The following is a 40,798-nucleotide window of genomic DNA, read 5'->3' on the forward strand; positions in this document are numbered from 1 at the left end:
TGGGGGATCTTGTTTTGTTTCAACTCTTGGGTGGCCTCCGCCCCCCGAGTGGCGGCCCCCCGCCGCGGCGGGGCGGCCGGCCCCGGGGGGGGGCGTGCCGGGCGGCGCTGCACCGCCTGCCGCGGGCAGGCGGTCCGTACGGCGGTGGCCCGTCCGCGAGGCGGCGGGCCGCCGCAGACCGCGAGGAGTGAGAGATGGGCGCTGGGACCCCCGGTTCGTCCCGACTGCTGCGCGCGGGCCTCGGCGCCGCCGCGGCCGGCCTGCTGGTCCTCTACAACTCGGTGGACGGCACGTCCTCCCCTGTCGACGGCCCGGCCGCGCCCCCGGCGGCCACCGCGTCCGCCGCCCCCGGCGGCACGCCGCAGGCCGCTCCCGGCGCGGCGGTCGGAAAGCCCGGAAAGGCGCCCGCCGCACCGGTGCTCAAGCGTTCGAAGCCGACCCGGCTGCGGATCCCGCAGATCGCCGTCGACGCGCCCTTCACCGAACTGACGCTGGACGCCGCCGGGGCGCTCCAGGCGCCGCCGCCGGACGACAAGAACCTGGTCGGCTGGTACCGCGACGGCGCCTCCCCCGGCGAGCGCGGCGCGGCCGTCCTGGCCGGGCACGTGGACACCCTGAAGGGCCCGGCGGTGTTCCTGCTGCTGAGCCTGCTGGTGCCGGGCAACAAGGTCGAGGTGGCCCGGGCGGACGGCACGGTCGCGGTGTTCTCGGTGGACTCCGTGCAGACCTTCCGCAAGGACGCCTTCCCGGACCAGCAGGTGTACGGGGCGACGCCGGACTCCCAGCTGCGGCTGATCACCTGCGGCGGGGCGTACGACAAGAAGAAGAAGGACTACCTGGACAACGTCGTGGTCTTCGCGCACCTGGAGTCCTCCCGCAAGGGCTGAGCGCCGGGCCCGCAGCGGCCGCCGCACGACGAAGGACCGCCGGCACCCCTCGGGGGCCGGCGGTCCTTCGTCGTCCTGGGCCGGGGTCAGCCGCGCACGGTGCTCTCGAAGGCGTGCAGGTACGGGTTGACCGGGCGCACCTCGGACACGTCGAGGCCGGCCGCGGTCATCAGCCGGACCATGCTCTCCGTGGAGTGCTTGGCGCCGCCGACGTTGAGCAGCAGCATCAGGTCCATCGCGGTGGTGAAGCGCATCGACGGGCTGTCGTCGACGAGGTTCTCCACGACCACGACGCGGGCACCGGGGCGGGCGACCCGGACCACGTTCGCCAGGGTGCGGCGGGTGGACTCGTCGTCCCACTCCAGGATGTTCTTGATGATGTAGAGGTCGGCCTGGACCGGGATGTCCACCCGGCAGTCACCCGGCACCAGGCGGGCGCGCGCGGCGAACGCACCGCCCTCGCGCAGCCGGGGGTCGGCGCCGGCGACGACCTTCGGCAGGTCGAGCAGGGTGCCGTGCAGGTTCGGGTGCTTCTCCAGCAGGCTGGCCAGGACGTGGCCCTGGCCGCCGCCGATGTCCACGACGCTCTGCACGCCGGCGAGGTCGAGGTAGCCGGCGAAGTCGGCGGCGGACTGGCGGCTGGAGGTGGTCATGGCCCGGTCGAAGACCTTCGCCGAGTCGCCGCCCTCGCTGTGCAGGTAGTCGAAGAACTCCTTGCCGAACAGCTCGGGGAAGACGTTGCGCCCGGAGCGGACCGCCTCGTCGAGCTTCGGCCACGCCTCCCACGTCCACGGCTCGGTGCACCAGAGGGAGATGTACCGCAGCGAGTTGGGGGCGTCCTCGCGCAGCAGGCGGGACATCTCGGTGTGCTCGAAGCGGTCGTCGCCGACCTCGTTGAAGATGCCGTAGCAGGTCAGCGCGCGCAGCAGGCGGCGCAGCGGCTTGGGCTCGGTGCCGAGGGCGGCGGCGAGGTCGGTGACGCTCGTGGGGGTCTCGTCGAGCGCGTCGGCGACGCCGAGCCGGGCGGCGGCGCGCACGGCGGCGGCGCAGGCGGCGCCGAAGACGAGTTCCCGCAGGCGCATGGCGGCCTGCGGGGTGGTGGCGGGTGCTGTGGTCATGGGCCGTCCTTCTGGGGAGTGTGGATCCGGGCGGGGGCGCGGAGCCGGGGGTCGGGCGGGGCAGGGGGGCGGAATGACGGGTGCGGGCGGCGGGTGCGGCGCGGGGGCGCGGTGGTCAGCAGCGGCCGGCCGGCTCGGAGACCGCGCAGTGGTTGCGGCTGAAGGCGTTGTCGGTGCCGGTGTCGCGGTCGGCGAGGTCGGCCGGGCCGTTGCCGAGCACGAGGTTGCCGGTGACGGTGTTTCCGGCGTTGGGGACGCCGACGACGCTGCGGAAGAGCACGATGCCGCCGGACATCGGTGAGGTGCCGACGTTGTCGCGGACCTCGTTGCCGGTCACCGTGGTGGCCTCGGCGCCGGTGAGGAGGATGCCGGTGCCCTGGATGAAGGCGAGCCGCGGGTTGGGCGGGCAGTACTTGTTGTTGGCGACGACGCGGTTGCGGCTGACGGTGAGCGCGCCGGCCCGGGGGACGCCCTCGTCGCCGACGACGAAGACGCCGCCGCAGTTGCCGCTGATGGCGTTCCGCTCGACGGTGAGGGTCCGGGCGCGGCGGACGGTGACGCCGATCCGGTTGTCGGTCAGCCGGTTGTCGCGGACGACGGTGCCCTCGGTGTCGAGCGCGCCGCCCTCGCTGTCGACGCTGTTGGCGAGGAAGACGCCGGACTGGCCGTTGCGGGTGGCGACGTTGCCGCTGATCACCGCGCGGGTGGACCGCTCCTGGCTGATGCCCTGGTGGCCGTTGTCGCGGGCGTGGACGGCGCGGATCACCATGCCGGTGGTGCTGTTGGCGTTGAGGCCGTTCTTGGGGAACCCGGCGACGGTGAGCGCCTCGACCCGGACGCCGGCGAGGCGGTCGGCCTCGGTCCCGGCGACGCAGAGGCCGTGGCCGGCGGTGGCGCAGGCGCCGGTGTCGTCGGCCTGCGGGGCGATGACGCTGTCCGGGCCGGAGCCGCGGAGGGTGAGGCCGGGGGTGGTGATGCGGACGCTCCCGCGGTAGGTGCCGGGGAGCAGTTGGACGGTGTCGCCCGGCCGGGCCTGGTCCATCACCTGCTGGATCGATTCTCCGGGGAGGACGACGTGCACGGTGCCCGCGGCATGGGCCGCGGGGGTGGCACCGAGGGTGGCCAGGGCGGTGGTCGTGGCGGCGGCGGTGGCCGCGGCGAGGTGGTGGACCCGACGCGTGGGCATGTGTGGTGACCTGCTTTCTCGCCGCGCTCGCGGGGACGCCGGCGCGGTGACACGGAGTGCGCATGGGTGGACGGCCGGTGTGGGGCCGGCCGAATCGACGCTATGGGCGCCACCCGGGGCCCGCCACCAGGGCTGGGCTGCGGGGCTGACGGTGCGTCGGCCGGTGGAGGTACCCGGGCCGCCGATCGGGTTGCGGCCCGCCGACGGGGCGCGGCGGACGCCGTGGCATGCTCGGGGGCATGAACGCCCCGCCCTCCCCGTCCGCCGTCCGCAACCCGATCGGCGCCCATGTGCCGGTGGCCGCCCGGGGGCTGGCCGGGACGGGGCTGGCGTACGCGCGGCGGGTCGGTGCCGAGGCGGTGCAGGTGTTCGTGGCCAACCCGCGCGGCTGGGCCACTCCCCCGGGCAACCCGGTGCAGGACGAGCTGTTCCGCACCGCCTGCGCCGAGCAGGGGATCCCGGCGTACGTGCACGCGCCGTACCTGATCAACTTCGGTTCGGACAACGCGGCGACCCGGGAGCACTCGACGGCCTCGCTGCGGCACTCGCTGCTGCGCGGGCACGCGATCGGCGCGCTGGGCGTGGTACTGCACACCGGTTCGGCGGTGGGCGCGGCGGCGGACGGCGGTTCGCGGCGGGCCGAGGCGCTGGCGCAGGTGCGCGAGGACGTCCGTCCGCTGCTGGACGAGTTGGACGCGGCGGACGGGCGGGGCGGCCCGGTGCCCTGGCTGCTGCTGGAGCCGACGGCCGGGCAGGGCCGTTCGCTCTGCTCGCGGATGGAGGACCTCGCCGAGTACCTGGAGGCGCTGGGCGGCCACCCGCGGGTCGGGGTCTGCCTGGACACCTGCCACGCCTTCGCTGCCGGGCACGACCTGGCGGCGCCGGGCGGTGTGCGGGAGGCCCTGGACGCGCTGGTCGCGGCGGCCGGCCCGGACCGGCTGCGGCTGATCCACGCCAACGACTCCGAGGACGCGGTGGGCGCCCGCAAGGACCGGCACGCCAACATCGGTGCCGGCCGGATCGGCGCGGAGCCGTTCCGCGAGCTGTTCGAGCACCCGGCGACGGCCAGCGTGCCGTTGATCGTCGAGACGCCGGACCGCAAGCACGGCGGTGACGGCGCCGGCCACGCTATGGACATCGGCGTGCTGAAGGGGCTGCGCGAGCGGGCAACCGTTCCGGCCGTTCCGGCCGCGGCGACTGCGGCGACTGCGGCGACTGCGGCGACTGCGGCGACTGCGGCGACCGTACCGGTGTAGGAGCGGCTCGGGCTGCCGGGGTCGGGGGGTGGTGGGAGGCTGGGAGAGGATTGCCCAGACCCCCCGGGGGTGCGCGATGAGTCCGACCCGGAGGCTGGCCGCGCTGCCGTGCGGCCGGCGCAGCAAGTGGCTGGTGCTGGCCCTGTGGCTGGTGCTGCTGGTGGTGGCGGGGCCGCTGGCCGGCAAGCTCGCCGGCGCGGAGGACAACCAGGCGTCCAGCTGGCTGCCCGGCAGTGCCGAGTCCACGATCGTGCTGCAGGAGCAGCGGGCCTTCCAGCCGGTGGAGACGCTGCAGGCGGTCGTGGTGTACGAGCGGACGGGCGGCATCACGGCGGCCGACCGGGTGGAGGCGGCGCGCGACGCCGCCGCGTTCCTGAGTGCGCCGCATGTGGTGGGCCCGGTGAGCGGTCCGGTGGTGTCCACGGACGGCGAGGCGATGCAGACGGTGGTGCCGGTCGACATCGGCACCGGCGGCTGGGAGGACCTGCAGCCGGCGGTGGACAGCCTGCGGGCGACCGCCGCCGACCAGGACCTCGGGATGACCACGCACGTCACCGGCCCGGCCGGGGTCGGCGCCGACCAGGCGGAGGCGTTCGCCGGGATCGACGACACACTGCTCTTCGCGACCGTCGCCGTGGTGATCGTCCTGCTGCTGCTCACCTACCGCAGCCCGGTGCTGTGGCTGCTGCCGCTGCTGGCGGCGGGGGTGTCGCTGGTGGTCTCGCAGGCGGTGATCTACCTGCTGGCGGAGCATGCGGGGCTGACGGTGAACGCGCAGAGCGCGGGCATCCTGATCGTCCTCGTCCTGGGTGCGGGGACGGACTACGCGCTGCTGCTGACCGCCCGTTACCGGGAGGAGCTGCGCCGCCACCGGGACCGGCACGAGGCGATGGCGTTCGCGGTGCACCGGGCGGGCCCGGCGATCCTGGCGAGTTCGGCGACGGTGGTCGCCTCGATGCTGTGCCTGCTGGTCGCCGAGATGAACTCGACCCGGGGCCTGGGCCCGGTCTGCGCGATCGGGGTGCTGGTGGCGCTGGCCGCGATGCTGACCCTGTTGCCGGCGCTGCTGGTGATCGTCGGCCGGTGGGTGTTCTGGCCGGTGAAACCGGTGTACGGCTCGCCGGAGCCGACCACGAGCGGCCGGTGGGCGCACGTCGGGGCGTGGATCGGGCGCAAGCCGCGCAAGGTGTGGACGGGTACGGTGCTGGTGCTGGCGGTCTGCTGTCTTGGGCTGGTGTCGCTGAACGCGACGGGTCTGAGCACGGCCGGGTCGTTCACCGGCAAGCCGGACTCGGTGGCGGGCCAGCAGGTGCTGGCGGCGCACTTCCCGGCCGGTACGGGCGCACCGCTGACGGTGATCAGCAATGCGGGCGAGGCGGGTGAGGTCCGGGCGGTGACGGCGGCGACGGCGGGGGTGGCGGGGACCTCGGAGCCCGAGGTGCGCGAGGGCGAGGCACTGTTCCGGGCGACGCTGGCCGATCCGCCGGACAGCCGGGCGGCCGAGGACACGGTGGACCGGCTGCGGGAGGCCGTGCACGCGGTGCCGGGGGCGGACGCCAAGGTGGGCGGCAGTACGGCGGTGGCGCTGGACGCCGGGCGGGCGGCGACGGAGGACAACCGGACGATCATCCCGCTGGTGCTGGGGGTGGTGGTGCTGATCCTGGCGGCGCTGCTGCGGGCGGTGACGGCGCCGCTGGTGCTGATCGGCACGGTGGTGCTGTCGTACGCGGCGGCGCTGGGGATCAGTGTGTTCGTCTTCGAGCACTTCTTCCACTTCGAGGGCCAGGACCACGCGTTCCCGCTGTTCGTGTTCGTGTTCCTGGTGGCGCTCGGGATCGACTACAACATCTTCCTGATGACCCGGGTACGGGAGGAGTCGGCGCACCACGGCACCCGGCAGGGGGCGGTGGCGGGGCTGGCCGCGACCGGCGGGGTGATCACGTCGGCGGGGCTGATCCTGGCGAGCACCTTCGCGGTGCTGGCGACGCTGCCGGTGGTGTCGTTCACCGAGATCGGGTTCGCAGTGGCGCTGGGGGTGCTGCTGGATGCGCTGGTGGTGCGGTCGGTGCTGGTCACGGCGGTGACCATGGATCTGGGGCGGCGGATGTGGTGGCCGAGCGAGTTGTCCAGGCAAGTCGGTCCGGAGGACGAGGAGTTGGTCAGACAGCTTTAAGTTACCAATGAGTTCATATGGTTATCGTCTGACGTCTTGTCCGATGTGGCCGGGACCACGTTGACTGCGATCATGTCAATTTCCACCGTGTCCCGCAGCCGCCGCCTCGCCGCCGTCTGCACCGCCGCTGCCGCCCTGCTCGCCCCCCTCGCCGCCGCGCCGAGCGCCGTCGCCGCCGGCTCCGCGGCCGAGCAGGGCAGCGCCGCGGCCTCCGTGCCCGCCCTCAAGGTGCTGAGCTACAACGTCTTCCTGTTCAGCAAGACCCTGTACCCGAACTGGGGCCAGGACCACCGCGCCAAGGCCATCACCTCGGCCGACTTCTTCCACGGCCAGGACGTCGTCGTCCTCCAGGAGATGTTCGACAACGCCACCTCCGACGAGCTGCTCTCCCGGGCCTCCGCCGAATACCCCCACCGCACGCCCGTCGTCGGCCGCTCCACCAGCGGCTGGGACGCCACCTCCGGCAGCTACAGCTCCGTCACCCCCGAGGACGGCGGGGTGACCGTGCTCAGCAAGTGGCCCATCCTGCGCAAGGAGCAGTACGTCTTCAAGGACGCCTGCGGCGCCGACTGGTGGTCCAACAAGGGCTTCGCCTACGCCGTGCTCGACGTCAACGGCCTGCGCACCCACGTGGTCGGCACCCACCTGCAGTCCACCGACAGCGGCTGCTCCGCCGGCCAGCCCGCCCAGGTCCGCGCGGCGCAGCTGAAGGCGATGAAGTCCTTCCTCGACGGCAAGAACATCCCGGCCTCCGAGCCCGTCCTGATCGCCGGCGACTTCAACGTCGACTCGCACAGCCCCGAGTACGCCGCGATGCTCGGCAACGGCGCCCTCGCCCCGGCCGACAGCCGCACCGGCTGGCCGTACTCCTTCGACACCGCGGACAACTCCATCGCGAAGGACCGCTACCCGAACGACCCGCGCGAGGACCTCGACTACGTCCTCTACCGCGCCGACCACGTCCGGCCCGCGAGCTACACCAACAATGTGGTCCGCTTCCACAGCTCGCCCTGGACGGTCAGCAGCTGGGGCACCAGCTACACCTACAACGACCTCTCGGACCACTACCCGGTCACCGGCGGCTGAGCCCCGCACCGGGCCTCCGGCTCGCGGACGGGTGCCCCGGACGGCGGTGACTCGAACGCCCCGCCCGGCATGCGCGGGGCGCACCGCCGCCCTACGTTGCCGGGTGAGGGGGCGAACCCATCCGAGAGGTGAACACTCCATGGCAGGCAAGTTCGAGCTCTACACCGACGAGAGCGGCATGCACCGGTTCCGGCTCAAGGCGAGCAACGGCTCGGTCGTGGTGACCGGGGACCCGCACGAGAGCCGGGACGACTGCATCAAGAGCATCGAGTCGATCCGGAAGCTCGCGCCGTACGCGGAACTCAAGGAGGCGCCGAGCCGGGCGTGATCCCGCCGCTGCCGGAGGGCCGCGGGTCGGCGGTGCAAATCGCCGACCCGCGTTCTTTTGTTCGAAAGATCCCTTTGGCCCGCCGCACCCCGGGACCGGACAGAACGACGGCATGCGTGTCGTCATCGTCACCGAATCCTTCCCACCCGAGGTCAACGGCGTCGCCCACAGCGTGCTGCGGACGGCCGAGCACCTGGTCCGCCGGGGCCACCACCCCCTGATCGTCACCCCCGCCCCCGCACGCGGCGCGCACTGCCCGCCGCAGACCTTCGGCGACGGCCCCTGCGGGGCCGAACTGCCGGTGGTCCGGGTGCCGTCCGTACCGCTGCCCGGCTACCCGCAGGTCCGGATCGCCCTCCCCAGCCGCCGGCTCGCCGCCGCGGTCGCCGGCCACCGGCCCGACCTGGTGCACCTGGCCAGCCCGTTCGTACTCGGCGCGCGCGGCATGCAGACCGCCGCCCGGCTCGGGGTACCGGCCGTCGCCGTCTACCAGACCGACCTGGCCGGCTACGCGCACGCCTACCGGGCCGGCCGCGGACTCGGCGAGGCCGCCGCCTGGCACCGCATCCGCGGTATCCACCGGGCCGCCGCCCGGACGCTCGCCCCCTCCACCCCCGCGGCCCAGGACCTCACCGCGCACGGCGTCCCCCGGGTCCAGCTGTGGCCGCGCGGCGTCGACTCCGCCCGCTTCCACCCCCGGCACCGCGACGAGGCGCTGCACCGGGCGCTCGCCCCCGGCGGCGAGGTGCTGGTCGGGTACGTCGGCCGGCTCGCCCCCGAGAAGCGGGTCGACCTGCTCGCCGGGGTCGCCGCCCTGCCCGGGGTCCGGGTGGTCGTGGTCGGCGACGGCCCGTCCGCCCCCGGACTGAGGGCCGCCATGCCCGGCGCGGTCTTCCTCGGCCGCCGCACCGGCGAGGAACTCGCCCGCTGCTTCGCCAGCCTGGACGTCTTCGTGCACACCGGGCCGCTGGAGACCTTCTGCCAGACCATCCAGGAGGCCATGGCCAGCGGCGTCCCGGTGATCGGGCCGGCCGCCGGCGGGCCGCTCGACCTGGTCGCCCACCACCGCACCGGCCTGCTCGTCCCGCCCCGGGACGGCGCCGCGGTCACCCGGGCGGTCGCCGAACTCGCCGCGGACCCGGAACGGCGCGCCGCGTACGGCCGGGCGGGCCGGGCGGAGGTGACCGCGCGCACCTGGGAGGCGGTCGGGGACCTGCTGCTGCGGCACTACGCGGAGGTGCTGGCGGAGCACGGCGGAAGCCCGGTCGCGGCGGCGGCGGGGGTGCCGGTGGCGGGGGTGCCCGGGGTTCCGGCGCGTACGCCGTCGGGGCTGTCGGGACCGTCGGGGCCGTCGGGGCCGTCGGGAAGTGCGGTACCGGAGGGTACGACCGGGCTCGCCCCGGAACCGGAGGCCCCGGCGGCGGCCGTGGCCCCGGCGGCCGTGTCCGAGGAGCAGCCGGTATGACGGGGCGCGGGCTGACGATCGTCCGGGTGGCGAACTTCGTGACCCCGGTCTCGGGCGGCCTGCGCACCGCGCTGCGCCACCTCGGGGCCGGCTACCGGGCCTCCGGCCACCGTCCGGTCCTGGTCGTGCCCGGCCCCCGGCACGCGGAGGCCGAGGAGGAGCAGGGCCTGGTCGTCACCCTGCCCGGACGGGTCCTGCCGGGCAGCGGCGGCTACCGGCTGCTCACCGACCGCCGGGCGGTGGCCCGGGAACTCGCCCGGCTGGCGCCCGACCGGCTGGAGGTCTCCGACCGCACCACCCTGCGCTGGACCGGTGGTTGGGCGCGCGCCCACGGCGTGCGGGCGGTCATGGTGTCGCACGAGAGCACCACCGGGCTGCTCCGCCTGCGGGGCGTGCCGGACACCGCCGCGCGGGCCCTCGCCGACCGGCTCAACACCCGGACGGCCCGGGCGTACGACGCGGTGGTCTGCACGACCGACTGGGCCGCCGCCGAGTTCACCCGGCTGGGCGTGCGGAACGTGGTGCGCGCCCCGCTCGGGGTGGACCTCGACACCCTGCGACCGCCGACGGCGGTGGCGCGGGAGCAGGAGCGGGCCCGGTACGCGGGGCCGTCCGAGGTGCTGCTGGTGCTGTGCTCGCGGCTGTCGGCGGAGAAGCGTCCGGGGCGGGCCCTGGAGGCGCTGGCCGACCTGCGCAGCGGCGGGCTGCCCGCCGTCCTCGCGGTGGCCGGCACCGGGCCGCTGCGCGAGCGGCTCGCCGCCGAGGCCGCGCGGCGCCGGCTGCCGGTGCACTTCCTCGGCCACCTTCCCGGCCGCACGTCGGTGGCGGCCCTGCTCGGCTGCGCGGACGCCGTGCTCGCACCCGGGCCGGTCGAGACCTTTGGACTGGCCACCATGGAGGCGCTCGCCTGCGGGACCCCGGTGGTGGTGAGCCGCTCGTCGGCGCTGCCCGGGCTGGTCGGGGCGGCGGGCGTGGCCGCCGCCGACTCGGGGGCGGGGTTCGCCGACGGGGTGCGCGACCTGCTGGCGCGTCCGGAGGCCGGGCGCCGGGCCGCGGCCCGGGCGCGGGCTGCGGCGTACGGGTGGCCGGCCGCCGTGGCGGGCTTCCTCACCGCCCACGGGCTCGTACCGGCCGGGCCCGGGATGGCCGGGAAGAAGGGGACGGTCGGGAAGAAGGGGACGGCCGGGCAGCAGGCGGCGGGGACGAAGGGGACGGCGGAGCCATGAGGCCGACGGTCACTGCGGATCCCGCGGGAGCCGCCCGGACGGGCGGGGCCGCCGACGGTGCCGCGGCCGGGGTCGGACCGCTGCGGTTCGTGGCGCTCGGGGACTCGCTGACCGAGGGCGTCGGCGACCCGGTGCCCGGCGGCTGGCGGGGATGGGCCGCCGTCCTGGCGGGATCGCTGGCGCCGGACCCGGCCCGCGTCGCCTTCACCAATCTGGCCCGCAGCGGGGCGCTCAGCACCGATCTGGCGGCGCAGCAGCTGCCCGCGGCGCTGGCCCTGCGGCCCCGGCTCGCGGCGGTGGTGGTCGGCGGCAACGACACCCTGCGGGCCGGGTTCGACATCCGGCGGACCACCCGGGAGCTCGACACCGTCCTGACCGCGCTGGCCGGGCACGGCAGCCTGCTGCTGACGGCCTGCCTGCCCGACCCGGGCGCCCTGCTGCGGCTGCCGCTCCCGCTGGCCCGGCCACTCGCCCGGCGGATGGCGGCCGTGAACACCGTGGTGCACGCGCTGTCGGAGCGCCACCGGACCGTGCACCTGCACCTCGCCGACCTGCCGTGGACGGCCGAGCGGCGGCTGCTCAGCGCGGACCGGCTGCACCCCAGCGCCGACGGCCACCACCTCATCGCCCGCGGCTTCCACCGGCTGCTCGCCGACCGCCCGGCGCCCGGCACGGCCGCGGGCGATCCGTCGGGCGGTCCGCCCGGCGCCCCGGCGGGCCCGGCGCGCGGACTCCCGACGGGACCGGCGCCGGGCGTTCCGGCGGGCCCGCCGAGAGGTCTGGCGCTGGGCCCCGAGCCGCGGCCCTCGGCGGTGGAGGCCCCGCCCGGCCGGGCCGCCGACCTGTGGTGGATGGCCACCCGCGGCACCCGCTGGGTGGCCGAACGCAGCACCGATCTGCTGCCCGGACTGCTGGCGCTGGCCGCCCTCGAGGGGCTCGAACGGCTGCGGGGAGCGACCGGGCGGCTCGACGAGCAGATGGCCCGGGCGGCCGCCGCGGCCCTCGCCGGGCTCGGCCGACCGGATCCTCCCACCCCGCGTGGAACCGAACGGGTGTGACGCCGAGTCATCAGAGGCGGACGTGTGCAGCGAGGGGAGAGCGGTTCGTTGACGACGACACCGTCGGAGGGGGCGGGCCGCCGACTGCTGGCGGCCGCCGGGGTGCTGTTCCCCGACGAGCGGGGCCGGGTGCTGGTGGTCCGGCTGCCGTACGACCGCGAGCACCCGGTGGCCGTACCGGGCGGCGGCTGGGAGCCCGGGGACCGCTCGCCGCGCCGGACGGCCGAGCGCGAGATCGCCGAGGAGCTCGGCTTCACGCCCCGGCTGGGGCCGCTGGCCTGCATCGACTGGTCGCTGGACCACTTCCGGCCGCCGATCGCCGCGCACCTGTACTGGGCCGAGCCGCTCACCGCCGCGCAGCTCGCCGCGCTCGCCCCGGACCCCGCGGAGGTGGGCGGCTGGGCCTGGCTGGACCCCGACCGGGCCGTGCACGCGCTGCCGCCCAAGCTGTCCCGGCGGGCCGTCTCCTGCCTGCGGCTGCCCCGTTCGGCGGGCCCGCTGGAGCTGGAGGACAGCCTGCCGGTCGGGCACACCCGGGAGCTGCTGGAGCCGTGGCCGGTGCCCGCGTACACCCGGCTGGCCGGGGTCGAGCTGCACGGCGCCCCGACCGGCCCGCCGCAGCCGCGGTCGGCACGGCCCCCGCAGGACCGCGACGCCTACCTCGCCGGGCTCCCCCGGATCCGGGCCAAGGCGCGGGCGGTGTTCACCGATGCGTCCGGCCGGGTGTTGCTGGTGCGGCTGACCCCGCGGCCGGGCGATCCGGGCGGGGCGTACTGGACCCTGCCCGGCGGCAGCATCGAGGCGGACCGGGAGCTGCCGCGGGCGGCGATCCGGCGGGAGGTGCGCGAGGAGCTGGGCTGGGACCACCGGCCGGGCCGGCTGCTGGCACTGGACTGGCAGCCCGGGTCCGCGGCACTCGGCGACGCCGCCGGCACGGCGGACCCCACCCGGTTCGACCTGCCGCTGCTGCTGTACCTGTTCGACGGCGGGACGGTGGACGCGCAGCGGCTCGCCTCGATCCGGCTGGCCGAGGGCGAGCTGGTCGAGTGGCGGATGTGCGCGCCGGAGGAGGCCCGGGCCCTGCTGTCCGGCGCCGGCTGGGCGCGGACCGAGGCCGCGCTCGCCCACCGCGGCCGGGCGGGCGGACCGCTGGAGCTGGTGCTCGGGCGGCCGGCCGACCAGGAGGACTGACGGGCGGTCCGGCGGCGGATCCGGCGGGGCGGTGGGTCTCGCGGAGCGGTGGGTCCGGCCCGGTCCGAGGACGGACAGGCGGCGGGCCGGGTCGGGTCGGGTCGGACGGCGGATGGTCCCGCGGGCGGCGGGTCCTGGTCCACACTGGGCCCATGCAGCGCTCGATCACGGACGTGCTGGCCGGCCACCGAGTGGTGGCGGTCGGCGGCGGCGTCCATCTCGACATCACGCTCGCCACGCCCGGCGGGCCGGTCACCGTGCGGGTGGGGCACGAGTTCCGGTTCGCCGCGCCCTCGGAGGTGGAGCACTTCTACCCGGCCCTGTCCTTCGCCCCGACCGCCCCGCTGCTCGACCTGGTGGGCCGCACCGTCGAAACGGCCCGGGTGACCATGGCGGGCGGGCTGGAGCTGGCCTTCACCGGCGGCGGCCGGCTGTCCGTGCCCCCGCACGCGCAGCTCGGCCCGTGGAGCGTGCTCACCCCCCGGGGCACGCTCTGCACCGCGCTGCCCGGCGGCGACACCGCCTGGGAGGACGGCGGGCCCGGCTGACCGGACTCCGCCACGGGCCCGGCCCGGAGCGCCGGGCCCGCCCGGGGATCACTCCTCGGCGGCGGACGGGTCCATCCAGAAGACCTCCCACAGGTGGCCGTCCAGGTCCTCGAAGCCGCGGCCGTACATGAACCCCTCGTCCATCGGCTCCCTGCCCTTGGCACCGGCGGCGACCGCCTTGTCCACGAGCGCGTCGACCTCCTGCCGGCTCTCCGCGCTGAGGGCCAGGATCGCCTGGGCGGACGTCGAGGTGTCCGGGATCTCCTTCTTGGTGAAGGAGGTGAAGTACGGCTCCACCAGCAGCATCGCGTAGACGGTGTCGCTGATCACCAGACAGGTGGCGTTCTCGTCGGTGAACTTCGGGCTGAAGGAGTAGCCCAGCGCGGTGAAGAACTCGGTCGAACGGGCGAGGTCCTTGACGGGCAGGTTGACGAAGATCTTGGTGGACATGCGGAGCCTTCCGGGACGGCCGACCGGCCCGGGCCGGTGCGGTGTTCACTGGACGGCTGTCAGCCTGGCACGCGGCACCGACAAACCGGCCGGACCCCGCGCCGGGCGGCGCGGGGTCCGTACTCCGGACGGCGCAGGAGCGCGCCGTGCCCGGAGCAGCGGGGAGGCGGTCCGTCAGACCTCCAGCTCGGCCTCCACCTTGACCAGCTGGTGGCGGGCCATCGCCAGGTTGGCGCGGTTCTTGTCCAGCGCCAGGTAGATGAACAGGCCCTTGCCGCCGCGGCCGCTGAGCGGGCGGATCAGGTGGTACTGGCTGCTGAGGGTGATCAGGATGTCCTCGATGCCGTCCCCCAGGCCCAGCATGTCCATGGTGCGCATCTTGGCGCGTACCACGTCGGTGTTGCCGGCGGCGGCGACGTTGAGGTCGAGGCCGCCGGGGCCGTCCAGCGTGGCCAGGGCCATGCCGCTGTTGTAGTCGACGATCGCGGCACCGATGGCGCCCTCGATCGCGGTCATCGCCTGCTTGAGAGCGCCTGCTGCGTCGGTCATGTCGGTTACTCCGGTTCGTTCGATGGTGATTTCGGAAGCGGTCGGTCGTGGTGGTGCGGGTGATGGGGATGGAGTGGGTCGCGGGAGTCGGGGACGGTCGGTCGGAGGGATCGGTGGTCGGGGTGGTCGGGGTGGTCGGGGTGGTCGGGGTGGTCAGGGTGGTCGGGGTGGTCGGGAGGGCGGTCGGGTCGGCCCGGGGCCGTCAGCCGACCTCCACCGGCGCGGGGGCCTCGCCGAGCAGCGCCGCGATGCGCAGCGCCGAGCGGCGGGCCTCCAGGTGGAGGCGTCCGACGTTGGCGTCCGGGTGCGCCAGCAGGGTGAGCACGCAACTGCCGCCCGTCGCGTAGGTCGCGACGTAGCCGTGCTCGCCCCGGACCAGCGACTCCCGGAACTCGCCCTGGCCGGTGCTGTCGGCGAGCCGCTGGGCGAGGCTGAGCGAGGCGGCGGTCATCGCCGCCAGGCCGGACGGCTCCGCCCCGTGCGTGTCGTGCGCGACCAGCAGCCCGTCCACGCCGGCCACCAGGCCGCCCGCGAGGTGCGGCACCCGGTGCCGCAGGGCACGGAGCTCGGCCAGCAGCTCGGTCTCCAGCGCGATCAGCTGCCTCCTTCCGACACGCTGCTTGAGCGCCCGCCTCATGGGCAGCGGGACGGGGTCGCGGGCGGGGGGTTCACAGTCGGGCCTCCAGAAGGGTTCGGACCCTGGTCAGCAGGGCGATGTCCGGGTCGGTGACGGCCGGCGGACACACCGCGGCCGGGTCGGATGGGTGGTCGGCCGGGACCGGGCCCGCTCCGGGCGCGGGCCGCGCCGAGGGCAGGGGCCGGTCGGACAGGGGCAGCACGGCCGTGCGGGCAAGCGGCGTCCGGGCCACCGGGGCGCGCGGAGCGGGCACCCCGGGCACCCCGTACACCCGGGCCGCACCGGGCACCGCGGCCAGGGCCTCCCCGGGGACCCGCCGGTGGAGGCCGGCGGCCGTCCGGGGCACCTGCGCATACGGATCCTCCGGCTCGGGTCGGCCCTCCGGCTCGGGTCGGCCCTCCGGCGCCGAGCGGACGGGAGCGGGCCGGACGGCAGCGGGCGGAACGGCTACGGGCGGGGGCTGGGGCTGGACCGGCGGCGCGGGCTCGCGGGGCGGCGCGACCTCGGCGGACGGAAGGGCCGCCGCACCCGCGTGCCGGGGTGCGGAGAGCAGCCCGGCCGCGGCCAGCCGCCGCACCTCGACCGTCGTCGCGAACGCCGAACGGCCGAGCAGCCGGGCCAGCTCGGTCGGCGTTCTTCGCCCGTCGGCGTGGGCGAGCAGTTCCCGCTGGCGGCGGCTGGGGCGGTGCGGGCCCGGTCGGCGGGCGTCCGGCTGCCCGGCGCGGCCGGCGGCCGGCGGGCGCACCGGGGCGGTGTCCACGTGCGGCCAGGGCCAGATGCGTTCCAGCAGGTCGTGGCGGCGGACGGTCTCCTCGCGCAGCCTGCGGGCGCCGACCGCGGCGACCGGCCCCAGCCAGTGCCGGACGGCCGGCCGCCAGGTGCAGAGGGTGCCCGCCGGGTCGAGGGCGAAGTACGCCGCGTCGTAGAGCGCGCCGAGGTGGCAGAGCTCCAGCTCGCCGCGGGTGAGCCGCCCCAGTTCGACCAGCGCGCCGCCCACCCGGCAGTCGGGGCCGTACCGGCGGACGACCTCGTACCAGTCCTCGGGGGTGATCCGCCCGCAGGCCGTCAGCAGGGCGGCCAGGTCGGGCGCGTGGTCGGACTCCACGTGGGTGACCAGGCCGTCGATGAGGTAGACGGTGCCGGCGTCGCCGTGCAGGGCGCCGGTGGCCCCCTCCCCGGCCAGGTGCTCGACGGTCTCGGCGGGGGACTTCCAGTGGCGGACGGGGGCGGCGCTCATCCGGCGTTCCCGACGGCCGGCCGGGCCGCCGTGGACGCGGGCCGGCCGGCCGCACGGGCCGCCGGACGGGCTGCCGCAGGGGTGGGGCGGGCGGACAGGGGGGCGGGCGAAGGGGCCGGTGGCCGAAAGCGGTCGTCTGCAATGCGCCCTGACGGGGCGAGGGCGGCCGTCATCCCAGCACCAGTTCCTCGGCGAGGGCCTGCAGCCGGTAGCGGGCGGAGGCGAGGTTGCTCTCGACGCGGTCCAACCAGAGGTGCAGGACGAGGCGGCTGTCAAATGCGGTGTCGATGAAGCAGAGGAGGTGGTAGCTTCGGCCGGCCGTGACGATGATGTCCTGCACCGGCGAGCGGGGGTTCCCCTCCCCGGCGAAGGTCTCGCTGTCAACGGCCGCCCGTACCAGGTCGGTTGCCTCCGCCGCTGCCGTGTCGTGGTCCCCGGCCGGAGCTGCACCGGTGCTGCCGAGGGCGAGTCCGCTGCTCCAGTCGATCAGGCTCGCGGAGCGGGCTCCGGCTATCGCCATCGCCTCGGACAGGCATTCGTCGATACCCGGCACGCGGGCTCCTTCGGAGGGTTCTCGGGGGGCTGCTGGGGGTGTGCGGAGGCTCGGGGGGCGCCGGGCGTGTGGGGCCGGCGCCGACCGCCCGCCACGATCGGTGGCGGCTTCGCCACGGAAGGCTACTGCCGGATCTCGTATGACGAACATTCCAATGGCATATTCAGATCTTCAGGGCTAGTTTTCAGCCAGATATCTGATGCAGCCTCAGATGGCCGACCACGGCAAATCCGCAGACCGGACGGCCGATTCGGCGCCGGCCCGCCGGCCGACCAGGGAGGGGACCTTGACCGATACTTCGCCGCCCGTCGGCACGGCGGCCGGATTTCGGACAGACTCTGGCCCATTTGCCACCGCTCGACCTGCCTCACGGGGCGCCGCTCGGGGCCACCGGCGGGCGCCTGCGGGCGTCACCGGCGGGCATCGGCAGAACGTCGGCGGCGGGGCGCGGGCGGGGCGCGGGCACGAACAAGGGCGGCCGTCCTGCGCGAAGCAGAACGGCCGCCCTGTGATGGAGCGCCAGGCCCGGGTTGAACGGACTCTCCCTACTGAAAGTAGGACGTGCTCCGGTAGCACCACTGACGCCTGCTCGGTGGAGATGATCTCCGCCCGACAGGAAGAACACTACCAGCTCATCACGCCTGCTCAGAACGGCCGCCCGGGTCCGGCTGCACCCCTGCGGCGGCGGCGCGAGCACTCAGCCCGCGAACCCGGCCGCCGGCGAACCGCCCGACCGCCGAACCTCCCATCACTCGCTCACCTGTTCGATTCGGGCGTACGCTGGGTTCATGAGCACCGCGTTCCACCTGCAGCCCTCGCTGTTCGATTGCACCGACGCCCACGGCGCCGCACTGGGCGGCCTGGCCGGCCTGCGCCGGACGGTGCTGGGCGACGGCGCCTGGGTGGACGCGCTGCCCGGCTGGCTCACCGGGGCGGACGAGGTGTTCGAACGGCTGGCCGACGAGGTCCCGTGGCGGGCCGAGCGGCGCGAGATGTACGAGCGGACGGTCGAGGTGCCCCGGCTGCTGGCCCGGTACGGGGACGGCGAGCGGGCACCGCACCCGGTGCTGGAGGAGGCCCGGCGGGCCCTGAGCACGCACTACCTCGCCGAGCTCGGCGAGGAGTTCCGCACGCTGGGCCTCTGCTACTACCGGGACGGCCGGGACAGCGTCGCCTGGCACGGGGACCGGATCGGGCGCGGAGCCCGGGAGGACACCATGGTCGCGATCCTCTCGGTCGGCGAGCCCCGGGCGCTGCTGCTGCGCCCCCGCCACCGCGGCGGCCCGACCGTGCGGCGGACGCTCGGGCACGGCGACCTGCTGGTGATGGGCGGCTCCTGCCAGCGGACCTGGGAGCACGCCGTCCCGAAGACCGCCCGCCCGGTCGGCCCCCGGATCAGCATCCAGTACCGGCCCCTCGGGGTGAGCTGAGCCGCCGGGCGGCCGCGGCCGCCGGACCCGAACCGGTGGTCCCGACGGGCATCGGGATTCCCCGGCCGGACCGGGTGGAATGCGTGCCGCATGAACGCCATCGACCCCGGGCCGGCCGGCAGCAGCATCACGCTGACCGTCAACGGCAGTCCGCACTCCCTCACCGTGGACCACCGCAGCACCCTGCTGGACGTGCTGCGCGAGGACCTCGGCCTGACCGGCGCCAAGAAGGGCTGCGACCACGGCCAGTGCGGCGCCTGCACCGTCCTGGTGGACGGGCGCCGGATGGTCGGCTGCCTGCTGCTCGCCGTCGCCCAGGACGGTGCGGCCGTCACCACGGTCGAGGGCCTGGCCGGGCCGGACGGGCAGCCGCACCCGCTGCAGCGGGCCTTCGTCGAGGAGGACGCGTTCCAGTGCGGCTTCTGCACGCCGGGCCAGCTCTGCTCGGCGGCCGGGCTGCTGGCGGAGTCGCCGGACGGGCTCGACGAGGCGGCGGTGCGCGAGGGCATGAGCGGCAACCTGTGCCGGTGCGGCGCCTACCCCGGGATCGTCCGGGCGGTCCGCCGGGTGGGCGGGGGCGTCGGATGAGGCCGCTCGGCTACACCCGCCCGGCCGACGTGGCGACGGCCGTCGCCCTGCTGGCCGCCGACCCGCAGGCCCGGGCGCTGGCCGGCGGCACCAACCTGGTCGACCTGATGAAGCTCGACGTCGAACGCCCCGCCCGGCTGGTGGACATCGCCCGGCTGCCGCTGGACCGGATCGAGCCCACCCCGGACGGCGGACTGCGGATCGGTGCGACCGTGCGCAACAGCGACCTGGCCGCCGACCCCCGGGTGCGGCGGGACCACCCGGTGCTCGCCGCCGCGGTGCTCTCCGGCGCCTCCGGCCAGCTGCGCAACGCCGCCACCACCGGCGGCAACCTGCTGCAGCGAACCCGCTGCCTGTACTTCCAGGACGTGGCCAAGCCCTGCAACAAGCGCCGCCCCGGCTCCGGCTGCCCCGCGGTGGCCGGGGTGCACCGGGACCTCGGCGTGCTGGGCACCTCCGACCACTGCGTGGCGACCCACCCGTCCGACCTGGCCGTGGCGCTGGTCGCGCTGGACGCCGTGCTGCACCTGACCGGGCCGGACGGGACCCGCAGCCTGCCGCTGGAGTGGTTCCACCGGCTGCCCGGCGACACCCCCGAACGGGACACCGAGCTGGCGCCCGCCGAGCTGATCACCGCGGTCGAGCTCCCGCCGCCCCCGCCGGGGACCGCGGGCGTGTACCGGAAGGTCCGCGAACGGGCCTCCTTCGCCTTCGCCACCGCCTCGGTGGCCGCGCTGCTCAGCGTCCGGGACGGCCGGGTGGCGGGCGTCCGGCTGGCCTTCGGCGGGCTCGCCCCCAAGCCCTGGCGGGCCCGGACGGCGGAGGCGGCGCTGCTCGGCGGCCCGGCCGACCCCGAGGCGTACGGACGGGCGATGGACGCCGAACTGGCCGTCGCCCGGCCGCTGCGCGACAACGCCTTCAAGGTGCCGCTGGCCCGCCGGCTGGCCGTCCGGGTGCTCACCGACCTGGCCGGGGAGGCGCGGTGAACGCGGCACGGCCCGAGGAGCGGTCCGCCGGACCGGAGCGGCTGGAGGGCTGGGAGAAGGTCACCGGCCGCGCCCGGTACGCGGGCGACCTGCGCCCCGACGGGCTGGCCCACGCCTGGCCCGTCAGCGCCACCGTGGCGCGCGGCGACATCACCGCCGTCCGCACCGAGCGGGCCCTGGTCGACCCGGCGGTGCTGGCCGTGCTCACCCACCGCAACGCTCCCCCGCTCACCCTGCCGGAGGACGGCGACCCCGTCCTCGCCGTCCTGCAGTCGCCGCGGATCTCCTACCGGGGCCAGCTCGTGGCGCTGGTGGTCGCCGAGACCCTGGAGGACGCGCGGGCGGCGGCGGAGGCGGTCGAGGTGGTGTACGCACAGGAGCCGCACGACGTGGTGCTCACCGCCGACCACCCGGGGCTGTACACCCCGGAGACCGCCAACGGCGGCTACCCGGCGGTCCGCGAGCGGGGCCAGTTCGACACCGCGTTCCGGGCGGCCGAGGTCCGGCTCGACCAGGAGTACCGGGTCGGCCCGCTGCACAACCACCCGATGGAACCGCACACCGCGACCGCCTGGTGGACGGACTCCCGGCTGACGGTCCACGACTCCAGCCAGGGCACCAACACCGTGCAGGAGACCCTGGCGGCGCTGTTCGGCCTGCCCCCGGGGGACGTCCTGGTCGTCAGCGAGCACGTCGGCGGCGGCTTCGGCTGCAAGGGCAGCACCCGGCCGCACGCGGTGCTGGCCGCGATGGCCGCCCGGTCGGTCGGCCGCCCGGTGCGCCTGGCCCTCCCCCGCTCCCGGTTGAGCGCCGTGGTCGGGCACCGCGCACCGACCCTGCACCGGGTGCGGCTGGGCGCCTCGGCCGACGGCCGGCTCGCGGCACTGGCGCACGAGGTGACCACCCGCTCGTCCACGCTGGCCGAGTTCGTCGAGCAGGCCGCGGTGCCCGGCCGGGTGATGTACGCGGCGCCGCACAGCCGCACCACGCACCGGGTGGCCCGGCAGGACGTGCCGCCGCCGTCCTGGATGCGGGCCCCCGGCGAGACGCCCGGGATGTTCGCGCTGGAGTGCGCGATGGACGAACTGGCGCAGCTGTGCGGGCTGGACCCGGTGGAGCTGCGGGTGCGCAACGAACCGGACGTGGAACCGGACAGCGGGCGCCCGTTCAGCAGCCGGCACCTCGTGGAGTGCCTGCACGAGGGGGCCCGCCGGTTCGGCTGGGAGGCCGCCCGCACCCCGCGCCGGGACGGCCGGTGGCTGCTCGGTGCCGGCGTCGCGGCGTCCACCTACCCGGCCTGGGCCGGCCCGTCGACCGCCGAGGTGACGGCCTTCCCCGACGGCGGCTTCCTGGTGCGCACCAACGCCACCGACCTCGGCACCGGCGCCCGTACGGTGCTGGCCCAGGTGGCCGCCGAGGCGCTGGGCGTCGCGCTCGACCGGGTGCGGGTCGAGATCGGGCGCAGCGACCTGCCCCGGGCACCGCTGGCGGGCGGCTCGGCCGGTACCGCGTCCTGGGGCTGGGCGGTGCACCGGGCCTGCCAGGGGCTGCTGCGCGAACTCGACTCCTACGGCGCCGGGTTGCCGGTGGAGGGGGCCGCGTTCCGGGCGGACACCCTGGACGAGGTGCGGGCCGCCGGGCGGACGTACTCCCGGCACTCCTTCGGTGCGCAGTTCGCCGAGGTGGCGGTGGACGCGGACACCGGGGAGGTGCGGCTGCGGCGGCTGCTGGGGGTGTTCGCGGCGGGGCGGATCCTCAACGAACGCACCGCCCGCTCCCAGCTGACCGGCGGCATGGTCATGGGCGCCTCCATGGCGCTGCTCGAACACAGCACGATGGACCCGGAGTTCGGCGACCACGCGGAACGCGACCTGGCTTCGTACCACGTGGCGGCCAACGCCGATGTGCCGTCGGTGGAGGCGTACTGGCTGCCCGAGGAGGACCCGCACGTCAACCCGCTCGGGGTGAAGGGCATCGGCGAGCTGGGGACGGTCGGGACGGCCGCGGCGGTCGCCAACGCCGTGCACGGGGCGACCGGGGTGCGGGTGCGGGAGCTGCCGGTACGGCCGGAGGACCTGCTGCCGCAGCTGTGAGCGGAAGCGCGGGGGCGCGGGGCCGCGGGGCCGGGCTACGGGTCGGCACCGCAGCCCCGGACCACCCGGGCCGCCCGGACCGCCCGGACCCGCGGACGGCCGGGGCGTCAGCCGCCGTCCGGGCGGGTGGCCAGGAAGGCGGTGATCCGGGCGATGTCCTCGGCGTCCTTGGGCCGGCGGGGGCGGCGCGGGTCCCACACCGGCATCATCCGCTTGATCTCGATCTGGGCGGCGGCCGCCACGATCGGGCACTCCACGCCGCCGAGCCGACCGGTGGGGCCGTCGAGCATGCCGTCCGGCCAGGCGGACCCGGCGAAGGGGCCGCCGGCGACCAGGACCCGTCCGTCGGCCGTCCGCTCGACCAGGGCGAACCCGGACTCCAGACCGTCCTTGACGAAGTCGAGCTGCTGGTCGGGCGGCGGGCCGGGCAGCGGCCGGTGGCCCAGTTCCAGCAGGCCCCCGGTCAGGGCGGGGGCGTCGGCGGCGTCGACGAACCAGTCGACGTCCTCGTGGTCGCGGGTGACGGTGCCGAGCAGGAAGTCCATCGCCCAGCCCCCGCGCAGCCGGAGGTCGATGCCGAGACGGCGGGCGAGGCCCAGCGTCCCGGCGATCAGGTCGAGCTGGCGTGCGGCGCGTTCGGTGTCCATGATCGGCGACGCTAGCCGAGCGCCACCGGCCGCCGCGAACGGGTTTTGCCCTGGACCGCGCCCAGTTCTTGACGGTGCCTCAGTCATTGGCTGTACCTCAGTCCTTGACGGCGCCCGCGAGGCCGGAGACCAGCCGGCGCTGGACGGCGATGAAGAAGATCAGCACCGGCACCGTCATCAGGGTGGAGGCCGCCATGATGCCGCCCCAGTCGTTCTCGTCGGGCTTGAAGAAGACCAGCAGGGCCGAGGGCAGTGTCTGGTTGTCGGTGGCGCTGATGATGAAGGTCTTGGCGAAGACGAAGTCGTTCCACGCCGCGATGAAGGAGAACACACTGGTCGCGGCGAGACCCGGGGCGACCAGCGGGAAGAGGATCGTCCACAGGATCCGGGTGCGGCTCGCGCCGTCGATCTGCGCGGCCTCCTCGATGGACTCCGGGACGGCGGCGACGAAGCCGCGCATCATCCAGATCCCGAACGGCAGCGAGAACGCCAGCTGCACCAGGATCAGCGAGGCGAGCGTGTTGAGCCCGACCCCGGGGGCGACCCGGCCGACGTCGCGGAACATGAAGAACAGCGGGATCGTCAGCGCCTCGACCGGGATCATCTGGGCGATCAGGAACATCACCATGATCGTGGTGCGGAACCTGAAGCGGAACCTGGTCACCGCGACGGCCGCGAGGAAGACCACCACGGCCGACAGCGCCACCACCGCCAGGGCGATGACGAGGCTGTTCATGAAGTACCGGCCGAAGCCGTCGACGCCGAGCACCTGGCGGAAGCTGTCCAGGGTCGGGTGCGCGGTCCACGGCTTCGGGTCCAGCGACTGCACCTCGCCCTTGGGCTTGAAGGCGGAGAGCACCATCCAGAAGATCGGGAAGGCGGTGATCGCGCCCACGACCAGCGCGATGGTGTCGGCGGTGAACCGCCGGCGGCTGCGGGTGTTCACAGTTCGTTTCCCGTCCGTCGCAGGGAGCGGATGTAGAGGACCGTCGGGACGACCAGGATCAGCAGCATGATCACCCCGATGGCCGCGCCCAGCCCGTACTGGGAGGAGGCGAACGCCTTCTGGTAGGCGTAGACGTTGAGGACGAGGTTCTGCCCGGCGATGCCGCCGCCCTCGGTCATCACGTAGATCTGGGTGAAGACCTTGAAGTCCCAGATGACCGACTGGATCACCACGATGGTGAGGATCGGCCGCAGCATCGGGGCGGTGATCCGGCGGAAGGTCGTCCAGGTGCGGGCGCCGTCGAGCGCGGCGGCCTCCAGGATCTCGGTCGGGATGGCGTTGATCCCCGCGTAGAGGGTGACCATCACGAACGGGAAGGAGTGCCAGACCACCACCGCGCCGACGATCAGGAACGCCGTCCACTTGTCGTAGAACCAGTTGTACTCGTGGAAGCCCGAGAGACCGAGCCGGACCAGGGTGTCGTTGACCAGGCCCAGGTTGGTGTCGAAGAGGAAGCTCCACACCGTCGAACCGGTCATCGCCGGCGCCGCCCAGGCCGCCATCGCGGCGGTGGTCAGCCACAGCCGGGCAACCCGGCCGACCCGGGTCAGCAGCACCGCCAGCGCGGCACCCACCGCGAGGGTCGCCACCACACAGAAGGCGGCGAAGCCCACGGTCTGCGTCAGCACCGACCAGAACTGGCCGTCGCTCAGGATCCGGTCGTAGTTGCCGAAGCCCACGAAGCGGGTCGGCACGCCGCCGGACGCCTGGGCCTGCCCGAACTCCAGCACCGACAGCAGGCCGAGCTGGTAGATCGGGTAGGCCACCAGCGGGATCAGGATGACCGCCACCGGGAGCAGCAGCAGGAACGGAGGGCGACGCCGGCCGCGCGGGGGCGCGGCCGGCGCACGGCCCCGGCGCCGCCCGCTCGGGGAGGCCGGCGCCGCCGGGGCGGTCGTGGTGGGTGCGGACACGTGCGGGACCTGCTCTCTGGGGAGCCTGCGGAGGCGAGCCGGTGGAGGGGGCCTGCGAAGGGGAGCCGGTGGAGGGGCCGGCCTGTGGAGGGGGAGCCCGGGGGCCCGTTGGCGGACCGGCCCCCGGGCGGCGGCGGGGTGGGTCAGTTGCCCGCGAAGGCCGCGTCGATCTGCCCCGCGGCGTCGCCGGCGGCCTTCGCCACGTCGGCCTTGCCCGTGACGACCTGCTGCAGCAGGTTCGGGACCACGGACTGCGCGTCGATCTGCGCCCACGCCTGGTGCAGCGGAACGAACTTGGTGCCGGCCGCGATGGTGTCCGTGAACGGCTTGAGGAAGGCGTCCTTCGCCGCCACCCTGCCGTTGACCGACTTCAGCGTGGGCAGGTTGCCCATCGCGTCGTACATCTGCTCCTGGTAGGCCGGGCTCGCCAGCAACTGCGCGAACTCGACGGCCAGCGTGCGGTGCTTGGCGGCCTTCATGACACCCAGGTTGTTGCCGCCGCCGAACGCCGGGGCGACCGAGCCGGCCTTGGCCCCGGGCAGCGGCACGACCGCGTACTTGCCCTTGGCCGCCCCCGCGTCCACCTTGCTGCGGCTGGAGTTCGGCAGGATCGCCATCGCCGCCTTGCCGGCCGCGAAGAGGTCCACCGTCTTGCCGCCGGTGAGGTCCGCGCACTGCTGGGCGGGGCAGCCGTCCGCGCCGAACAGGTCGGTGTAGCGCTTCAGACCCGCCTGCGACTCGGGCGAGTTGATGGCGGCCCGGTACCCGGCGCCGCTCTTGGCGGCGATGTCGCCGCCGGCGTCCCAGACGAACGGCAGCGCGCCGAAGGTGTACTTGCCGCCGACCGCGATCCCGAAGGTGTCCGGGTGCGCGGCGTGGATCTTCCGCGTCGCGGCCACCAGTTCGTCGTACGAGGCCGGTGCGGACAGGCCCGCCTCGGTGAACAGGTCGGTGCGGTAGTACAGCGCCCGCACCCCGACCCACCACGGCAGCCCGTAGGTCTTGCCGTCCAGCACCGCCGTCGCCGCGATGGCCGGGTCGAGGTCGCCCTTGTCCTTCCACCGGTCGAGGTCGGCGCCGATGTCGGCGAGACCGCCCGCCGCGACGTACCCCGGCAGGTCGGTGTTGCCGAACTCCACCAGGTCGGGCGCGCTGTTGGGGTCGTTGAACGCCCCCTTCATCTTGGCCGCGCGGGCCGAGGCGTCGGTGTCGATGTAGCTGATCTTGACGGTGACGCCCTGGTGGGAGGCCTGGAACTCGGCGACGGCCTTGTTGACGACGGCTTCCTTCGGCGCGTTGCCGGCCTCGTTGTACAGCCAGACCTGCAGCGTGCCGGTCTTCTCGTCGCCGGCCTTGTCACCGGCCGGCAGCGCGGTGCCCGGTGAACAGGCCGCAGCCGCGAAGCAGGTCGCCGTCAGAGCGGCAGCCGCCGCGGCTCGTCCGATCAGTCGCATGGGTGGAGACCTCCCCTCCCGACAGATGCCGCCGCGACGTGCGGCCGCTGGGGACGGGCACGTCGGAGCAGGCCCTGACCGGGGCCGATGGTGGGTGCGCGAACGCGTGGATGTGGGGGTTCGGCGGCCCGTCGGCCCGGGTGGGGAGCCGGAGGGCCCGCTCGATGCCAGGGACGTTAGGCCGGGCCGCGCGGGGCCAACAAGAGGCCGTTCGGGAAGTTTTGCAGTGCACAATGCTGTGCCGAAGAATCGGCGAACACGCCCCCAACGGGTACGGTCGGTCCACCGCCGCGGGTCCGGGCCACGAAGGTCGCGGGGCGCGCAGGCGAACGCCGGCGGGCCGGGTGACGAAGGCCGGCGGGCCGGGTGACGAAGGCCGGCGGGCCGGGTGACGAAGGCCGGCGGACCCGGGCGACGAAGGCCGGCAGGCCCGGGCGACGAAGGCTGCGGCCCCGGCGGCGGACGGCAGCGAGCCGCGCGACGGGTCCCGCGGACCCGCCCCGCGGCGCAGGCAGTGGAACGAGAGGGGAACGGACCGATGACCGAGCCGGAGGACGCGGAGACCGCACGCGGCTCCGCCCGAACCGCGGCGAAGAAGACCGCACCGGGCGAGCGCAACCAGTCGTCCTCGCTGCGCCGCGCGCTCGCCGTACTCGGCTACGTGCGCGACCACGGCAACGGCGGCCGGGGCGTCCCGCTCGGCCAACTCGCCGAAGCCCTCGACCTCAACAAGAGCACCGTGCTACGCCTGGCCGGCCCGCTCCTCGACGAGCACCTGCTCGACCGCGACCGCGAGACCGGCTGGTTCCGGCTCGGCCACGGCTCGCTCCGGCTCGGCCAGGCCTACCTCTCCACCCTCGACCTGCGCAGCGTCGCCGCCGAACACCTGCGCCGCCTCCAGCGCGAAGCCGGCGAGACCGTCCATCTGACCGTCTGGCAGGGCAACGGCATCGTCTACCTCGACAAGGTCGAGGACGAGACCAACGTCCGGATGGCCTCCCGGGTCGGCAGCCGCGCCCCCGCCTACTGCACCGCCACCGGAAAGGCGATCCTCGCCTGGATGCCCGAGGAGACCGTCGCCGACGTGGTCGCCGCCGGCCTGCGCCCCGTCACCGCCTGGACCATCGCCGACGAACCGCACCTGCGCGCCGACCTCGCCCGGATCCGCGCCCGCGGGTACTCCATCGACGACCGCGAGAACGAACCCGAGGTCCGCTGCGTCGCCGCACCGATCTTCGACCACACCGGGGAGGTCACCGCGGCCCTCTCGGTCTCCGGCCTCACCTCCCGGATGACCGCCGCCAGGGTCCGCTCGCTCGGACCGGTCGTCGCCCAGGTCGGCCTGCGGATCTCCCGCGAACTCGGCTCCGACCGGCAGGCCGCCCAGCCGTGACAACGGCCGGGGCCCGGTGCAGAAGCTGCACCGGGCCCCGGATCGTGGAGCGCCAGGCCCGGGTCGAACGGACTCTCCCTACTGAAAGTAGGACGTGCTCCAGTAGCACCTCTGACGCCTGGCGGAGGAATCACTCCCTCCGACAGGAAGAACACTACCAGGCCTGAAACCCCGTTCGAACCCGCGGTGAAGGCCGGAGGTGTGCAGGGTTCGTGAGGCCCCCTCACCGGACCCGCCCGCGCCTGGCCCGGCGCACAGGGGGCGGCTGTCCCGCGGGCCTCACCGGACCGACAGCAGCTCGCGCAACTGCCGGCCCCGCCGCAGCGCCTCGAACTCCCGCTGCAGCGGCGGCCTCGGGACCGTCAGTACCGCACACTCCGCGCGCCGCAGCACGTACCCCGCCACCGACGGCCGCAGCACCCGGCGCACCAGGCCGCCGCCGGCCCCGAGCACCAGCAGGTCGTCCGGCCGGTCGGCGGCCCGGACCAGCGCCTCACCCGCGTCGCCCCGCACCGTCCGGGCGAACACCCGCACACCTACCGTGCCACCCCCGCCCGCCAGGCCGAAGGCCTCGTCCAGCGCCTCCGCGAGCCGGGCCTCCGCAGCCTCCCGGCACGCGTCGAGCAGCGGCGGGCACGGCGAGCGGCGGTAGGCGAACTCGCCGCCCGCCGGAACCCAGCCGTGCACGGCGAGGACCTGCCCTCCGGCGCGGCGGGCCTCGGCGACCGCCCGGTGCAGGGCCGCCAGACTGCCCAGTGAGCCACTGACGCCGACCACGACGCGGTGGGTGTTCATCCCTGCTGACCGTCCCTCTCGACTGGTACCCGGTGCTGCGGGTCCAGCCAAGCGCGGCGGCGGACGGCCGGGCCGTCCGTTGACGGACCCCTGACGCGGACGGGCCCGATCCCGACGCGGCCCTGACGCCCGCGGGCCCCCTACCGGGCCTCGGGGCCCGGTCCGGCCTCCCAGAGGTCCGCGAACATCCGGTCCAGGTGCTCCTCGCCGACCGGCGGCACCGGCAGCGGATGGGTCGCGCGGGCGCGGAAGCCGTCCAGCAGCAGGGCGAGGTGGCGGCGCCACAGGTCGGGCCGCAACTCGGTGGCGGCCGGCAGCGCCCGGCACAGCGGGCCGAGCAGGAACAGCAGGTCCATGGTCACGACATCGGTCCGCATCGAGCCCTGCTCCTGCGCCCGGGCGACCAGCGCACCGACGGTGACCGCATTGCGCCGGCTGATCTCCACCATCTCCGGGATCGCCGGGATCGCCCGGGTGACCAGGTCGTTGATCCCCCGGTCGGCGGCCACCAGCTCGAAGATCCGCTCGAAGTACCGTTCGATGGCTGCCCAGGCGTCCTCGGTCGCCAGCGCCTCCGCGGCCGCCTCCGCCAACAGCCCGGACGCCTCCGCGAACACCTCGCCGATCAACGCCTCCCGGGTCGGGAAGTGCCGGTACAGCGTCGCGTTCCCGACCCCCGCCTCCTTGGCGATCTGGTCGAGCGGAACGTCCAGCCCGTACCGGGAGAACATCTCGCGCGCCGCCGCGACCAGCAGATCACGGTTGCGCTGCGCATCCCGCCGCAGCCGTCCGGACGCGGGAAGGGGCCTGCCGGTTGCCATGCCCCGACCCTAGCAACCCCCGACCGTCCCCCGGCCCGGCCGGGCGCGGCGCCGGCCGGCTACACCGCCTCCCAGCGGAGCCTGAGCCGGAGGAGGTCGACCAGCTCCAGCTGCGCGGTCGCGTTCTGTCGCCGCAGAACGGCGGCGGCGCGCTCGATCAGCGGGGCGGCAGCCTGTCCGGCGCCCTCGTCGAGGTGGGTCTCGGCGAGGTCGGTGAGCACCCGGGCCGTGTTGTACGGCTCGCCGCTCGCCTCGAAGCGGCCGAGGGCCTCGGTCAGCAGTCGACGGGACTCCGCAAAGCGACCCAGGCCCCGCAGGGCCCGACCGCGGTGGCGTACCAGGAGCGCACGGGCGCGCGGGAGGTCGGCTGCCCCCTCGCCGTCGGGTTCGATCCCGTCGAGGATCCGCTCGGCGTGCTCGAAGCACTCCAGCGCCTCGGGGAACCGCCACTGCCGCAGGCGGAGCAGGCCGAGCGACTCCACGGCCGTGGCCCGGCCCCGCAGGTGGCCGGCCGCCTCCTCGGCGGCCGAGGCCGATCGGAGTTCGTGCTCCGCCTCCTCGTACGCGCCCAGCTCCAGGAGGCACCAGGCGAGTTGGGTGTGCATGCGACCGGCGGTCAGGGTGCCCGGGAAGCGGTCGGCGGCGGCGCGGGCACCGGCACGCAGCGCGGGGAGCAGCAGTTCGTGCGATCCGGACTTGAGTTGCAGCGCCCACAGGGCTTCGACCAGCGGACAGAGGAGATCCGGGCGGTCGAGTTGTTCGGCTGTGAGCGAGGCCTCCACCAGGTTGGCGGCCTCGGCCTGCAGTGCGGCCACCGCTGCCCCCTCGTCCGGGTACGGACCGGGGCCGATGCGGTCGAACAGCGGACTGACGTGCCAACGCTCCTTGAGCGCCGCGTAGTCGGCAGCGACGGCGAACGTGAGGTACCACTCGACGGTGCGGGTCAGTGCCGCGGCGCAGGCGGCCGGTCCGTCCGTCCGGGCGGCCTCCTCGACGGCGTGGCTGCGGACGGCCGGGCGGTGGCGGTACCGGCCGTCGGGTGCGCTTTCGAGGAGTTGCCGATCGGCGAGTTCGGCGAGCAGGAGTGCCGCATCGTCGACCGGTACGCCCGCTGCGGCAGCCGCCGGACCCGGTGTGAGGGCAGGCCAGGGGTGCAGGGCGTTCAGGCGGTGGAAGCGGGCGGCTGCGGGGCCGAGCCCGGCATACTGGCGGGCCACGGCCGCCCGGACCGGGTCGTCGTCCGCGCGGGCGACTCCGGTCCCGTCCGGTCGTCCGCCCGCTTCGACCTCGGCGGCCGCGAGGTCGAGTGCGGCGGCGCGCAGGGCGAACGGCGAACCGCCGCAGCGCCGCAGAATCTCTGGAAGGGCCGACCGGGCCGCGGCCATCACGTCCTTCCCGGCGAGGTCGGTGAGCAGTCGGCGGGCGTCCTTGTCCGCGAGGGGGCCGACGGCGACGGGAACGGCATCCAGACCGGCGACCGGCCGACTGGCCACGACCAGGGTGAACACCCCGGGCGCGGAGGTGATCAGCGGCCTGACCTGGACGGCCGATCCGACGTGGTCCAGCACCACGAGCAGCCGTCGATCGGCCAGCAGGGTACGGAGGAGGCCGACGCGGTCGTCGACGGCCGGCGGCACCCGGTCGGCGGGCACGTGCAGGCGGAGGAGGAAGCGGCGCAGCAGGGCGCCGGTGTCGGATCCGTTCCCCCGCAGGTCGGCATAGAGGGTGCCGTCCGGGAAGCGCTGCTGCTCGCGGCTGCCCCAGTAGTGCGCGAGGGAGCTCGTGCCGATGCCCTCGGGACCGTGCAGGACGGCCACTTTGGGGCGGCCGTCGGGCTTGCGCCCTGCTTCGCGGTCGAGTTCGGCGAGTGGGCCGCGGCGGTCGGTGAAGAAGCGGAACGGGGCGGGGAGCAGGTTCGGCGGCAGGCCGTCGGCGGGTGTGGCCCCGCCGGGCAGGCCGTTCACCCAGCGGGCCAGCGCTCCGGCCCGTGCGGGATCCTCGCCCGCCCGTTCCAGCAGTTCCCGGGCGAGCGCGGCCCGTTCGGCGGCCCCGGTCGGGGCGGGTGCCGACCGCCCGACGACCCGGGCGACCATGCCGCCGACCGACTCGGCGACCCGGCGGCCCACCTCGTTGGCCGAGCCCGCGGCGACCGCCCCCAGGAAGGCCGTCACCGCCGCCAGCGACAGCGGTTCCACCACGCCACACCCCCGTGTCTCCGCGGAGCCGGTCCGCCACCGCGCCGGCCCGTCGTCTCGGGAACTCACCGTAGCCTGCCGGGCTCCTTCGTGTGGGAGAGATCCCGGAGCGGACGGCACGCCGGCACCCGGCTCCCCGACCGGTCGGACCACGGGCGCCGAAGGTGTCGGACGGCTCACATCGGGTCGGTGCTCAGGGACGGCTCCAGGGGGGCTGCGTACGCTGGCGGGCGTGGATACCTGGGAGCTGGGTGCGGGTGGCGGCGGGGCGGTTCGGGTGGTGGGGCGGCGGTGAGCGGGGGCGGGGTCGCGCGCGGGGCCCGGCAGCTCATCGGGCTGCTGGTGGATCCCGGGACGTTCGTGGGTTGGGACGAGCCGCCCGCGCCCGGGGAGGTCGACGCCGGCTACCGGGCGTCGCTGGACCGGGCGCGGGAGCGGACCGGGCTGGACGAGGCGGTGACCACCGGGCGGGGCCTGCTCGGCGGGCGGCCGGTGGCTTTGGTGGCCTCGGAGTTCGGGTTCCTGGGCGGGTCGATCGGGGTGGCGACCGCCGAGCGGATCACCCGGGCCGTGGAGCGCGCCACCGCCGAACGGCTGCCGCTGGTGGCGCTGCCGGTGTCCGGGGGCACCCGGATGCAGGAGGGCTCGGCCGCGTTCCTGTGCATGCTGCGGATCACCGCCGCCGTCCAGGCGCACCGGGCGGCCGGTCTGCCGTACCTGACCTACCTGCGCAATCCGACCATGGGTGGGGTGTTCGCCTCGTGGGGCACCCTGGGGCAGCTGGTGTTCGCCGAACCGGGCGCCCGGCTGGGCTTCCTGGGGCCGCGGGTGTACGAGGAACTGCGCGGGGTGGAGCTGCCGGAGGACGTGCAGCGGGCCGAGACGCTGGCCCGGCGCGGGCTGGTGGACGCGGTGGTGGCGCCCGAGGACCTGCGGGAGGTGCTGCGGCGCTCGCTGGCCGTGCTCGCGCCGTGGCGGGAGCCTGGGTCGGGGCCGGCTGCGGGGCCGGCTGCGGGGCCGGGGTCGGTTGCGGGGTCGGGCGCCGAGGCCGGCGCGGGGTCGGTGGCCGTCGAGCATGCGGGGCGCGTGGCGGCAGAGCACGTGGCGGCGGAGCGGCCGGCGCCCGACGCGTGGGAGTCCGTGCTGAGCACCCGTCGTGCGGACCGGCCGGGGGCGCGCGAGCTGCTGCGCCGTACCGCCGAGGAGTCGGTGCTGCTGGACGCCCCGGACGGCCGCCGGGGTGCGCTGGTGAGGGCGCTCGCCGTCCTGCACGGGCAGCCCGTGGTCGTGGTCGGGCAGGAGCGCGGGACGGCGGAGCGGGACCGCCCGTTCACCGCCGCGGACCTGCGGGCGGTGCGCCGGACCGCGCAGCTCGCCGAGCAGCTGGGCCTGCCGTTGGTGACGGTGGTGGACACGGCGGGTGCCGAACTGTCCGCGCAGGCCGAACTCGACGGTGTCGCCGTGGAGATCGCGCACTGCCTGACCACCCTGCTGGCGCTGCGCACGCCGGTGCTGGCGGTGCTGCTCGGCCAGGGTTCGGGCGGCGGCGCGCTGGCCCTGCTGCCCGCCGACCGGGTGGTGGCCGCCGAACGCGCCTGGCTGGCGCCGTTGCCGCCCGAGGGCGCGTCCGCGATCGTGCACCGCGACGGGGAGCACGCAGCGGAGTTGGCGCGTTCGCAGGGGATCGGGGCGCGGGAGCTGGCGGCGGTCGGCCTGGTGGACACCGTGGTACCCGAACTGCCGGACGCCGCCGAGGAACCGGCCGCGTTCTGCGCCCGACTGGGCCGCGCCCTCGGAGCGGCACTCGGCGAACTCACGGCCCGGCCGGAGGCGCAGCGGCTCGCCGAGCGGGCCCGCCGGCACCGGCGGTTGGGGGACGCCGTGCAGGGCTGAGCGCCCGTGGCGGGGGGTGAGCAGGGAGCGGAGGGGTGATCGGGTAGCGGGGGTGAACGGGTGGCGGGGGTGAACGGGTGGCGGGGGTGAGGGCGTAGCGGGATGCGCCGGGGTGGCCCGGGCCGTGGGCGGTGACGGGGGGTCACCTATGCTGCGGCCATGACAGGAATGATCGAACCGGTCGAACGGCCCGTCGAGCTGGTGATCTTCGACTGCGACGGCGTGCTCGTCGACAGCGAGCGCATCGCCGTACGCGTCAACGTCGCCCTGGGGGCCGAACTCGGCTGGCCGCTGGACGAGGCGGAGGTCGTCGAGCGCTTCATCGGCCGCTCGATGGCCTCGATCGGCGAGCAGGTCGCCGAACGGCTCGGCGCGGAGACGGCGGAGGTCTGGGCGAAGCGTTTCGCCGCGATGCACGCGGAAGCGGTCGACACCGACCTCCAGCCGGTCGACGGCATCACCGAGGCCCTCGCCGCCCTGACCCTCCCGACCTGCGTCGCCTCCAGCGGCGACCACGACAAGATGCGCCACACCCTCGGCCGCACCGGGCTGTACGACCACTTCGCGGGCCGGATCTTCAGCGCCTACGAGGTACCCCGCGGGAAGCCCGCACCCGACCTCTTCCTGTACGCCGCCCGGCAGTCGGGCGTCGACCCGGCCGCCTGCGTGGTCGTGGAGGACAGCCGGTACGGCCTGCAGGCGGCCCGGGCCGCCGGGATGCGCTCGTTCGGCTACGCGGGAGGCCTCACCCCCGCCGACCGCCTGACGGGACCGGGGACCACGGTGTTCGAGGACATGCGGCAGCTGCCGGCGCTGATCGCCGGGCTCTGAGCGCCCGCCCGCCGACGGGTCCCTCGGCGCCCGTCGGCCGGTCGGCAGCTCCCTCGGCGCCTGCCGGCCGTCGGCAGGTCCCTGAGCACCCGCCCGCCGGACTCCCGTCAGCGCGCCTCGTCCGCGACCTCGGGCAGGCCCAGCAGTGCGCGCATGCGGGCGTACTTGGCGGTGAGGCGGGCGGCGGTGGCGGAGTCCAGCATCGCCAGCCGGGCGGGGTTGGCGTTGTGGGCGAGGTCCGACTGCTTGATCAGCAGCGCCCCCGGGGTGGCGAGGATCCGGGCCGCGTACACCTCCTGGTCCTCGCCGGGGCGCTTGGTCATCGCGTCGACCATCGCCTTGGTGGTGTCGGTCAGCGCGGCGCCGTCCAGCCAGTCCCGGGTGAGCGCGTCGTCCTCGATCGCGTCGTGCAGCCAGGCCGCCGCGATCTGCTCCTCGCTGCCCCCGCGGGCGGCGACGCCGTGGGCGACCGCGGCCAGGTGCTCGGTGTAGGGCCGGCCGGACTTGTCGACCTGCCCCTCATGGGCGCGACGGGCGAGGCTCTCCACCTCGGCAAGGCTCAGATACTCCACCAGGCCATGCTAGGGCGTGGCCGGCGATTCCCGTCGGGCGCGCGAAGTGCCGGACCCGCCTCGAGGCCTGCGTCCGGCCGGTGCCGAGCCACCGCCGTCCACCCGCCGGGCCCCGCCGAACCACCGCGTTCGAACGCCTGATTGACTGCGCCGGTGCGTGGTTGCCGTACGCACCGTGCGGTGGCCGTACCGCTCCCGTCCGGCCTGCCCGGGTACCGGGCGGACCCCGTACCGCCGTTGCCGCTCCGACCAGCGAGGGACCATGCTGCTCTCCGGATTCGCCCCGATCTGGGCCCTGACCGGGGTGGGCTGGCTGCTCGCCCGGCGCGGGCTGCTGGGGCCGCAGGGCGAAACGGTGCTCGGACGGTTCGTCTTCCACGTCGCCATGCCCGCCGCCCTGTTCATGATGATCGCCCGCACCCCGCTGGAACGGTTCGCCAACACCTCGATGCTCGCGTTCGCCGCCGGGACGGCGCTCGCCATGGGACTCGGGCTCGCCCTCGCCGCCCTGCTCTTCGACCGCGGACCCGCCGACCGGGCGATCGGCTCGATGGCCGCCGGCTACGTCAACTCCGCCAACCTCGGCATCCCGGTGGCCGTGCAGGTGCTCGGCGACGCGACCTTCGTCGCCCCGGTCGTGCTGCTCCAGACCCTGCTGGTCACCCCGGTCGTCCTGACCGTGCTGGACGCGCACAACGGCGCACCCGACCGGCCCGGGGCCACGGCGGCCTCGCGCCGTGGCGCGTCGGCCCGCTTCGCCCGGCGTCTGCTCACCCTGCCCCTGCGCAACCCGATCCTGCTCGCGGCCGCCCTGGGCGCAGCCGTCTCGGCCCTGCACTGGCGGCTTCCCGCCGACCTCGCCCGCTGCTTCGAACTCCTCGGCGGCGCGGGCGTACCGACCGCCCTGGTCGCCCTCGGCATGTCGCTGCACGGACCGCCGGCGGCCCCCGGCCGGACCCGGATCGCGGAGACCGGCACGGCGGTCGCGGTGAAGACGCTGTTCCAGCCGCTCGCCGCCTACGCGGTCGGGGCGTACCTGCTCCGCCTCCCGCCGGACCAACTGCGCACGGTGGTGCTGTTCTCGGCGCTGCCCACCGCGCAGAACGTGTTCGTCTACGCCCGCGAGTACGGGGCGGGCAGCGCGCTGGCCCGGGACGCGGTGCTCTGGTCCACGCTGGTGTCGATGGCCACGCTGTCGGTGGTGGGGCAGCTACTGCCGGGGTGAGCCACCGGCTCCGGGCGCGTCGGGTGGGGCTGCGGAGCGGGTGGGGCCGGCGGACGGTCCTTTCCTCGGCCTGGCCGGGGGGGCGGGTCGGATGCGGGGCGCCCCCGTGGTCACTCCTCGCGGGCGGCGGCGACCACCTCGGTCATGGCCTCCAGGAACCGGCGGGCGGTGGCGAGTTCGGTGTCGTCGAACCGCCCCATCGCCGCGACCAGATCGCCGATGAGTCCGCCGAAGAAGGTCTGCCCCGTCTCCATCGCCCGCGGCTCCACCAGGAGCAGGACCCGGCGGCGGTCACCCGGGTCGCGCTCGCGGCGGATCAGGCCCAGCCGTTCCAGCCGGTCGACCAGCCCGGTCGTACCCGCCGAGTTGAGCCGCAGCGCCTCGCCGAGCCGCCCCGGGGTGACCACCGTGCCCGCGCGGGCAGCGTCCAGCAGGTGGATCAGCGCCCGAAGGTCGGTCGGGTGCAGTCCGTTCCGGGAGGCGAACTCGGCGCCGAACAGGTCGAGTTCGACGGTCAGCCCGCGCAGCAGGTGGACCAGCTGCATCGTCGGCGGCTGCTCGGCGCCGCCGACCGCAGTCGGTGCCGGCGCCGGTGTCGGTGACGGTCCCGGCGCTGTGGCCGCCCCGGTTGCCTCTCCTGCCTCGTCCACCCCTGGTGCCCCTTCCGTCGCGGCGGATTCCGTGCCTATTCTCTCGCTCAGCGAGAATATTGCCCAGCGAGTGAATACGCCACCCCGGGAGGCCGCATGTCCGCACGCACCGCCACCACCCGCACCACCGTCGACCCGGCCTTCCTCGCCGCGTACGACGCCCTGCTGGCCCGCTGGCCGCTCCCGGTCGAATCCGTGGACGCCCCCACCGAGCACGGCACCACCCGCGTCAGCATCTGCGGCCCGCGCGAGGGCACGCCGCTCGTCCTGCTGCACGGCGGCGGCGCCACCTCCGCCTCCTGGCTCGCCACCGCCGGAGCGCTCGGCGCCACCCACCGCGTCCACGCCGTCGACCTGATCGGCGACCCCGGGCGCAGCGTCCACAACGGCCGCCCGCTCGGCAGGCTCGACGGCCTGCTCGGCTGGCTGGACACCGTGCTCGACCAGTTGGGCCTCACCGCCACCGACCTGTGCGGTCACTCGTACGGCGGCTGGATCGCCCTCCAGTACGCGCTGAACCGCCCGGCCCGCGTCGAACGGCTCGCCCTGCTGGACCCCACCCAGTGCTTCACCGGCTTCCGCCCCGGCTATCTGCTGCACGCCCTGCCGCTCTTCCTGCCACCCCGGTCGGCCGCCCACGGCCGAGCACACGCCTACCTCGACTGGGAGAGCGGCGGGACCGCGCTCGACGCCGACTGGCGCGAGCTGTTCGCCCTCGGCCACGCCCGCTTCCCCTCCGCCCGCCCGGTCACCGGCCCGCGCCCGGCCGCCGAACGACTGCGCGGCATGACCACCCCCACCCTGGTCGTGCTCGCCGGCCGGAGCCGCACCCACGACCCGCAGCACGTCGCCGGCCTCGCCCGCCGCACCCTCCCCGGCGCCGCCACCACCGTCCTCCCGGACGCCTCCCACCACAGCCTCCTGTTCGCCGAGCCGGAGCGACTGAACGGCCTGCTTACGGAGTTCCTGCGGCGGGGCTGAGCGCGAGCGGGGCTGAGCGCGAGCGGGGCTGAGCACGAGCGGGGCTGAGCACGAGCGGCCCCGCGACCCGGCGGACAGGCGGCTCCGCCGGCTCGCGGAAAGCCCAGCACGGGCGGTCGGCGGTCGGGCCGGCACGGTCGGACCCGGGGGCGGGGTTCGTCCGCTGCGGCAGCGCTACCGGCAGGTCGGCACCCGGGGCGGGCGTCAGGCGGTCGGATTCCGGGTGCCCGCCGCAAGGAGTCCGCCGATCAGGGCCCGGAGGGCCGGGGCGAGCCTGTCGCAGTGGGCGCCGGGGCCGCGGTAGGGGTCGGCGGCCAGGGCTTCGGCGAGGGCGGGCAGGCGTTCGGGGTCGACTGCGGTGAGGAGGGCGCGGCGCTGGCTGGGCTCGCGGGGCGGGCGGACGGGGTGTTCGGAGAGCAGTTCGCCGAGCACCAGTTGCCAGCAGGCGCGGAAGGCGGCCAGTGCGGGGGCCGGTGCGAGGCCGGCGGCCCGCAGGTCGGCCAGGCAGGCGTCGTTGAAGGCGAGGGCGTTCGCGGCGACGAGTTCGCCCTTGATCAGGATGTGCAGCACCCAGGCGTGGCCGGCCATGTAGTCGTGGGCGTCGACGAGCCGCCGCAGCAGCCGGGTTGCGGGGTCGCCGCCGGGCACGTCGACCGGCAGGCCCTCGGCGATCTGTTCCAGGACGGCGAGCAGCAGCGCGTCGCGGTCGGCGACGTGCCGGTAGAGCGAGGCGGGCGCGGTGCCGAGTTCGGTCGCGACGCTGCGCATGGTGAGCGCGTCGATGCCGTCGCGTTCGATGACCCGCCGACCTGCGGCGACCACGCCCGCGGCGGTCAGTCCCGGCCGGGGGCGGCGCGGACCGTAGCGGCCGCGCTCGGGTTCGGGCACCGGGGCCGGGGCGGCGCCGGGGGCGGGCTGGCTGCGGTTCGGTGCGGGGGCCGGAGCGGCGGCTCGGCGTTCCTCTGGCATTCCGTCATCCTGGCATGCCCGCACAGGCGCGCCCCTGCAGGGCGAGCGACCTTCACGCGCCCCCACTCCCCTTTCACCGCTCGTGCGCCGTCATCACCTGCACGGTTGCCGCGGGCTCGAAGTAAGGCTTACCTTACGCGAACAACGTTCGCAATGGAGGCCGCCATGTCCGACGCCCTGCCCGAAGCCCCACCGGAAGCCGTACCCGAAGCCGCACCGAAGGGCCCGGCCGGATCCGTCACCGCCCCGGGTCCCGCCCGCCGCGGCTCGCCGCCGGACGACGGATCCCACCGCCGGACCGCCACCGGTCCGGGCACCGCCCTGGTACTGATCGCCGCCTGCCTGTGTCAGCTGGTGGTCAACCTGGACGCCAGCGTCGTGAACATCGCACTGCCCGCCGTCGACGAGGCCCTGGGGTTCTCGGAGAGCGCCCTGCCCTGGGTCGTCAACGCCTATGCACTGGCCTTCGGCGGGCTCCTGCTGCTCGGCGGACGGATCGCCGACCTGGTCGGCAACCGGCGCGCCATGGTGGCCGGCCTCGTCCTCTTCGGCCTGGCCTCCGTACTCGGCGGCTTCGCCCAGAACCCGGGCCAGCTGATCGCGGCCCGCGCCGGCCAGGGCGTGGCCGGCGCGCTGCTCGCCCCGATCAGCCTGACCGTGATCATGGTGACCTTCCCCGAAGGGCCGGCCCGGACCCGGGCCGTGGGGATCTGGTCGACGGTGGCGGCCGGCGGCAGTGCACTCGGCGTCCTGCTGGGCGGGCTGCTGACCGACCTGCTCGACTGGCGGTGGGTGATGTTCATCAACGTGCCGATCGTCCTCCCGGCCCTCGTCCTGGCCTGGCGCGCCGTACCCGCCACGCGTCCGCAGCCCACCGGCCGGCCGGACGTCGTCGGCGCCGTACTCGCCTCCGCCGCGATGACCGTCCTCGTCCACGGACTGCTGGCCACCGAACGGCATCCCTGGGCCTCGGCCCGCACCCTCGGCACCCTCGGCACCGCCGTCCTCCTCGGGGGCGCGTTCCTGCTGTGGGAGGCGCGCGTCGCCTCGGCACCGATCGTCCGGCTCGGCGTCCTGCGCAACCGCACGGTCGGGGTGGCGAGCCTGCTGGTGACCCTGGTCGGAGCCTCGATGGTGGTCGGGTTCTACTTCTGCTCGCTGCACCTGCAGAACGTGCTCCACTACGGACCGCTCGCCGCCGGCGCCGCCTTCCTGCCGTTCTGCGCGGGCACCGCCGCCGGCAGCCTCGTCGCCGGACGCCTCACCGCACGCTTCGGCAGCCGCGCGGTACTGACGGCCGGACTGCTGCTGACCTCGCTCGGGATGCTCTGGTTCGGCAACCTCGGCGTCGACTCCGACTTCCTCACGGACTTCCTCGGCCCCTCCGTGGTGGCGTCCGTCGGAGTCGGGATCTGCATGGTCGCCAACACCGCGATGGGCACCACCGGGGTCGACCCGCGCGAAGCCGGCCTGGTCAGCGGACTGCTCAACACCGGACGCCAGTGCGGCGGCAGCATCGGCCTCGCCGTGCTCACCGCCGTCGCGGTCGCGGCCACCCGACGGGAGGCCGAACAGGGCGGGTCGCCGCTCGCGGCACTCGCCGCCGGCTACGACCGGGCGTTCCTCGCCACCGCGGCCCTGCTCGCACTGGCGGCTGCACTCGCCGCGGTATTCGCTCCGGCCCGGAGGGCGTAGCGGCGGGAGGGGCGTCCCGTACGACGGGCGGGCGGGGCGGCCGGGAAGCGGGGGCGGGAGGCCGGCGGGCCAGGCACGGCAGGCCGAGCGTCCCGTACGAGGGCGAGGCGGGCGGCGGCCCGCCGAGCAGCACGTGGGCAACCAGCGGCGGACGCGCGCGACACACAGACGCAGGCCCCGGGCGCGCCCGACGGGCGGCCGGGGCAGCGCCGCAGCGCGCCGTCCGGCCGTCCGCCGGTGGCTCGTCGTCCCGCCGGAGTTCGCGGGCGGGATCCGTCAGTAGATCAGGTAGCTGGGGCGGTGGCCCTCGTCCTCGATCTCCCCGGTGGCCTGGGCCCGCAGCTTGCGGGACAGCTCCTCCAGTGCCCGGGAGGCCGCGACCTCCTCGCCGATGCGCGCGAGCGGACGGTCGTCCGCGCTCTTGACCGCCTCCCCGTGGGCACTGAGGCCCGGGGCCCTGGCCCCGGTCAGTCTTGCGTTGCATCCCGTGTGCACGCCGTCTTCCTCGAAGCTCAGCTCCACATCCCATTGGTTGTGCATGCCACACCTCCTGGCGCCGACCGATCGCGCCTGACCAGCCCGTACGGCTGCTCACACCAGCGTGCGCCCGCCGCGCCCGACCCGGCAAGCGCGCAAGGGCCGCACCCGCCGCCGGACGGGGCCGGGCCGCGCCGGGGCGGGGGCGTCGGCTCCGGCCCGGCTGTAGTCTGGA

At 75.3% G+C, this 40,798-nt stretch carries 38 protein-coding genes; 20 read left to right on the plus strand and 18 right to left on the minus strand.

The window, feature by feature from the left end; all coding sequences use genetic code 11:
* Positions 1-194 precede the first annotated feature (194 nt).
* Positions 195-887 carry a class F sortase gene (locus ACWGB8_RS20625; RefSeq protein WP_452214973.1) on the plus strand — a complete coding sequence of 231 codons (693 nt, stop codon included), beginning with the start codon at positions 195-197 and terminating at the stop codon, positions 885-887.
* An 86-nt stretch (positions 888-973) separates the two neighbouring features.
* Here the strand turns inward: ACWGB8_RS20625 and ACWGB8_RS20630 are convergent, their stop codons facing one another.
* Positions 974-2,005 (minus strand): methyltransferase, encoded by a 1,032-nt coding sequence (locus ACWGB8_RS20630; protein ID WP_452214974.1) that lies wholly within the window; start codon positions 2,003-2,005, stop codon positions 974-976.
* Positions 2,006-2,120: 115 nt separating this feature from the next.
* A complete protein-coding gene (locus tag ACWGB8_RS20635; protein ID WP_452214975.1) occupies positions 2,121-3,191 on the minus strand; it encodes a right-handed parallel beta-helix repeat-containing protein in 1,071 nt (356 codons plus the stop codon).
* Positions 3,192-3,430: 239 nt separating this feature from the next.
* Here ACWGB8_RS20635 and ACWGB8_RS20640 point away from each other — a divergent pair, with 239 nt between their 5' ends.
* From ACWGB8_RS20640 to ACWGB8_RS20680, 9 genes are all read left to right on the plus strand, one after another.
* The gene (locus ACWGB8_RS20640) at positions 3,431-4,447 is read left to right on the plus strand and encodes a deoxyribonuclease IV (RefSeq protein WP_452214976.1); all 1,017 of its coding nucleotides are present in this window, start codon (positions 3,431-3,433) and stop codon (positions 4,445-4,447) included.
* A gap of 76 nt (positions 4,448-4,523) precedes the next feature.
* On the plus strand, positions 4,524-6,620 hold the full coding sequence (locus tag ACWGB8_RS20645; RefSeq protein ID WP_452214977.1) for an MMPL family transporter: 2,097 nt from the start codon (positions 4,524-4,526) through the stop codon (positions 6,618-6,620).
* Between the two features lie 72 nt (positions 6,621-6,692).
* A complete protein-coding gene (gene sph, locus ACWGB8_RS20650; protein ID WP_452214978.1) occupies positions 6,693-7,706 on the plus strand; it encodes a sphingomyelin phosphodiesterase in 1,014 nt (337 codons plus the stop codon).
* 139 nt (positions 7,707-7,845) lie between these two features.
* Positions 7,846-8,034 (plus strand): YegP family protein, encoded by a 189-nt coding sequence (locus ACWGB8_RS20655; protein WP_452214979.1) that lies wholly within the window; start codon positions 7,846-7,848, stop codon positions 8,032-8,034.
* 112 nt (positions 8,035-8,146) lie between these two features.
* Positions 8,147-9,499 (plus strand): glycosyltransferase family 4 protein, encoded by a 1,353-nt coding sequence (locus ACWGB8_RS20660; protein ID WP_452214980.1) that lies wholly within the window; start codon positions 8,147-8,149, stop codon positions 9,497-9,499.
* The gene (locus ACWGB8_RS20665) at positions 9,496-10,725 is read left to right on the plus strand and encodes a glycosyltransferase (RefSeq protein WP_452214981.1); all 1,230 of its coding nucleotides are present in this window, start codon (positions 9,496-9,498) and stop codon (positions 10,723-10,725) included. The genes ACWGB8_RS20660 and ACWGB8_RS20665 overlap by 4 nt, the downstream gene beginning before the upstream one ends.
* Positions 10,722-11,783 (plus strand): SGNH/GDSL hydrolase family protein, encoded by a 1,062-nt coding sequence (locus ACWGB8_RS20670; protein ID WP_452214982.1) that lies wholly within the window; start codon positions 10,722-10,724, stop codon positions 11,781-11,783. Before ACWGB8_RS20665 ends, ACWGB8_RS20670 begins: the two co-directional genes overlap by 4 nt.
* Positions 11,784-11,831: 48 nt before the next feature.
* Complete coding sequence (locus ACWGB8_RS20675) at positions 11,832-12,974, plus strand: NUDIX domain-containing protein (RefSeq protein WP_452214983.1); 1,143 nt, start codon at positions 11,832-11,834, stop codon at positions 12,972-12,974.
* Positions 12,975-13,126: 152 nt separating this feature from the next.
* A complete protein-coding gene (locus tag ACWGB8_RS20680; RefSeq protein WP_452214984.1) occupies positions 13,127-13,522 on the plus strand; it encodes a DUF6188 family protein in 396 nt (131 codons plus the stop codon).
* A gap of 48 nt (positions 13,523-13,570) precedes the next feature.
* On the opposite strand, the gene ACWGB8_RS20685 is transcribed toward ACWGB8_RS20680, so the two are convergent.
* From ACWGB8_RS20685 to ACWGB8_RS20705, 5 genes are all read right to left on the minus strand, one after another.
* The gene (locus ACWGB8_RS20685; protein ID WP_452214985.1) at positions 13,571-13,972 is read right to left on the minus strand and encodes a VOC family protein; all 402 of its coding nucleotides are present in this window, start codon (positions 13,970-13,972) and stop codon (positions 13,571-13,573) included.
* A gap of 174 nt (positions 13,973-14,146) precedes the next feature.
* Entirely contained in the window at positions 14,147-14,521 is a 375-nt protein-coding gene (locus ACWGB8_RS20690; RefSeq protein WP_452214986.1) for a hypothetical protein, read from the minus strand.
* A gap of 202 nt (positions 14,522-14,723) precedes the next feature.
* Positions 14,724-15,158, minus strand: a complete 435-nt coding sequence (locus tag ACWGB8_RS20695) for a roadblock/LC7 domain-containing protein (protein ID WP_452214987.1) — start codon at positions 15,156-15,158, stop codon at positions 14,724-14,726.
* Positions 15,159-15,189: 31 nt separating this feature from the next.
* Positions 15,190-16,395 carry a hypothetical protein gene (locus ACWGB8_RS20700; protein WP_452214988.1) on the minus strand — a complete coding sequence of 402 codons (1,206 nt, stop codon included), beginning with the start codon at positions 16,393-16,395 and terminating at the stop codon, positions 15,190-15,192.
* Between the two features lie 169 nt (positions 16,396-16,564).
* Positions 16,565-16,948, minus strand: coding sequence for a hypothetical protein (locus ACWGB8_RS20705; RefSeq protein ID WP_452214989.1), 384 nt, complete (start codon positions 16,946-16,948; stop codon positions 16,565-16,567).
* 788 nt (positions 16,949-17,736) lie between these two features.
* Here ACWGB8_RS20705 and ACWGB8_RS20710 point away from each other — a divergent pair.
* The 4 genes from ACWGB8_RS20710 (at position 17,737) to ACWGB8_RS20725 (ending at position 22,045) form a co-directional block, all read left to right on the plus strand.
* On the plus strand, positions 17,737-18,378 hold the full coding sequence (locus tag ACWGB8_RS20710) for an alpha-ketoglutarate-dependent dioxygenase AlkB (RefSeq protein ID WP_452214990.1): 642 nt from the start codon (positions 17,737-17,739) through the stop codon (positions 18,376-18,378).
* Between the two features lie 90 nt (positions 18,379-18,468).
* Positions 18,469-18,966 (plus strand): (2Fe-2S)-binding protein, encoded by a 498-nt coding sequence (locus ACWGB8_RS20715; protein ID WP_452214991.1) that lies wholly within the window; start codon positions 18,469-18,471, stop codon positions 18,964-18,966.
* A complete protein-coding gene (locus ACWGB8_RS20720; protein ID WP_452214992.1) occupies positions 18,963-19,952 on the plus strand; it encodes an FAD binding domain-containing protein in 990 nt (329 codons plus the stop codon). Before ACWGB8_RS20715 ends, ACWGB8_RS20720 begins: the two co-directional genes overlap by 4 nt.
* The gene (locus tag ACWGB8_RS20725; RefSeq protein ID WP_452214993.1) at positions 19,949-22,045 is read left to right on the plus strand and encodes a xanthine dehydrogenase family protein molybdopterin-binding subunit; all 2,097 of its coding nucleotides are present in this window, start codon (positions 19,949-19,951) and stop codon (positions 22,043-22,045) included. Before ACWGB8_RS20720 ends, ACWGB8_RS20725 begins: the two co-directional genes overlap by 4 nt.
* A gap of 107 nt (positions 22,046-22,152) precedes the next feature.
* Here ACWGB8_RS20725 and ACWGB8_RS20730 read toward each other — a convergent pair whose 3' ends face one another.
* From ACWGB8_RS20730 to ACWGB8_RS20745, 4 genes are all read right to left on the minus strand, one after another.
* Positions 22,153-22,692, minus strand: coding sequence for a nucleotidyltransferase domain-containing protein (locus ACWGB8_RS20730; protein ID WP_452214994.1), 540 nt, complete (start codon positions 22,690-22,692; stop codon positions 22,153-22,155).
* A gap of 97 nt (positions 22,693-22,789) precedes the next feature.
* The gene (locus tag ACWGB8_RS20735) at positions 22,790-23,638 is read right to left on the minus strand and encodes a carbohydrate ABC transporter permease (RefSeq protein ID WP_452214995.1); all 849 of its coding nucleotides are present in this window, start codon (positions 23,636-23,638) and stop codon (positions 22,790-22,792) included.
* Positions 23,635-24,612, minus strand: coding sequence for a carbohydrate ABC transporter permease (locus ACWGB8_RS20740; protein ID WP_452214996.1), 978 nt, complete (start codon positions 24,610-24,612; stop codon positions 23,635-23,637). The genes ACWGB8_RS20735 and ACWGB8_RS20740 overlap by 4 nt, the downstream gene beginning before the upstream one ends.
* 143 nt (positions 24,613-24,755) lie before the next feature.
* Positions 24,756-26,066: an extracellular solute-binding protein gene (locus ACWGB8_RS20745; protein ID WP_452214997.1), complete on the minus strand. Its 1,311-nt coding sequence runs from the start codon at positions 26,064-26,066 to the stop codon at positions 24,756-24,758.
* A gap of 538 nt (positions 26,067-26,604) precedes the next feature.
* Between ACWGB8_RS20745 and ACWGB8_RS20750 the strand changes: the two genes are divergently transcribed.
* On the plus strand, positions 26,605-27,459 hold the full coding sequence (locus tag ACWGB8_RS20750; protein ID WP_452214998.1) for an IclR family transcriptional regulator: 855 nt from the start codon (positions 26,605-26,607) through the stop codon (positions 27,457-27,459).
* Between the two features lie 279 nt (positions 27,460-27,738).
* On the opposite strand, the gene ACWGB8_RS20755 is transcribed toward ACWGB8_RS20750, so the two are convergent.
* From ACWGB8_RS20755 to ACWGB8_RS20765, 3 genes are all read right to left on the minus strand, one after another.
* Positions 27,739-28,254, minus strand: coding sequence for a universal stress protein (locus ACWGB8_RS20755; RefSeq protein ID WP_452214999.1), 516 nt, complete (start codon positions 28,252-28,254; stop codon positions 27,739-27,741).
* Positions 28,255-28,394: 140 nt separating this feature from the next.
* Entirely contained in the window at positions 28,395-29,075 is a 681-nt protein-coding gene (locus ACWGB8_RS20760) for a TetR/AcrR family transcriptional regulator (RefSeq protein WP_452215000.1), read from the minus strand.
* Positions 29,076-29,134: 59 nt separating this feature from the next.
* Positions 29,135-31,273, minus strand: coding sequence for a tetratricopeptide repeat protein (locus ACWGB8_RS20765; protein WP_452215001.1), 2,139 nt, complete (start codon positions 31,271-31,273; stop codon positions 29,135-29,137).
* Positions 31,274-31,561: 288 nt separating this feature from the next.
* Between ACWGB8_RS20765 and ACWGB8_RS20770 the strand changes: the two genes are divergently transcribed.
* Positions 31,562-33,163, plus strand: coding sequence for a carboxyl transferase domain-containing protein (locus ACWGB8_RS20770; RefSeq protein ID WP_452215002.1), 1,602 nt, complete (start codon positions 31,562-31,564; stop codon positions 33,161-33,163).
* Positions 33,164-33,322: 159 nt separating this feature from the next.
* Positions 33,323-33,994 (plus strand): HAD family hydrolase, encoded by a 672-nt coding sequence (locus tag ACWGB8_RS20775; RefSeq protein ID WP_452215003.1) that lies wholly within the window; start codon positions 33,323-33,325, stop codon positions 33,992-33,994.
* 107 nt (positions 33,995-34,101) lie between these two features.
* Here the strand turns inward: ACWGB8_RS20775 and ACWGB8_RS20780 are convergent, their stop codons facing one another.
* Positions 34,102-34,557 carry an HD domain-containing protein gene (locus ACWGB8_RS20780; protein WP_452215010.1) on the minus strand — a complete coding sequence of 152 codons (456 nt, stop codon included), beginning with the start codon at positions 34,555-34,557 and terminating at the stop codon, positions 34,102-34,104.
* Positions 34,558-34,828: 271 nt separating this feature from the next.
* Here ACWGB8_RS20780 and ACWGB8_RS20785 point away from each other — a divergent pair, with 271 nt between their 5' ends.
* Positions 34,829-35,791, plus strand: a complete 963-nt coding sequence (locus ACWGB8_RS20785) for an AEC family transporter (RefSeq protein WP_452215004.1) — start codon at positions 34,829-34,831, stop codon at positions 35,789-35,791.
* A gap of 110 nt (positions 35,792-35,901) precedes the next feature.
* On the opposite strand, the gene ACWGB8_RS20790 is transcribed toward ACWGB8_RS20785, so the two are convergent.
* Entirely contained in the window at positions 35,902-36,336 is a 435-nt protein-coding gene (locus ACWGB8_RS20790; protein WP_452215005.1) for a MarR family winged helix-turn-helix transcriptional regulator, read from the minus strand.
* Positions 36,337-36,537: 201 nt separating this feature from the next.
* On the opposite strand from ACWGB8_RS20790, the gene ACWGB8_RS20795 reads away from it, so the two are divergent.
* On the plus strand, positions 36,538-37,422 hold the full coding sequence (locus ACWGB8_RS20795) for an alpha/beta fold hydrolase (RefSeq protein ID WP_452215006.1): 885 nt from the start codon (positions 36,538-36,540) through the stop codon (positions 37,420-37,422).
* A gap of 204 nt (positions 37,423-37,626) precedes the next feature.
* On the opposite strand, the gene ACWGB8_RS20800 is transcribed toward ACWGB8_RS20795, so the two are convergent.
* Positions 37,627-38,391 carry a TetR/AcrR family transcriptional regulator gene (locus tag ACWGB8_RS20800; RefSeq protein ID WP_452215007.1) on the minus strand — a complete coding sequence of 255 codons (765 nt, stop codon included), beginning with the start codon at positions 38,389-38,391 and terminating at the stop codon, positions 37,627-37,629.
* 165 nt (positions 38,392-38,556) lie between these two features.
* Here ACWGB8_RS20800 and ACWGB8_RS20805 point away from each other — a divergent pair, with 165 nt between their 5' ends.
* A complete protein-coding gene (locus ACWGB8_RS20805) occupies positions 38,557-40,086 on the plus strand; it encodes an MFS transporter (RefSeq protein WP_452215008.1) in 1,530 nt (509 codons plus the stop codon).
* A 276-nt stretch (positions 40,087-40,362) separates the two neighbouring features.
* Here ACWGB8_RS20805 and ACWGB8_RS20810 read toward each other — a convergent pair whose 3' ends face one another.
* Positions 40,363-40,626, minus strand: coding sequence for a dsRBD fold-containing protein (locus ACWGB8_RS20810; RefSeq protein ID WP_452215009.1), 264 nt, complete (start codon positions 40,624-40,626; stop codon positions 40,363-40,365).
* Positions 40,627-40,798: the final 172 nt, after the last annotated feature.

Source organism: Kitasatospora sp. NPDC054939 (assembly GCF_053610105.1).

Bases quoted from the DNA above. Each gene is read 5' to 3' on its own strand.
- ACWGB8_RS20775 (WP_452215003.1), top strand. From the start codon at position 33,323: ATGACAGGAATGATCGAACCGGTCGAACGGCCCGTCGAGCTGGTGATC.
- ACWGB8_RS20755 (WP_452214999.1), bottom strand. From the start codon at position 28,254: ATGAACACCCACCGCGTCGTGGTCGGCGTCAGTGGCTCACTGGGCAGT.
- ACWGB8_RS20625 (WP_452214973.1), top strand. From the start codon at position 195: ATGGGCGCTGGGACCCCCGGTTCGTCCCGACTGCTGCGCGCGGGCCTC.
- ACWGB8_RS20800 (WP_452215007.1), bottom strand. From the start codon at position 38,391: ATGCCAGAGGAACGCCGAGCCGCCGCTCCGGCCCCCGCACCGAACCGC.
- ACWGB8_RS20715 (WP_452214991.1), top strand. From the start codon at position 18,469: ATGAACGCCATCGACCCCGGGCCGGCCGGCAGCAGCATCACGCTGACC.
- ACWGB8_RS20660 (WP_452214980.1), top strand. From the start codon at position 8,147: ATGCGTGTCGTCATCGTCACCGAATCCTTCCCACCCGAGGTCAACGGC.
- ACWGB8_RS20685 (WP_452214985.1), bottom strand. From the start codon at position 13,972: ATGTCCACCAAGATCTTCGTCAACCTGCCCGTCAAGGACCTCGCCCGT.
- ACWGB8_RS20710 (WP_452214990.1), top strand. From the start codon at position 17,737: ATGAGCACCGCGTTCCACCTGCAGCCCTCGCTGTTCGATTGCACCGAC.
- ACWGB8_RS20810 (WP_452215009.1), bottom strand. From the start codon at position 40,626: ATGCACAACCAATGGGATGTGGAGCTGAGCTTCGAGGAAGACGGCGTG.
- ACWGB8_RS20760 (WP_452215000.1), bottom strand. From the start codon at position 29,075: ATGGCAACCGGCAGGCCCCTTCCCGCGTCCGGACGGCTGCGGCGGGAT.
- ACWGB8_RS20670 (WP_452214982.1), top strand. From the start codon at position 10,722: ATGAGGCCGACGGTCACTGCGGATCCCGCGGGAGCCGCCCGGACGGGC.
- ACWGB8_RS20790 (WP_452215005.1), bottom strand. From the start codon at position 36,336: ATGCAGCTGGTCCACCTGCTGCGCGGGCTGACCGTCGAACTCGACCTG.
- ACWGB8_RS20695 (WP_452214987.1), bottom strand. From the start codon at position 15,158: ATGAGGCGGGCGCTCAAGCAGCGTGTCGGAAGGAGGCAGCTGATCGCG.
- ACWGB8_RS20680 (WP_452214984.1), top strand. From the start codon at position 13,127: ATGCAGCGCTCGATCACGGACGTGCTGGCCGGCCACCGAGTGGTGGCG.
- ACWGB8_RS20690 (WP_452214986.1), bottom strand. From the start codon at position 14,521: ATGACCGACGCAGCAGGCGCTCTCAAGCAGGCGATGACCGCGATCGAG.
- ACWGB8_RS20785 (WP_452215004.1), top strand. From the start codon at position 34,829: ATGCTGCTCTCCGGATTCGCCCCGATCTGGGCCCTGACCGGGGTGGGC.
- ACWGB8_RS20750 (WP_452214998.1), top strand. From the start codon at position 26,605: ATGACCGAGCCGGAGGACGCGGAGACCGCACGCGGCTCCGCCCGAACC.
- ACWGB8_RS20645 (WP_452214977.1), top strand. From the start codon at position 4,524: ATGAGTCCGACCCGGAGGCTGGCCGCGCTGCCGTGCGGCCGGCGCAGC.
- ACWGB8_RS20665 (WP_452214981.1), top strand. From the start codon at position 9,496: ATGACGGGGCGCGGGCTGACGATCGTCCGGGTGGCGAACTTCGTGACC.
- ACWGB8_RS20720 (WP_452214992.1), top strand. From the start codon at position 18,963: ATGAGGCCGCTCGGCTACACCCGCCCGGCCGACGTGGCGACGGCCGTC.
- ACWGB8_RS20795 (WP_452215006.1), top strand. From the start codon at position 36,538: ATGTCCGCACGCACCGCCACCACCCGCACCACCGTCGACCCGGCCTTC.
- ACWGB8_RS20640 (WP_452214976.1), top strand. From the start codon at position 3,431: ATGAACGCCCCGCCCTCCCCGTCCGCCGTCCGCAACCCGATCGGCGCC.
- ACWGB8_RS20630 (WP_452214974.1), bottom strand. From the start codon at position 2,005: ATGACCACAGCACCCGCCACCACCCCGCAGGCCGCCATGCGCCTGCGG.
- ACWGB8_RS20635 (WP_452214975.1), bottom strand. From the start codon at position 3,191: ATGCCCACGCGTCGGGTCCACCACCTCGCCGCGGCCACCGCCGCCGCC.
- ACWGB8_RS20655 (WP_452214979.1), top strand. From the start codon at position 7,846: ATGGCAGGCAAGTTCGAGCTCTACACCGACGAGAGCGGCATGCACCGG.
- ACWGB8_RS20700 (WP_452214988.1), bottom strand. From the start codon at position 16,395: ATGAGCGCCGCCCCCGTCCGCCACTGGAAGTCCCCCGCCGAGACCGTC.
- ACWGB8_RS20730 (WP_452214994.1), bottom strand. From the start codon at position 22,692: ATGGACACCGAACGCGCCGCACGCCAGCTCGACCTGATCGCCGGGACG.
- ACWGB8_RS20805 (WP_452215008.1), top strand. From the start codon at position 38,557: ATGTCCGACGCCCTGCCCGAAGCCCCACCGGAAGCCGTACCCGAAGCC.
- ACWGB8_RS20745 (WP_452214997.1), bottom strand. From the start codon at position 26,066: ATGCGACTGATCGGACGAGCCGCGGCGGCTGCCGCTCTGACGGCGACC.
- sph (WP_452214978.1), top strand. From the start codon at position 6,693: ATGTCAATTTCCACCGTGTCCCGCAGCCGCCGCCTCGCCGCCGTCTGC.